Here is a 45510-nt window from a genome sequence, read left to right on the forward strand (position 1 = left end):
CTTTAATGGCTAAATCAATTCGGTTGTTTCCTGAAATAGAACCAGAAAAATGAGTGGTGACCAGCTCTTCTTGCAAAAACTGGTTGAAGTTATTCGTGCTGCCTTGAACCACAAACTTCCAAATACATTCCGCTCTTTGCTGTTCTTGAACTAGGTTTTCCACAAAGTAAATATTAGGTCGTTTATCGATGGGATAACTATCAGCCCATTGTTTTAGAGGTAAGATATATGGCATAGGGTCTTGGTCCCAAACCGCCATACCCGAATCAGTGTACATCACTATTTTTAAGTCATAGTCAAAAGTGAGTTGCAGGAACGCATTAGCCAAAGTTGGGGGAATTGGTGTCCCGCTTTCAACCTGCTGATTTAAATAGTTGTATTGATAAACACCGTTGCAACAGATAATCGGCAAGGTAACACCCAATTGGTCATAATAAGGTTTTGCTGCTGTATGGTGGCGACCTGTAACGACCACAATATGATATTTATCTACAATTTTTTGAACATAGTCTCTCACCCAAGGGTTTAAAGTATGATCATTTCTGAGTGCCGTACCATCAAGGTCTAAAGCGAGCAATTGGTAATTCATGCGATATGCCGAGTTTATTATGTGGAAAAGCAAGAAATTTTCTTGCGCGACTAAGTGATTTGCTTTCTATAAAGCTTAGGGCTAACACCAGACTTGCGTTTAAAGACTCGTGAAAAATAGAGGGGATCGGTATAGCCGACAACCCTGCCTATCCTGTTAACCGAATAGTTGGTGGTCACCAAGAGTTGCTTAGCTCGGCTGACTCGTTGATCGTCTCGCCATTGAGTAATCGTCATACCAACTTCATCACGAAATAGGTGACCTAAACGTGAAGCGGATAAACAAGTGAAATCCGCAATGTCTTCTAGAGAGAAACTTTGACTTAAATTTTGTGTCATATAGTTCATCGCCTCAATCACACGTGGGTCGAGAGGTTTATTGACGACATCTGGCTGGATACTTTTACAGCGAATAATCAGTTGTTCAAGAAGGTTGATCGCTAAATCATCGCGATAAGGCATATCGGATTTAGAAATATATTCTATATCGATAAATAGCTTCTCTAGCATTGAAACCGTGCTGCTTTCTATTCCCTTGGTTAGATATACCCCTTTATGCTGTTCGTGCCAGCAAAGCCACTCGTTCCAAAATGCACGTGGACGAAAATAAATCCATCGGTGGAACCAAGAGGCATTGTCTTCTTTGCGATGATAAAAGTGAGTCGTACTCGGTGGAAAGAGCAGTAAGTCACCCGCTTTTACATCGAAAGCCTCATCACCATGGAAAATAGTACCCTCTCCTTGGCTGGTGAGGTTAATAATGAAACCTTTCATACCATTTGGTCGATCAATGACAAAATCTAGCTCATCTCCTTCAATAATAGGAGTGAGGCCAGCCACAAGGTGAGCGTCAAAGTTATACCCGGGCTTTAATGGATCATTGTTTTGCATGCGTTATCTACATTGAGGTTTATGTCAGTTTATTCTGGCTACAATAAAGTGTCACCGTGATTCCTCACAGTTTATCCAGAATAATCCACTGTTTAGCAGAAAACGCTTCTCTGAAAAAATCGGTCTTCTCCGTTTTGGATAGAAAGTCACTCGGCAGACCGTCTCTTCTATGTTGCCAAGGGAAGTGAGGTTTAGGGGTTGCTTCCTTATCAATAGGGCGCGGTAGATGTTGGATTTCGTGGCGGATATCTAAACGTGTAGGTACGCTATTGCGCGCTAGGTATTCAATCACCAGTGCATCGCCCGAAAAATGGTAATTCATGTTAATCGACAACGTTTCTGAATGTTGCACCTGACACCACTGCTCTAGCCGATCCGTTTTGTGACGAAACTTCCAGTTAGCTTCCGATACAGAAATCAGGTTTCCGTTATTCATAACCTCAATAACACCAACATAATGAGTTTCACCATCGTATTGAAGTTCAAAACTCGTGGGGTGCGCACTGGCGAGCTTAAGTACCCAGCATGATTTATCCAATTGATAAATTGGAGTAGTAACTACATCTGTATCATTCACAAGTAGGCTCCAAAGTGCTCCCCTCAGGGAGCACGTTCATTGGGTACATTAACAACGGTAGTAAACCCCGTTGTTACGAAGGTCTTGTTTAAATTGACGTAGGTTGGTGTTGTTATCAATAACAACCATTTCAATACCCAGGATCTCTGCGTAGTCAGCAAGCATTGGCAATGTTACCGCTTGGCTATATACCGAGTGGTGTGCTGCGCCAGCATGAATCCAAGCTGCCGCCGCGATATTTAGATTCGGTTGTGGTTCCCACAGAGCATGTGCGACTGGTAGGTGCGGCAGTGATTGTGGTGGCGTTACTGTATCTAATAAGTTCACCACCATTCTGAAGCGGTCACCAAGGTCAATGATGGAGACATTGAGTGCTTCGCCAGACGCGCCGCTAAAAATCAATCGTGGAATATCACAACGGCAACCGATAGTATGACGGTGGATTTCCAGTTTTGGTTTTGCAGCAGCAATCGACGGACAAACCTCTAACATGTGCGCGCCAAGTACCTGGCCTTTACCTCCAAAGTTATAGGTGTAGTCTTCCATGAAAGACGTACCGCCTTCTTTACCTTGCGCCATGACCTTCATAATATGAGTCATCGCTGCGGTTTTCCAGTCGCCTTCGCCACCATAACCAAAGCCTTTGCTCATCAAGCGCTGTGTTGCTAAGCCCGGAAGATTTGTGATGCCAGTTAGGTTTTCAAATGTGTTTGTGAAAGCAGTTGCTCCGACTGACGTCAAGAACGACTCCATACCGAGTTCTAAGCGCGCCTCTTGCACCATTAGTTTTTTCAGCTCAGCATCGCTGAATAGCTCTGGAGACATTTCGTATGTTGAGGCGTATTCATCCAACAGGCTGTTTACGTCAGCTTCAGAAACTGAATTCACCACATCGCTCAACTCGCCGAGTCCGTAGGCATTGACTTCGTAACCAAACTGAATCTGCGCAGAAACTTTGTTGCCTTCTGTGACCGCTACTTGACGCATGTTGTCACCAAAGCGTGCGACCTTCAGTTGTTGACCCGCGTTCACACCGATTGCAGCACGGCACCAATCATCAACGTCTTTATGCACTTGCTCGTCTTGCCAGTGACCTACGACGACTTTACGTTCAATGTTAAGACGCGTGCCGATGAAACCAAACTCACGACAACCGTGCGCACTTTGGTTTAGGTTCATGAAATTCATATCGATTTCATCCCACGGCAGTGCTGCGTTGAATTGGGTGTGAAGGTGTAAAAATGGTTTGTTGAGCTGTGTTAGGCCAGCAATCCACATTTTTGCTGGAGAGAACGTATGCATCCACAACATCAAACCGACACAGTCAGGGTCGTTATTGGCTGCACGGCATACCGCTAGGATTTCGTCAGGTGTTTTTACCGTCCCTTTATTTGCGATAGAAACCGAGATGCTTTCAGCCGCATTAAGTCCAGCAACAATTTCTTCGCTGTTGTTGGCAACACTTTCTAGTACTTTGGGGCCGTAAAGGTGCTGAGAGCCTGTTACAAACCATACTTGTTTTTCATTGAAAGCTTTCATCTTGTGTCCTTATTTTTTGGTTTGACCGTAGTAGGCGTTGGCGCCGTGCTTACGTAAATAGTGTTTATCGAGAAGAGCTGGATTTATTGTGCTGACGTTAGCGTTGATTTGCAGGGTTTGCAGTGCCATACCTGCAACAACCTCAACCACAACTGCGTTGTGAACCGCCTGATGGGGATCTTTGCCCCAAGTGAACGGCGCATGCTCTTTAACAAGAATCCCAGGTGACGCCATGACATCAGAATCACCGATGGTTTCGACAATGACCTTGCCAGTATTGAGCTCATAATCCGTCGCAATCTCTTCATCACTTAATGCGCGTGCACATGCAATTGGTCCGTAGAAATAATCTGCATGCGTTGTACCTAGAGCTGGAATAGCTTTACCTGCCTGAGCCCACGCTGTTGCTTGTGGTGAATGGGTATGGACGATGCCACCGATTTCTGGGTACTGACGATAAAGCTCCAGATGTGTAGTGGTATCGGACGATGGATTAAGATCGCCTTCGACAATTTGCCCTTGCAAGTCAACAACCACCATATTTTCTGCACAGAGATCGCTGTATTCCACCCCGCTTGGTTTGATGACTACGAGCCCAGATTCGCGATCAATCCCTGAGACATTCCCCCAAGTGAAGGTCACGAGGTTATGGCGTTCCAAATCGAGATTGGCTTGCCATACTTGATGACGAAGTGCTTTGAGCCTGTCAGATAGTGACGACACTTCATTCAAAATGCTTTGTTCAGGCATCTTTTCGCTCCTGCTTTTGATGGAATTCCGCAATTTGCTCCATATGTTGACCAAATTGGCGATAAGTATCGTAGCGCTGCGCGCGCAGTTCTTGAACGCCTGGATTTGGTTGGTATGTTTGACGGACAGGGCTTGCCATGACGGCTTGCGCTGCATTGGTATCTTGGTAAACACCAGCGGCAACCGCGGCAAATATCGCTGCACCGAGAGCACAACACTGATCAGATTCGACAACGATGATCTCGCGACCAATCACATCAGCACACATTTGCATTACGTAAGGTGATTTTTGGGCGATGCCGCCAATAGCAATGACGCGCTCTACGTTGACATCTTGATCGATGAAACAATCAACGATAGCTTTAGCGCCGTGTGCGGTAGATTCAACTAAGGCTGAGAAAATCGCGGGTGAAGCACTGCCAAGGTTTAAGTCGCAAATTGCACCTTTTAGGCGTTGATTGGCGTAAGGCGTTCTTCGTCCATTGAGCCAGTCCATGGCCACTGGTGTGTATTGATCGATCCCTTGCTGTGCAGCGGCATCTGACAACATTGGCAGTAGCTCAGAAGCAATTTCGTCTGCTGTTTTAGCGAAGTCTGGATGTTTCTCCGCATAAGCTTGCAATGGCCACATCAGGACATTTTTGAACCACGCATACATGTCACCAAAAGCAGATTGACCAGCTTCTAGAGCGAGCAGGTTAGGCATTGCACTGCCTTCTACTTGGCCGCAGATGCCGTGAATTGTGCGGTCGCCCACTTGGTCAGCGTCAACCATGAGAATGTCACAGGTTGAAGTGCCGATAACTTTCACTAAATCATTGGCACCTGCACCCGCACCAACGGCGCCCATGTGACAGTCAAATTCACCAATCGCAATGGCGATACCTTCTGGCAGCCCTAATTTTTCTGCCCAGCCTTGAGACAGGTAACCAGCAGCTTGATCCGAAGTAAACACTTCGGTAAACATGCGTTCACGCATGCCATCCAAAGTTGGTGAAATTGCACTTAAAAACTCTTGGTCTGGCAAACCACTCCAGCTGTCGTGCCACATTGCCTTGTGTCCTGCCGCACAAATGCCGCGCCGCAGTTTTTCTGGATGCTGAGTTTCTGCCAAAGTTGCTGGAATCCAGTCACAGAGTTCAACCCAACTATAAGCTCGTTCGGCGACTTTATCGTCCTGTTCGCTTACCCATGCAGCTTTTGCCCAGAACCACTCAGATGAATAAATTCCACCGATGTAGCGTGTGTAATCGGTAAACTGGCCTGAATGTGCAAGCTCGTTAATCAGATCCGCTTTGGTCACTGATGTGTGGTCTTTCCACAGCACAAACATCGCATTTGGATTGTTTTCGAATTCGGGTAATAGCGCGAGAATGGTACCGTTCTCATCAACTGGAGCTGGTGTTGACCCAGTTGTGTCAACGCCGATACCAACAACTGAAGCCGCAATTGATGCTGGAACCGTGGTTAGCACTTCTTGAATTGCGCTAGTCATTGCATCTAAATAATCTTGCGGGTGATGTCGGAACTGCGATTGAGCTGGCTGGCAGTAAAGCCCTTTCATCCATCTGGGGTAGTAAACGACAGAAGAGGAAACTTCTTGGCCTGTTACTGCATTTACGATAAGAGCACGTACGGAATCCGATCCGAAATCCAAACCAATTACATGCTGCTGTGTGTTCAATGTATCCATGACAACTCCAACGTTTGGTCAGCAAATTAAATCTACATAAAGTTATAGCTAGAGCTTGCCATTTATCCCATAAAGAACACCGCTATATTAATGGACAAAAACGTCGAGCGTGATGTTTTGTGGTACTTGCATCAAATTATTGAAGGTGTTTACTTTTTGCTCAAAAAAGATAAATTTTAACGTTTGCCACGCTCTAATCGTGATTTATTCTCATAATGGAGAATAATTGGGAACTGTGTCATATCCTCTGTGGCTATATGAATGGACAAAATTGCTACATTTTTTTGCTGTGATTCTCGTCACTAATAATCTTGTCTGAATGCTCAAATATGTATAGCGAACACTCACCTCTACCAGTGGATGGATAACAATGAAACTAAAAAAACTACTCACAATTGCAGCTCTATCTGGCATGACAATGCTCAGCGCGTCTGCTAACGCATTTTTCGGCTCAGATGATGGAATGAGACTTGGCTACCTAGTTAAACAACCTGAAGAACCTTGGTTCCAAACCGAATGGTCGTTTGCAGAAAAAGCCGGTAAGGATCTCGGCTTTGAAGTGGTTAAGATGGCAGTGCCTGATGGCGAAAAAACCCTAAACGCTATAGATACGCTAGCAGCGCAAGGGGCGAAAGGTTTCGTGATCTGTACTCCAGATCCGAAATTAGGTCCTGCGATTATGGCAAAAGCAAAAAGCTATGATCTGAAAGTGGTTACCGTGGATGACCAATTCCTTAACGCGAAAGGCGAGCCGATGACAAATGTCCCTCTTGTCATGATGGCGGCTACCGCAATCGGCGAACGCCAAGGTAACGAACTATACAAAGAGATGCAGAAACGTAACTGGGATGCTTCTACAACAGGTGTCATGGCAATTACAGCCGATGAGCTTGATACAGCACGTCGCCGTGTAGATGGTTCTATTTCTGCCCTAAAAGCTGCTGGTTTCCCTGAAGGGCAAATCTATCGTGTACCAACCAAAACCAATGACATTCCTGGTGCATTGGATGCAGCAAACTCACTGCTGGTTCAATACCCAGATGTCAAGCAATGGCTTGTGGTTGGCATGAACGATAACACCGTGCTTGGCGGCATCCGCGCGACGGAAGGTCAAGGCTTTGGTGCTGACAATGTCATCGGTATCGGTATCAACGGCGTAGATGCAGTGAACGAACTGGCAAAATCTCAACCAACAGGTTTTTATGGTTCATTACTACCTAGCCCGGACGTTCATGGCTACAAGAGTATCGAATCGCTTTACAAGTGGGTTAAAGAAGACGTTGAGCCAGAGAAGTTTGTTGAGGTTACTGACGTTGTTCTTATTACACGTGAAAACTTCAAAGACGAACTAGCTAAAAAAGGGCTATAAGCTCAACTTGGGTGACGGCTGCTTTGGCCGTCGCCAACTGATTTAACGGAGAGAATGTCATGGCGAAGTCCCCCTCTTACCTAGAGTTTCGAAATATCTCGAAGCACTTTCCAGGTGTTAAAGCCTTGAACAACGTTAGCTTTCGCGCGGATGCGGGGAGTGTTCACGCTTTAATGGGTGAAAACGGTGCTGGTAAATCGACTCTACTCAAAACTTTAAGTGGTTTTCACCAGCCTACCGAAGGCCACATCGCTATTGATGGTAAAGAAGTCGCTCTAAACTCCACCAATGATGCTCTTGATTACGGCATCGCGATTATTTATCAAGAGCTCAACTTAGTACCTGAGCTTACGGTTGCTGAAAATATTTACCTTGGTCAATTACCGACAAAAGGAGGCCGAGTGGATACTGAAACTCTTAATAACAATGCACGTGTTCAGTTAGAGCGTTTAGGTGAAACATTTGACCCTTCTTGCCAACTAAAAGAGCTGTCCATTGGTCAATGGCAAATGGTTGAAATTGCAAAAGCGCTCAGCCGCAATGCACAAATTATTGCTTTTGATGAGCCTACAAGTAGCTTGTCACAGCGTGAAATTCAGAATCTATTCAAGGTAATACGCGAATTGCGAGACTCTGGAAAGATTATCATGTACGTGTCACACCGTATGGAAGAAATTTTCGACTTGTGTGATGCCATCACCATCTTTAAAGATGGTCAACATGTGCAGTCCTTCCACGATATGTCGGAGCTGACTCATGACCGCTTGGTTGAACTGATGGTTGGCCGTGAAATCAACGACATCTATAACTACCGTTCTCGTGAACTAGGTAAAAGTGGCCTGCGTTTGGAAAATTTCGAAGGGCCAGGTCTCACTGCACCAGTTTCTTTGGATATCAAGCAAGGCGAGATACTGGGTCTATTTGGTCTCGTCGGGGCCGGTCGAACTGAACTGACGCGTCTTATTTTTGGTGCTGATAAGAAGACAGCCGGTGACCTTTATTTACATGACGTGAAAATTGGCATTAAAACACCGCAAGATGCGATAAGAGCAGGTATTACTCTTTGTTCTGAAGACCGTAAAGCGGATGGCATCGTTCCTATTATGTCGGTGCAAGAAAACACTAATATCAGCGCTCGTCCTTGGAATTTAAAACTTAAGAGTTTGATTAACTTTGAATGGGAAAATGCAAACGCGGCTAAGCAAAAAGAAGCGCTGAATGTCAAAGCGTCTTCATTGGAGCAACCCATTGGCAAGTTATCTGGCGGTAACCAGCAAAAAGTGATTCTTGGACGTTGGTTATCAACAGCAATGAGCGTTATTTTGTTGGATGAGCCGACTCGTGGTATCGATGTGGGTGCCAAATCTGAGATTTACGAACTGATTTTTAAGCTGGCAGAAAACGGAGTAACCGTACTCGTCGTTTCCAGCGATTTACCGGAAGTGTTGGGCATCTCTGACCGTGTTCTTGTGATGAAAGAAGGTGAGGTCACCGGTGAACTACAACGCGACGAATTTGATGAACAAACAGCGCTTCGTCTGGCAATGCTAGATAAAGAAGAGTCAGCTGCCGCTTAAAACTAAGGAATATCATTATGTCTGTAACAACCTCTACAAAAGTACTAGAAGAAAAGGGCGCTAAGCGTTCATGGAATTTTGCTGGGATTTGGGACCGATTCGGTATGCTGATGGTGTTCGCGGGTCTATTTTTATTGTGTGTGTTTTTCGTACCTTACTTTGCTACTTTCATCAACATGAAAGGTCTTGGCTTAGCCATTTCAATGAGTGGGATGGTAGCGTGTGCAATGCTATTCTGTTTGGCATGTGGCGATCTTGACTTATCCGTTGCTTCCATCATAGCTTGCTCTGGTGTTGTCACTGCCGTTGCAATCAATGCCACTGGCAGTGTTGTTCTTGGTGTGGGTGCTGGACTGTTGTCTGGAGTTGCTTTTGGTTTGCTTAATGGCTTTGTGATTGCCAAACTGCAAATTAACGCCTTGATAACCACTCTGGCGACAATGCAAATTGCACGTGGTCTCGGCTACATTATCTCTGATGGTAAAGCCGTCGGTATCACAGAAGAGAGCTTTTTCACTTTAGGTAACTCTTCATTCATTGGTATTCCAACGCCAGTCTGGTTGACCATCATTACTTTTGCAGTATTTGCTTTCTTACTCAACCGCACGGTTTACGGTCGCAATACGTTGGCAGTTGGTGGCAACGAAGAGGCTGCGCGTCTAGCCGGTGTCAATGTGGTTAAAACCAAGATGATCATTTTCACAGTATCTGGCTTCATCTCTGCTCTTGCTGGTGTGATCTTAGCTGCGCGTATGACCAGCGGACAGCCAATGACATCGGTAGGTTTTGAGCTGGTGGTTATCTCTGCTTGTGTTTTGGGTGGCGTTTCACTCAAAGGTGGTATCGGTAAAGTCTCTTACGTTATTGCGGGTGTACTTATTCTGGGAACGGTAGAAAATGCGATGAACTTACTGAATATGTCACCATTTTCTCAATACGTTGTTCGCGGTATAATATTGTTAGTGGCGGTTATATTCGACCGTTACAAACAGAGCAGTCGAGCGTAGCTTTCGAAAAACTTATCAATAACTATCTCCAATGAACAACCATGACCTTTTTAAAGGTTTGTCTAGAGTCAGGCTATTGTTTTTCTATGTCTGTTAATAGCCACTATGCGCATAGTGCAGGATTAGTAAAACTTGGTCAAAGAACAGCTATCTGAAATGTTACATGCGAAAGCTTTAAGGCACTTTGAAGTTAGCAAAGTGCCGACTGTAACAAACCTGGAAAGAATGTATGGTACTCCCGTTTTTTCAAGTGAAAAATCCAAATACCAGATTTATCAACACACAATCTTCATCATCACTTAATACCGCCATAGAATATCCCTCGCAATAAGTTCAACAAGTTATAAACGATGCAAGAAGAAGCTATAGAACAAAGTGAAAATACAGCGTCTCCGGTTGAGAGCGCATTGGTGTCGTGACTACAACGTTGTAAAGATGCTCGTGATGGTCATTATAAGAGAGCAGAGAAGCTCTTCGATTTGTCGCAACTCCTTGGCTACGTGCTCATCTATTCAACTATATTTGTTACAGCTTTTTCGTTTTTCACCCACAACCCTGAACAAGTTTTGTTTTGGTGCATTACTAAACAACACATTGTCATTTTCATTGGGTGTATCGCAGCGGTAATCTCAGGAATAGTGAGCCAAGCTAGATTCGGAGAAAGGGCTGAAATGCATCGTTCATCAGGAGCTCGCTACGCTAACTTGGCTCGGGATATCGAAGAGCTACAACTCAAACAAAAGATGGGGCTACTGCAGAACAGTGAGCTGTCTACTCACATTAACTCAGTTATTAAAGAGTGGAATAACCTGTCAGAAGATTCGTTGTTGACTCCACACAACCCAACTCGAACAAACCAATATGGTCACGTTTTGGTAACGTTATTTTTCATCATAATGTTTTTCTCCGTGGCAGCCTGACACTGATTACAGTGCATTATATTTCGCCAAACTTGCACACAGAACGCAAACATCGACAGATGATATTGAAGTGATCATCAGCGATATGAACCAAGGAACATTTAGGGCCGTAGACTCAATGAATAAGAGCAAACAAAGTGCATACAGTACTATGACGCTTTCAAAAGATGCAGAACAAGCACTACTTTCTATATCAGAGTCAATGTCACTAATTAATGAGAGAAATCATTCTATTGCAACAGCATCCGAGGAGCAATCATTGGTAGCAAAAGAAGTTGATAGAAACTTAATTAGCATTCGCGATTTATCTATGCAAACAGCTGCATCTAGCAATCAAACCAACTCATCAAGTCAAGAGCTATCTAAGCTAGCTATTGCGTTAAATGCCTTGATAGCTGACTTTAAAGTATAGCGCTACAAGGCCAAGTAGAATCATACACACAATTCAAATTGTTATATCGTTGGTAAAATACGGTCTCAAACGGTGATTTTTACACAAAAAGTCTCTTCCATTCTGTGAGAGACTTTTTAAATTTAACCCTTACTCTAGTTCGGCATGTTGCGGGCTTAGTTGAAGATACTAAGGTCGACATTAAGAGGCCTTGTTGCATAATTCAGCGAGAGGCCAAACCGTCTAACGAGGCAGCTCAGAACAAAGTAAGTTTTCAACGATCTTAGCTTTAGAAAAGCGAGGAATTCCTACTAGGTCTTTAAATTAAGAATTTATTACGCAAAATTTGAGAGCTATTAAGAACAGTCAAATAATAATCAACTTTATTTGGTTAACCGTCCTCTAATCTAATCACTAGTCATGACTTTCGTTTAAACGGCAGAAAATTACATATCACTTCCCCACTAGACCTATGTCTTACTTTTGCACAATCTATGGAGCTTGTACTCTTATCGTATATACAATTGAACGATGACTCCGCTATATAGCATCCTTTTCACACCTGTTTTTAGGTCAGATTGAAAGTGATGATGACATTTTAAACGTAGCGTTTGCCCTTAATAAATCAAGCTTCAACCATATCGCTGAGACAGCACAGTTACGGATTTATCTTTTTGATGGTGCCGATAGCTATTCCAAAACGGATAGTGCCTTTTCATTAGACGACTTGATAAATCACGTTCTGCCTAATCGAATTTCATAAAATCGTGAACTTTTCTCTTTGTTGTTCTTTTCCCAGATTGAACTATGCCAGCGTTTGCAAGCTGGCTTTACTTAGTAACTTACCTGTTTCACTTATAGACTTCAACAAGACCAGCGCCATCTTTGGCTTGGCACACGTAGATGGATTCTTTTAAGCCTGTAGCCGCTTGGTATTTCGCTGCAATGGTCACTTTCACCTCATCAACCAGTGCGGGAGGAACCAGTGCCACGACGCAGCCACCAAAGCCACCGCCGGTCATGCGCACACCGCCTTGGTCACCAATCACCTCTTTGACTATCTCCACCAACGTATCGATCTCTTTTACCGTGATTTCGAAATCATCGCGCATTGAGGCATGAGACTCGGCCATCAGCTCGCCAATACGCTTCATGTCATGTGCTCGTAGCGCTTGCGCCGCTTCCACAGTACGATCGTTTTCTGTGATGACGTGACGGGCACGTTTTGCCACCATTTCATCCAACTCAGCCTCTTTCTCGTTGAACTGCTCAATCGTCACATCGCGCAGTGCTTTCACACCGAAAATACGCGCTGCTTCTTCACATTGCTGACGGCGCGAGTTGTATTCACTATCGACCAACCCCCGTTTTTTGTTCGAGTTGATGATCACGACGGCCATCTCTTCGGGCATAGAAACCGATTCCGTTTCTAGGCTACGGCAGTCCAATAGCATCGCGTGATTTTCACGCCCTTCTGCTGAAATCATTTGATCCATGATGCCACAATTACAACCGACGAATTCGTTCTCGGCTTGCTGACCGTTTAAGGCGATTTCCGCTTGGCTTATCTCAAGATTGAACAGCACTTTGAACGTCTGGCCGATCACCACTTCCAACGCCGCCGATGAGCTCAAACCCGCACCTTGAGGCACGTTACCGCTGACTGAAATATCCGCTCCCGTGAACGAGTAACCGCGAGCAAGAAGGCACTTCACCACACCGCGAATGTAGTTCGCCCACATTTTGTCTTGCTGGAAAGTAATGGCTTGCGTGATATCGAATTCGTCCACTGCATTACCGTTATCGACCGAGACCACACGCACGATATTGTCTTCGCGCTTTGCGGCTGCAACCACGGTTTGGTAGTTAATGGCACATGGCAATACAAAACCATCGTTGTAATCGGTGTGCTCACCAATCAGGTTCACACGACCAGGCGCTTGGATGATGTGGCTTGGCGCGTAACCCAGCACTTGTTCAAAAGCGGTTTTCACATTTTGGATAAGTTCAGACATAGAGACGTTCTCTTAAAACATTAATTTGATGTGGAACAGCGCGTTGAGCCTAACTTTCTATCGGTAACGTCGCGCTATCCCGTTATTCGGAATCAGTCCAATTTAAAGACTTAGCATTCTTTGTAGTGGACATCACTCACATCACGCAGACGCTGCGCCGCTTGCTCTGCGGTGAGATCGCGTTGGTTTTCTGCCAGCATCTCGTAGCCCACCATGAACTTGCGAATTGTCGCACTGCGCAGCAGTGGCGGATAGAAAAGTGCATGCAGCTGCCAGTGGTCGATGTCGGTGCCTTGGTCAAAAAACGGCGCGTAGTGCCAGCCCATTGAGTATGGGAATGAGCACTGGAATAAGTTGTCGTAACGGCTGGTCAGGTTCTTAATCGCTAGCGCTAAATCGTCTCGTTGCGCATCGCTGAGTTCGCTCATACGGCGAACGTGCGTTTTCGGCAGCAACATGGTTTCAAATGGCCACGCCGCCCAGTAAGGCACAACAGCCAACCAGTGTTCGGTTTCGACCACGATGCGTGAACCATCTTTTAGTTCCGCTTGCACGTAATCCACCAGCAAGTTGTTACCATGTTCTTGGTAGTACGCTTTTAGGTTGTGCTCTTTACGCTCAATTTCATTTGGTAAGAAGCTGTTCGCCCAGATTTGACCGTGCGGGTGCGGCTGAGAACAGCCCATGGTTTCGCCTTTGTTCTCGAACGCTTGAACCCAAACGTATTCCTTGCCGAGCTCTTCAATTTGTTCGTTCCAGGTCTCAATCACGCCGCGGATTTTTTCCACTGGCAGCTCAGGTAAGGTTTTGCTGTGATCTGGCGAGAAGCAAATCACTCGGCTCAAACCACGCACACCTTGGGTTTTGAATAGCGGATTATCTGACTCTGGCGCATCCGGTGAGTCCACCATCAAAGCAGCAAAATCATTCTTAAACACGTAGGTGCCTTGGTAATCTGGATTGACATCGCCAGAGATACGTTCGTTGGTTGGACAAAGGAAACACTTCTCATCATAACTTGGCAGTTCATCAATGGCTGGCTTCTCATCTGCGCCGCTCCAAGGACGTTTTGCACGATGAGGGGAAACCAAAACCCACTGCCCCGTGAGTGGATTAAAACGACGGTGTGGGTGATCTACAGGGTTAAACTCAACATTCGACATATGACTTACTCAACTCTTCAAAATTCTTCAAACTCAGCTTCCCAAAACCGTGAGAAGCGCGGATGACAACGCGGCGATTTCAATTACTCCGGGGAATAGCCATTGGGGTTGTTTGACTGCCAGTTCCACGTATCAGCGGTCATTTCAGCCACCGTGCGTGTTGCCTTCCAGCCAAGTTCACGCTCGGCTTTTTCTGTGCTCGCCCAGCATTCGGCAATGTCACCAGGGCGACGCGGGCACAGCTCGTAAGGGACTGGCTTACCGCAAGCGGCCGCGAACGCATCAACCATTTCAAGTACGCTCGAACCTTTACCTGTGCCTAAGTTGTAAATGTGCAAACCCGATGTTTCCCCCACCGATTTCAATGCGGCGATGTGGCCATCGGCCAGATCCATCACATGGATGTAATCGCGTACGCCAGTGCCGTCAGGGGTTGGATAGTCGTTGCCAAATACCGAGAGTTTTTCACGGCGACCCACGGCCACTTGAGCGATAAACGGCATCAGGTTATTGGGAATGCCTTGTGGATCTTCCCCCATGCTGCCTGAAGGGTGCGCACCAACCGGGTTGAAGTAACGCAATAAGGTGATGCTCCAGTCATTTTCCGCGTGGAACAGATCGCTTAAACACTGCTCCACCATGTATTTGCTGCGACCGTATGGGTTGGTGGTTGCGCCGGTTGGTGAATCTTCGGTAATCGGCACAACTTGTGGGTCACCGTAAACCGTTGCCGATGAACTGAAGACAATGCTTTTCACGCCGGCTTTGCGCATGCTGCGCGCCAGTACCAACGAGCCATTGACGTTGTTGTCGTAATACTCGAGTGGTTTTTCCACCGATTCGCCAACCGCTTTGAGGCCAGCAAAGTGGATCACTGCTTGAATATCATGCTTGGTGAACACGGAGTCCAAAAAGGTTTCGTCACGAATATCACCTTGGTAGAAGGTTGGTTGCTTACCCGTGAGCGCTTCAATGCGGGTTAAGACGTCTACCTTCGCGTTGCATAAGTTGTCGACGATGACCGGTTCCATACCGGCTGCCATCATCTGCACACATGTATGGCTACCGATGTAACCCATACCGCCTGTAATAAGAACTACCACTGCTGGATCTCCTAAACTGAGTTTAAATTATTGGGTTGCTTACTTAAACTTTGAAAATTGACACATCTTTTGTTAAAGCCATTGAGACTTGGCTAATATCTCCATGAACACGCGCAATCGAACTTGCGCTATCAGTAATATCTTCACTGAGATCATTAGTTAATTGTATTTCAGCATCCAACTTGTCCATTTTCGAAGATTGGTCGATAGCGGCTATAGAAACACTTGAACTGATCATGCTGATTTGATCTACAGCTTTTTCCACCATCTGAATTTGACCAATAATCTCTAAAGTACTGTTGCGATTTAACTCACTATTTTTCAAAACCTTTGACATTTGACGTACTATTTGGCTTGACGAATCAGAGAATTGGTCTAGAAATTCATTTATTTCTATAGTGCTACTTCTTGTCCTAGAAGCTAATATCCTTACCTCTTCTGCCACTACAGCAAACCCTTTTCCTGACTCACCAGCACGAGCCGCTTCAATGGATGCATTTAATGCAAGAAGATCAGTCTGATCGGCTATTTTTTGTATGGTATTCAAGATACTACTAATACCTTTAGTGACGGTATCCATAACATCTATTGAAGTAGAAATTTTCTCAGTATCCTCACTTAAAGTAATTACGATATTTTCTACAAAACTTCCTTATCTGGCCGCTTCACGCACCTGATTGCTCACCTTATCAGCAAGTTCCATTGACTGATTTATTTGTTTTTGGACATCTAAAGAGGATTGACGAATATTGTCAATAGCTTCCAAAAGTTTTTTACTTTGAGCATTATAGCTTGCAACGGTTGATACATTCCTTCCTATATGCAGGTCTAGTTCCTCTCTCGCATAATTCAACAAAAAATTAGACTTTGAAATGTTAACAAATAAAAACTGAAGATTATCAATAAAGGCATTTACTGATTTAGAAATATCCCCAATCTCATCTGTTCGATTGAGTTTTATCCTTTGCGTTAAATCTGCATCACTACCCGCTAAGTTTTCAACTAATACCTTTAACTTCGACAACGGGCTCAATTGAATATTCAGTATTAATAAACTAACAACCAACATCACAAATGCACAAAACGACATATATTTCGTAATATCTTTGTTTATACCACCTATAGTGCTATCGATATAACTGTAATCAATATAAGAACGTAAATACCATCTCGAATTAGCAACAGTGATTGTATCAGTTTTCTTTAAGTCTAAATTTTCTCTTTCTATGGAATAAATAGAGTTGTTCTGCTCATCAATCAGCTCAAAATAAACACCTGGAATACTATATCGTTTAATTAAACCTTCAATTAAACTAAGATCGATAGTAAAAAAGTCGATAACTCCGTTTTTCTTCTTAGATACAATAATTTTTGCTTGACCACTTTCAGAAAAAATTTGAGTGATTTTTATTCCATCTTCATGATCACGAGCTAAATTTATAAAATACTGAGACTGCTCCTTGCTCAAACTCCCTTTATCACTTAGTGCAGTTTTATTAATTAACTTAACAACCTGTTCATAGCCAAGTTTTTTTTGGGTGTCACGGATACCTATTATACCAAAATCTAGACTTTCTATAACTGAGATGTCTCTCTCAATTGATTGCTTAATTTCACTACTAATTAAATTTACATTACTAATCATACGACTGTCGTATGATTTATTAATGTAGTCACCAATTACAAACTTAACACTAAAAAAAGCTGCAATAATGGTTATCAACAAAGAAACAATAAACAGAGCTATAATCTTATTTTTTAGCGAAAATGGTTTCATAAAAATCCAAAATAAAAGATTATCAAACATACAACATAGTTCTAATCGGAATGTTCATTGGCATAAACAATCAGTCATAGAAAGACAGGCAAAATAAAAGCCAGGAAATAGGTCAGGAATTTGCTTCCTGACCTGTAGAAAAATTTAATTCATTGCTTTTGACTTACCACCAAGCTTCAACTTGAACACCATAGTTAATGGTGTCAGCGCTCTTCCCATTATCGAAGGAATTATCGTTTTCATTATCTTTGAAGTAACTAGCAAAGAATCGAATTTCTGGACGAGCGAAGAAGGACTCTCCCGTTGAGATAGCGTGTGAAATAGTGAATTTTGTGCCACTAAACTTATCTTCAGAGCCTGAATCCCACGTTTTTTCTTGGTCAAAGTAGCCGACCTCTAGCATAGTCTTGTTGTATGGAGACCAGTTGTAAGTTGGACGAGCTACAAAGGAGAACAACTCTTCCTTATCTAACCAGTCGCCATGGTCTTGCGCTTGACCGTATGTCAACACATGATTGATCTTGAAATTGTCAGTGACGTTTAAGTCACCAGTACTAATGAAGCGATAGCCTTCTGCTTCACTTACATCGCCACTCCAGATGTCATACCAGCCACCACCTTGTGAGATAGCGTTCTGTGCAAGTCCTTTGTCCATATATTGGAGTACAAACTTGTTATACCCCAATGCGAAACTCTGGCTAAGTTCAGCAGTTAACATTAAACCGTTATCGAAATTTTCAGCGGCGTCTTCTTGCTCATCCGTTGGATTAACCATTGCATAATCAACACCGAATTCAGTCCAAGAACCTTCCCATGGGCTAAAGCCTGCGTAACGTAAATCTAAGAAGTAAGTATTCAGATCTCCATAACTCGTTTTGTTACCAGTATCATCCCACTCGGCCAACTCATTATCAGCTCGGATAACCGCTGCTGAAATCGCGCCGGTATTTAACTTGATGTTTTCGATACCCACACCGTAGCCAGAAACATTCCAATATTTGGTATCAATAATATGAATATCATGGCGTTGATAAAAACGTTTCCCAGCCCAAATCACAGATTCTGGAGATGCTGGAATATAACCTTTAGCTTGAATATTTAACTGTTTAATCGCAAAGTTAGCACTGTCTTTTTGACTCGACTCTGTTTCGAGGTTGCCGTCTGAAGACATTTCGAACATACTTTCAAAGTACATTGAACGACCATCTGCATTAAATAACTCTTGGCCTAATCCAATTTCCGAATAAGTATCAAACTCATTACCCAAGCGACCCAATGTCGTTTTATAAAACTCATCTCCTCCTTTGGTACCGCCTCCATCAGCACTGGCTCCCAAACCAGCACGTACGTAACCGTAGAAATCGACTGCTGAAACTTGAGTGGCGAATAAAGAACCTAAAATAGCGACTGTCAATGTTGCTTTTTTCATTTTAATTTCCTTTTGTATTACTTTTGAGTTATTGGCTGGGTAAATATCGCCATATCCTTTGTTTAGGCAATACTTACCCGTAAGATGAATTTCATCTTATTTTTAAATATTGTTATTCATTGCCCGCCTAAATAATCAGGCGGGATAGCTATTTATAATTTCTGATAACGATGACTTGATAGGGTTGAAGTTTAATATTCTCCTGAATATCGTCACCTGTACTTGCATTTATCCAATTCCCGTGCGGAACTTTCAAATCTCGCGGATCATTCAAAAAGTTCATAATGAACAAATAGCGAGACTGTTCATCTTCACGAGTTGTCACTGACACCCCGTAAGGCACGTTTTCAATTGGCTTGCGGATTCCATGTAAATTAGCAAGAGAGATGTAAAATAACTCGTTAAACTCTGTCTCTGTACGTGCAGCGATGTAATAAGCACAACCTTTACCAAGCTGGTTCTTAGTAATGACCGGACAAGCATCAAATAGATCCTCACGGTAATAAGCCAGAGCGTCTGCCGTCTCTAAATGAATATGTTCCATTAAGTGCTTGGCCTTAAATTCACCACTGAAGCCAAAACCAGAGTGCGTTTCCATTTCAAACAATACGCGTTCATGGTCATAGAGTGAGTCAATCTCTTCAGTCCAAATACCCAACGTGCGGCGCAATGGGCTGCCTTCTCCACCAGGGAAACCTCCCAAGAAGCACAGGTCATTCTGATCAACGATGCCACTCCAATAAGTCGCGACTAACGTCCCACCCTGCTCCACAAATGCTTCCAGACGTTCTGCTACGCCAGGTTTTATTAAGTACAGCATAGGTGCAACAATGATCTTGTAAGGAGTAAAATCACATAGCTGCTCTATAATGTCGCAGCTAATACCTTGCTGCCAAAAACCTCGATAATGGTCACACACGGTTTGCTCGTAGTGCATGCCTTCATTGCGAGGACCTGAAGCATCATCCATTGCCCAACGGTTTTCCCAATCAAAAATGATCGCCACTTCGGCCTGCGTGTTCGTTCCCGCCACATCATTAATTTGTTTAAGATACTCACCAACGGCTGTCACTTCTCGACCAGTGCGAGTATTTGCATGACCAACGTGGTCGATCACCGCACCATGGAACTTCTCTACAGAGCCGCGGCTTTTTCGCCACTGGAAGTACTGAACAGAATCAGAGCCATGAGCGACTGCTTGCAATGAGGAAAGCAGATGGACACCGTCTTTTTTGAGCTTAGTGATTGGCTGCCAGTTAGTTTGGCTTGGGGTTGATTCCATGAGTAAAAATGGCTGGTTTTTCAGTGTGCGCATCAAATCATGGTACATCCCGGTATAGCAAGCGAGCGCAACTTCATCGCCGTCACGGTGCCAAAGCGGATAGCTGTCCCAAGAAACAACATCAATTGACTTTGCCAATTCCCAATAGTTGTAGTCGTAAAAGTACTCCATGAAGTTTGCCGTCGTAGGCAGATCAGGATTAATCGACTTGAGCGGTGCAATCTCGTGCTCACAGAAGTTCGAGACGCGGTCAGTACAGAATCGTTTCCAATCTAACTTCAGTGCGTGAACGGAGTTCTCACCAACGGGAGATGGTGATTCAATTTGTTCCCAACTGGTGTAAGTATGACTCCAGAACGCACTCCACCACAGCTTATTAAGATTGTATAGGGAGCCGTATTTGTTTTTCAGCCACAAACGAAACTCTTCTTGGCAGTAATTACAGTGACAATCGCCGCCATATTCGTTTGAAACGTGCCAGCCTATCACCGCAGGATGTTGACTGTAACGTTCAGCCAATTTAGCGTTCATGATGCTCACTTTCTCACGGTAATTCGGTGAGCTGTAACAATGGTTATGACGTTCTCCATGCAGTTGTTTAATACGTGCGCTGTTGACTCGAAGGACGTCAGGGTATCGTTCAGACAACCAGGCAGGACGCGCGCCACTCGGTGTCGCCAGGAATACAGAAATCCCATTGTCTGCCAAGTTATCCAGTACGTTATCGAGCCATTCAAACTGAAACTCACCTTCAACAGGCTCAAGAGCAGACCAACTGAAGATACCGACAGACATAACGTTACAATTCGTCTGCTTCATCAGTTCAATATCTTTCGCTAAAATATCAGGTCTGTCTAACCATTGCTCAGGGTTGTAATCTGCTCCATGGAGCAAGCCTTTTATCTTTGGAATGATGTGTTTTTTATTGTTCATTATTGACCTTTAAATACTTTCAATGACGGTAGTGCGTTACCTTCAAAATCAAACAGTGCTTGGTTCTCCCATGAATTGCCCATGTCCCATTTGTCCCCGCTATAGTCCATGCCAGCGCCTGTTGACCAGGTTGCCCCATCGATTGGTAACCATGCGGGTTCCCAGTAATAAATCCCTAAACCTAGTTCGTTAGGCAGTTCATTCAACAGCGTCATGATGTCAGCCAGGTATTGCGCCTGGCCCTCAATTGACACACTGTAGCCCTCAATCGGCCCCGCCTCGGAGTAGCTATTACCTAACGAATCACCATTCTCAGTGGTAAACGGGAAAGACGTTTCGACCAAGACAACAGGCTTGTTGTAGCGACTGATGACGTCATTCATATTGGCTTTTACTTTATCAATTGGGCCGTGCCACCACGGGTAGTAAGACATACCAATCACATCAAAATCGACACCACGCTGGGTGATTTCATCAAACCACCAACGGAAAAGACCGTTATCACCGGCTTCAGCGAGGTGCAACATGATTTGAATGTCTTTACCACTGTCGTTGTCGTGAACCGCTTGGATGCCGGTTTTTAAAAGCAGTGACAGGCGGTCGAACTCCTTACCATCTTGACCCCAACTCTTACCCTCCGGCCAAAGCATGCCACCATTCAGTTCGTTACCAACTTGAACCATGTCTGGCACGACACCCGCAGCTTGGTGTGCTTTCATCACCTCTGCTGTATAGTCGTAGACTTTCTGTGTTAGGTTCTCAAACGTAAGTTGCTCCCACTCTTTTGGCTTTTGTTGCTTTTTAGGGTCAGCCCAAAAGTCGCTGTAATGGATATCAAGCAGGAATGACATACCGTTTTCTTGTGCGCGTTTACCAAGCTCAATGGAACGCTCTAACGTGTTATTACCGCCACCAAATACATCACCAGTGGCTGACATTGGGTCTACCCACAAACGTGCGCGAATAGAATTAACTCCACTATCTTTTAATATTTTAATCAGATCTTTTTCATTGCCAACTTGGTAATATTTCCCACCCAATTTTTCTATTTCAGGCAACATGGAGATATCCATACCACGAATAAAATCAGCTCTCAGTGTTGGAGCAGTTATAACAGGAGCAGTTATAACAGTATTATCCACATCAGCATTAATATCAGAGCTGTTATTATTTGAAGTATTTACAGATTGACAGCCAGCCAAAGCCACTGCCGCACTAATAAGTGCAACCTTAAATTTTGTATTCATATTTTTCTCTCTAGTATTAGCCTTTTGTACTACCTGCTGTTAAGCCAGATACAAAGTATTTTTGTAGTGATAGATAAAGAAGCGCTACAGGTATTGAAATAAGCACAGCACCCGCTGCATATGTGGTATAACTCGCCCCCATTTTTTCTACGACCAAATTATATAAACCGATAGGTAACGTATAATTTTCAGGTGTTCTTAGAATAGTTGTAGCGAGAATAAAATCGCCTAGAGGACCCGTGAAAGAGAATAAGGCTACTACTGCAATAATTGGTTTTGAAATAGGCAGTATGATTTCCAAAAAAATACGGATATTACTCGCACCATCCATTTTTGCTGATTCATCCAGGTCTTTCGGTATCGCGTCCAAGTAACCTTTCATTAAATACGTGTTCATCGGGATCATGCCACCAACATAAACCAGTACTAATGCAAGATGGCTATTAATCAATCCCAACATCTGAGCTAAGACAAATATCGCAATTAGGGCGGAGAATTGCGGGATCATCTGCAACAGAAGGAACAGCATTAAGCCATTTTTTCTGCCCTTAAAACGAAATCGTGAGAACGCATATGACGTACATGACACGCTGATAAGTGTGAGAACCATCGTCAAAAAACTTATTTTCAGGCTGTTCCAGAACCAGGTCAGGTAAGCTACTTTGTCGTTCGCAAACAACGTTGCGTAATGACTTAACGTCGGGTTATCCGGGAAAATGGACTCACCCATGATACTGTTGCCTGGATAAAATGACGCGCCAACTGTCCACACTAGCGGGTATATTATAATCACTGAAACTAGTAGAATCAGACCGTAGCTCAATGTCAATCGGATGCGATTACTTCGTTTAATACTCATCTTGTTATCTCGCTTCTTCTTTGAATGAGTTGGTCATGCGGAATTGCCACAAGGCAATGCCCACCACAAAAATCGATAGTAATAAGGTGATTGCAGATGCGATACCGTATTGCGATGAAGACATCGTCAATTTGTAAATCCATGACACTAGAATGTCGGTACCACCAGCATTACTGCCAATCACCGCTGGGCCACCATTGTTAAAGAGATAAATAATATTGAAGTTATTGAAATTAAAAGTGTACTGAGTTATCAGAATAGGCGCGATTGAATACAGCACCAACGGTAAAGTGATCGTTCTTAACTGCTGGAATTTACTCGCACCATCCATCGTCGCAGCTTCATAAAGATCATTAGGGATCGCCTGTAGAACCCCCGTTGTCATGGCGAATACAAATGGAAAACCTAACCAAGTTTGGATCATGATTAACGCAACTTTTGTCCAGAACGGATCAGTCAACCAAGCTTTTGGCTCAATGCCAAAGAAGTCGAGAATCACGTTGTTGATGACACCAAAGCTGTCGTTAAACATCCCAGTAAAAATAAGGATGGTGACAAAGCCAGGTACCGCCCAAGGAAGAATAAAAATAGTACGGATAAGAGGCTTAAATTTAAGGTCTTTTTGGTTCACCAGAATCGCCAACAGAACCCCGACCGTGCATTGCAATGTTGATGCTACTAATGTCCAAACGATTGTCCACTGCAACACATCGATAAAGGTGTTACGCCATAAGTTAATTTGGAAAATGTTGAAAAAGTTCTTCAGCCCAACCCAGTCCACAAGTTTCGCAGGCGGTGAGTTGTAAAGGTTGTAGTTGGTAAAGCCAATAGCAAAACCAAAGATGATCGGAAACACAACAACAAAGACTAAAAGAATAAAACCCGGACTTATCATCAGATACGGGAAGCCAGCGTTGATGACATTGCGATACTGAACACGCAGTGAGTTCAGTGGACGGCCTTCATCCAGTAGTTTACCGTTTTTGTAGGCGTCATTAATGCTGAGCACATAAATCGCTAAACCAAATACCACCACTAGCGAAGCAATAATACCTTCTGCGAGTAGGAAAACTGAGTTGTCCTCTGGTAGGTTTTCGCCAAGTGTGACAAGCCCCCACATACCGTGGGAAATAAAATCACGAGTTACTGCATAAAAACTTGTTAGCAAGATGAAGAACATCATGCCTTTTACAAACTGTCGATTATAAAACTGGCCAAAGCCAGGAATTACTGAAAATAAAGAGGCAGTAAACCGTTGGGATCGATACAGCCCCGAGTTATGCTCAAAATGTTCACTCATGTCAGACATCACTTACAACTCCATTTCGGAAAACTTCTGGCGTCTGTCAGCCCCAGCCCAAGATGGTTATATAGGGCCGACAATTGCTTTCGCCAGAACAATATCTTTAAATTATTGGCCCATCATTGCGTGGTTAGCTTCTATTTGCATATTGATGCTGTCTACTGCAGAGTCGAGTGCACTTTTCGCATCTTGTTTATTCGTTGCAATCAACTGAAGTGCGCTGTTCGCAGGGCCCCACACTTCGTTCATTTCAGGAATGGAAGGCATAGACGTAGCGTGAATGGATTGCATCGCCACAGCACTTGCACCTGGGTCATTCTTGATAACAGGATCGTCTACCAATTTTGTCACTGCCGGAACCTCACCTGTGAGTTCAAATCGACGCTTAGCGTTGTCATAATTATTGACGAACGTAATAAACTCTTGTGCTAATTGTTTGTTTTTCGAGAAAGTGGAAATACTGTAACTCTTAACCCCCATAAATGACCCCATTTGCTCACCAGATGGCAATTTTGGAAGTGGGGCTACACCATAGTTGATCCCTGCTTCTTTGTAAGGCTGGAGCGCCCAAGGACCAGTTTGAACAATCGCTGCTTTGCCCGACGTGAATAGTGAATCGATAGCATTAAGCCCGTTATTACCAATGATGCCTGTAGGGAATACTTTAGAGTCATAGAACTTCTGAATGAATTTCGCGCCTTCTACTGCCCCTGGAGTATTCAATAATATTTTATTAGGATCATACGAACCGTCGTCTTTTTTAGCGAAAACATCACCACCCATACCGTTTAAAATTCCGTAGGTGTAATAAAGCTCATCCCATTTTGCTAGCAAACCGTATTTATTTTCTTCGCGAAACTTCTTAGACAGCTCAAATATTTCGTCCATCGTTTCTGGTAGCTCAGCAATAAGATCTTTGTTGTAAACCATAAATACGGTTTCAACGGATTTTGGCAAGCCGTATAGCACGCCATTGTAAGTCAATGCGTTAATAGAAGATTGACTAAATGTATCGGTAACGGCTTTATCGACCTGAATTGGAGCAAGTAAACCTTGGATAACCGCCCCACCGATCTGATCATGTGGGATCAAGACGACGTCAGGGCCAGTACCTGCTGGGCCATCCATGCGCAGAGATTCGACCTGACCGCCATATGGCATTTCAAGCACATTCACTTTCACATCATGTTTCTTTTCAAACGCTGCGACCGCCTCTTCATTACCCAAAGACTTTTGAATGTCTTCCCAGACTAATAAGGACTGCTGCGCTAACGCCATTGGCGAACAAAATAGAGCGGTAACTGCAAGAGCAGATAGTTTTTTACTAAATTTATTATTATCCATAAAGTTTCACGCCTTTTCGTTTTGGTAAAAATAAAATTTATGGTGCAAATATGCTCCTTTGTGTTATTTTTTCCATACAGGCTATTCATTGATGTGATTTAAATCACTAAGTCTAGCAGTTATTGTGATTAATCAGACAAGTGAAAATAAAATTTACTAAATAAAAATTGAATTAGATCACATACTTTATTTATTATCATTTAAGAGGAATTAAAATGTCTTCGATCCAGTTATCCAATGTCGTAAAACGTTTTGACGATACCCAAACCATTCACAACGTAAACTTGTCGATAGAAGAAGGTGAGTTTGTGGTGTTTGTTGGTCCATCTGGCTGCGGAAAATCAACGCTCTTGCGTATGATTGCAGGCCTAGAAAACATCAGTGATGGAGCAATATCTATTTCGGGAAATGTCGTTAACGACACTCCACCATCAGAACGAGGGGTTGCTATGGTATTCCAGTCTTATGCTCTATACCCGCATATGACTGTTGCAGAAAATATGGGTTACTCACTAAAAGTAAACAAAGTTCCAAAAGAAGAGCGAGATAAAAAAGTACAGCTGGTTGGTAAAGCACTACAGTTAGAACATCTACTTGATCGTAAACCAGCCCAACTGTCAGGCGGGCAACGTCAGCGCGTTGCTATCGGTCGTGCTATCGTGAGAGATCCTAAAGTGTTTTTATTCGATGAGCCTCTATCAAACCTTGATGCAGAATTACGTGTGGATATGCGTCTACATATTGCAAAGCTACATCAAGAACTTAAGTCAACCATGATCTACGTAACGCACGACCAAGTCGAAGCCATGACATTAGCAGATAAAATCGTCGTGCTTCGTGATGGTAAAGTTGAGCAAGTTGGCTCACCAATGGATCTCTACCATAACCCTGTTAACAGATTTGTTGCCGGATTTATTGGCTCGCCTAAAATGAATTTTCTTCCTTGTACCGTTGAAGCTTGGGATGAAACGAGCTTAACAGTGAGTCTAGATGTGGGTCATTCAATCACTTTACCGATAAAAACAGCTCAGGTTGAAATAGGTAAAAATCTAACGTTAGGTATTAGACCAGAACACCTCACGACAAATCCAGATATGATCACACTTGCATTCCAATGTGAAGTGGTCGAGAGACTGGGAGGCATGACTTACATCTTTGGCCAATGTGGCGGCGTGGATGACTTCAAATACCTTCATCATGGGGACACACAAGTACAGCCTGGTGAGTCAATTTCGCTATTTACATCACCTTCCCATTTACACATTTTTGAACCTGATGGAAACGTCATTAAATTTGATTCTGTACAATCAACACATTAGCGCTTTAGTGCCAAAGAGCATTCAGAATGCTCTTTGGCATGCTAGGACCGTCCGATAAAAACAATATAGGGTAATCTTTTGGCTACACTTAAAGACATTGCACAAAGAGCGAAGATTTCTACTTCCACTATTTCTCGCTTTCTTAACGAAGACCCTACTTTGTCTGTAAGTGAAGACAAAAAACGGGCCATTTTGGAGGCAGTAGAGTCTCTTGGCTATCAATCCCCTAAACGCAGTAAAAAACAGTTTGTTCATCATGAAGTAACCAAAACGAATGAGCCATTTGGCGTACGTGATGTTGTTATGTTGAACTTTTTAACGCCGACACAGGAAATAGACGACCCGTATTTCACTTCTATTCGTGCTGGCATTCAAAATCGATGCTTAGAAAAAGGAGTCGATTTAAGAACACTCCATTTAGACCAGATCGATACTAATATAAATCTAATAGAAAACGCTCCAGCCGTCATTGCAGTCGGACATTTCTCCAAACATATTGTAGATACCTTATATCAAGCTAACCACAATATCATATTTGTTGATTCTAACCCTTTAGGTAGCAAAACCGATGCAGTCTTAATTGACCGGTTGGCGTTGTCCAATGACGTTATGCAAAATGTACTAAAAAGCCGTTGTAAACGACCTGCTTTTATTGGCAATAACGAGGAGCGGTTACATACTTTTCGTAAAGTTACCAAAGAAAACGGCTTGTATCACGATGCGCTATGTAAAGTAAGTAAAGAGTATTGCATCGAGTCGGGGTATCAAGCAATGAAAGAAATGCTACAACTCGATGAGCTTCCCGACGTGGTCTACGCCGCGACAGACATGGTGGCCGTTGGTGTTTATCGAGCCATTTATGAGGCAGGGTTAACCATTCCAACCGATATACAAGTCATCGGCACCAATGATATCTCGTCAGCCCGACATATGAGTCCAAGCCTTACTACAATGCGACTGTTCCCGTTTGAAATGGGAGAAGTAGCAATAGATATGTTTATTGAAAAAATGGAAGGCAGAAAATACAAAAAAACGGTTTTATTTGGTCATGAGTTTATATGGCGAGACAGTTTTAAAATTAACTAACTGCGCGCTAATTTATGATTCTTTAACATCACGGATGATAAAATTGACTTAATAAATTTGTAGATGGATCATAATCACAATTATCTAAGTAAATTTACTTAGATAATTTACCCACAATCACAACTACATAAATCACCTTATAAAAATAATCACTAACACTTTTATACATCACCTCAACACTAAAATCCTTTGCTATATTATTTACGTTTAAAAACAATTAAAACGTGAATATATAAAAACGGTGAAACGATGAACAATACCCTAAAAACACTAGCCATCTTCGGCTCATTAGTGGCCTCAAACTATTCTCACGCTTTTATTAAAGGTGCGGATATTAGTTGGATAACTCAGATGGAAGACAGTGGCTACGAGTTCTACAACGATTGGGGCTATCGACAAGATGTCCTTTCAATATTACGAGACCATGGCATGAACGCAGTGCGTCTTCGTGTCTGGGTTAACCCCAGTGATGGTTATTACAGCTCACTGAATGATGTAATTGTCAAAGCGCAGTGGGCCAAAGACGCGAATATGGATGTGATGATTGACTTCCACTATAGCGACACTTGGGCCGATCCAGGTAACCAGTGGAAACCCGCAGCATGGCAACAACTGAGCTTCGAAGATTTAATGGGACAAGTATGGTCTTACACTAGAGACTCACTCAACACCTTAAAAGCTGCAGGTATCACACCAAAATGGATTCAAGTCGGTAATGAAACCAACAACGGAATGCTATGGAATGAAGGAATGGCTTCAAGCAACATGCGTAACTATGCATGGTTGTTTAATAGCGGACGCAACGCAGCCAAAGAAGTATTCCCAGACGCTAAGGTCATCGTCCATTTAGCCAACTGTCACGACAATGCTAATTTCCGGTGGATTCTTGATGGCTTACAATCCAACAGTGCTTGGTGGGATGTTATTGGCGCATCTTCCTATCCCAAGAATGCTACTGGCCTTACTTGGCAAGAAGCAAACAATCAATGCCTCTCTAATCTCAATGATATGGTCGAGCGCTACGGAACGGAAGTGATGATCACTGAAATTGGTGTGCCTTGGGATGAGCCTCAAGCAAAGACTATCGTTGCCGATATGATCCAAAAAGTACGTAGTGTTAATCAAGATAAAGGCATTGGGATTTTCTACTGGGAGCCACAGGCATATAGTTGGCAAGGTTATACTTTAGGTGCATGGGATCCAAATACGCGCCAGCCTACTCAAGCTCTTGACGCTTTTCTTGAATAACTCAAAGCAGAGTATTTTCCAAGCCCCTCTATGGTTAGAGGGGTACAATCAAAAAGAGCGAACGAAGCTATAGTTTGAATTAATACGTATCTATAGCCGCAATAAATACTGATATTGTCATTTCAGAAAAGGATACCTTGAATCTGTTCTTTCTCTGATTCTGAAAACTCCAAATGCCTCACAGCGGCTACATTTTCACACAGTTGGCCCGGTGAGCTTGCACCAATCAAAACAGAAGAAACGCGTTTATCACTAAGAAGCCAAGCAAGTGCCATTTGTGCAAGAGATTCTCCTCGCTCGCTCGCAATATTCGACAGGGCTTTAATATTTGGTAGATAATGTTCAACTAAGTTGGCTTCTAGATAAGAACGCTGATTATCTGCTCTAGATCCCTGCGGGATGCCGTGCAAATATTTCTCAGTTAGTAGTCCTTGCGCTAAAGGAGAAAAAGCGACCATACCTACGCCTGCGTGATTTAGTGTTTCTAGCAGGCCATCTTCTACCTGACGCTCAAACATTGAATATCTTGCTTGATGGACAAGGCACGGTGTACCCAGTTGCTCAAATAATTTCAGTGCTTGATCAGTTTGCTATGGTGAGTAATTCGAAATACCCACATACAATGCTTTCCCCTGGCGAACTAAAATATCTAGCGCAGATATCGTTTCCTCCAGAGGGGTGTCAGGATCAGGAGTGTGATGATAAAAAATATCAACATAATCAAGTTTCATGCGCTTTAGAGATTGATCAATGCTCGCCACAAGATACTTACGAGACCCACCAACACCATAAGGCCCTGGCCACATATCATATCCAGCTTTAGTGGAAATGATAAGTTCATCACGATAGCTGGCTAAATCCTGACTCAGGATCCGGCCAAGTGTTTCTTCAGCAGAACCATACGGCGGTCCGTAGTTATTCGCCAAGTCAAAATGAGTGACTCCCAAATCAAATGCCTTACGAAGAATAAAACGCGCATTTGCATACGAGTCATACTCACCAAAATTATGCCATAGCCCAAGTGACAGTGCTGGCAGAAGTAAACCACTGTTTCCGCACAGTCTATATGGCATAGACTCGTAACGCATTTCATCAACTAAATAACGAGCAATCGGAGCATGATTATTTGTGTTCATTTGATATCTCTAAATCCATATTGATGACTATTTACACACTCAACATCCCTGCCAAAGAAAAACGGTATACAGCGACATCAAGATATAACGGTGTCACCATAACGTATTTTTATTACATCCAGGTCCCAAAAACACAAAATTGTAATAACGATTATAAAATAAAGATAACTAGTAATATCATAATAAAATAGGAATTTTATTGTCAGCTTCATAAGAACAGGTTCTAATTTTGATATTCGTTTACATTTAGGTAGCACTGTTTAACCATTGAGAGAAGGTCAAGTCCCACAGAACAGTGAACTACCACCGCTCTACTAGACAAATTTATCCATAGAAGCATTACTCCAAGTTGGTCAAAGAGTGCATCATCGAAATGTAATGAATAGTTAATCTAACGCAGTTTGGGGCATTTATGAGGTAGCTTATGTCTCGCAAGTCACACCTTTAAAGGTCGAAAATGATCAAACTATATTGTAATTATTCAATTTTAATTGGAATTACTCAAACTATATTGGGCTCTGACAGCGATGTCAGTTACTGGAGCATCGTTAGTAGTATCGATGCTTTTCAAGTTGGTTGTCGCAGAAAAACGTGTTCGAATAACGAAGGTTAACTGTAGCTCCTTGCGATTTTATTATTCTCCCAAACTACTCTACGTCACGATACAGCCTAGACATAACACTCACAGTACAGATATAGAACGACGCTGTTACTCACATGACAATAGACATAGAATCGACATTTTGTTGATTCTATGTCGCTCCACTAACCTTAATTTGATAGACATAAGATCGACAATATGTCGATTCTACGTCTCAGTTCTGTTGAAAATGAAATCATATATTGGACATGCCTTCTCTCAACGTGCTACCACCAATGCTCTGCACATTAAGGCTTTATTCGATGCAGAAACTGGCGAAAATACATTAATATTTAATATAACGATAATAGATTAGGGATAAGTTTTGATGAATCAAAAGCTAGCCATCGGGCTAAAATACGCCGAAACATTGTTGTTAAAATGGGGAGCTACCCATGGACAGATACAAGTTATTCTACCAACTGAAGAGGGTAATCTTGAAATTAGAATCAGCCACATTTTAAATATCCATACCGCTTTAAGGGCAATATTTAGCAATGAAGACAATGTATATGGCTTTATGAGTCATACAAACAACAACACCTTCTTCAATGGACGAAGCCCAACTAGTATCATCGCTTCAGGACGCCTATCTGATTTGCAAGAAGTCAGAGAAAAGATTGAGAGCTTAGTTTTGAGCTGACAAAGGGTGTTCGACACCTACATTAGACAGGTTCATAAGCTCATAATGTGGCTCATCCCGTCGATTTCCCTTCCATAACACAGAAGAAACACATTCCAAATTTAGCATCGAGTTTTTCAGCTCTTCCACTACGTTTTTTTGAGATTCTACAGACGAATCACAGTCAACATTGACACTTAAATATGTATGTCGAGCCAATTCGGCTGCTTTTATGACATCTTTATAGTCAACTCCAGAGCTTCCCCCTTGAGTTAAAATTACGCTCGTGAATGATGATTTGAGTAGAATCAGAGCTAGCTGATAGTTGCAGTGACTCTCGCTCCAATCCCATATGATAGAACCTGTCAATTTATCAGGACCTTCTAACCGAGTTAATGAGTCAAAGTATGGTCCATACTCGTCCTTGCGAGTTCCAAATATTCTTACAATAAGGGGGCGTTCTCCACGCTGCATTAATTCTTTCTGTAGAACTCGCACAATATGACGCTCACCACTCCCACCTTTCGTTCGTAAAACGGCATAAACTTTAATTTCAGCACAGCACTCCTGCCAAAAACCAACATCAATGTCTTGCCGCGAAAAATCGGAAAGAATATTGATCCCACCGCCTAAATTGCGCAGTCGAGTTTTCTGATTCATAACAAACTCCTAAGGTTGCGTTGAGTCCCGTCTATCATTGAGAACAACAAATAGTCACCTAAATGTTGATGCACGACTGTGATTAGTGCTACGTAACATAGTAACCTAACAAAAAGAAAGGAAAGGAAGAACTCTATGACAACAAACAAATCAACGTTATACCCGACACTAACCCCTTTTAATTTGCCCAATGTTCCATTCAAAGTCATTGACCCAAGTGAACTACCTATCACCTATAGATTGGCTTTCGAAGAGTTTTTAGCTGGTTCAGCTGCACCACATCCTGTTTATGCCTATCAGCATGATTTTGAGCGGTTCATTTTATTGGTTGAACAAGGGCATATTAAAATAAAAGAATGCTAAGTTGTATAAAATGCAAATCGAGAAGACGACTAATGCCACTTAAAGCTTTGGGAATTGTAAAAGCTTAGCTTTACAGTCAAACCATATCAGCCTGATATATTGATGGACGAAACCGTAGTAGAGCAAGTATACGAACATATCTATTTCAGATATTCTAAGGTTGTTCGATTGGACATTAGTCGTTTTCATTGCATGGTTCACATCCGCTCTTGGGAATTGTGGGAAATTAGCGATACCTAAATATCCCTAAAAAAAAGAGCTAAAAATACTAACAAGTGCCTTGAAATGACGCCTATTTTTTGTAAAGAATTTTTACGTCGTTTTTACACAACAATGAGGCAAATCAATCAAAGCATTACATAGCGCTCTTAATTTTGTAAAGGAAACATTTTTCAAAACCTGTAAGTGACTGTATTTGAAAAAGATTACACTTAAACACTCACTCAATTGATAATTTTCCCGTATTTAAGAGTTGAAGAGCAAACTAAACTGATTGCTCAAGGGATCGAAAAAGGCATTGCGCAGTATAAAAAGCAACAAAAAGAGCGTTCTCGTCAGGCAGATAAGGCGAAGAAAAGAGTTCAGAAAGCCAAACAACCGACTCAGCAATCAGAGCCATTGCCACAAAGGGATCAAGAACCGGTTTCGGCTAAATCATCAATACTTCCGTGGTTGTTACTCATCGTAAGTTGGATAGGATTCTTTATTTATGTTACTCAGAAATAAAAAAAACCTAGCGATTAACTCGCTAGGTTGATGATCCTCGTTTAAGCACTAAAACCTAAACTGGCGGCAATATCCGATCTTCGATCGGTAACCCATTGGCTATCGAACGGTCCCCAATCCGATAGTTGATAATAACCATCGTTGTGACGCCTGCCATCTTGGACAAACATCAGCTCAATGCCAATCCCCGGTAATGCTTTAATCACGTCTTGAATGGTGCGACGCGGCCAGCCTGTTTGCTCAATCAGCTTGGGCACATTGGGGCGCTCTAAGTTTTCAACAAGCAGTGCAAGATACAAGCGCCTTGCAAAGACAGGACTCAATTCCATTGATACCTCCTATAAATTTCTAGAGTCATTATTTCTGTTTTGTCTCGGCGTGTGTTGCGTTCGATCAAAAACTCTACGATCGTCATCGTTTGAAACATCTTTTTTTAGCTCAATGAAATATATCCATCACACTTTTGTCTCGCTGTGTAGTTCCTGCTAGGATGCAGAAAACATATTATAAAAGTCACTTTCGAAGGTTCTAGTATGACAATCACCATGTATGGCATCCCTAACTGCGACACCATCAAAAAAGCAAAAAAATGGCTTGAGGCAGAGGGAGTGGAATACCATTTTCACGATTACCGCAAACAAGGTATCGACAAAGCGATGGTTGAGACATTCTGTCAGCAACTTGGCTGGGAGAACGTCGTCAATAAACGCGGCACAACCTTTCGCCAACTCTCTCAAGAGCAAAAAGACAATCTTGACCAAAACAGTGCGATAGAACTGTTGGTAGAACAACCAGCAATGATCAAGCGCCCTATTCTGGTTGCCAATGATACCTACCACCTAGGTTTTAAAGCCGACCAGTACGCCGCTATTTTTTCATAACATAAGTAAAGGATTTCAAGGATGACAGACAGCCCGACTCTGGCTCTCGCAAAAGATTTAATTAGCCGTCAATCAGTAACACCAGAAGATGCAGGCTGCCAAGATGTAATGATTAAACGTCTTGAGGCTCTTGGCTTTAATATCGAAGTGATGGTGTTTGAAGACACCACTAACTTTTGGGCTCGCCGAGGCACCGAAGCACCACTCTTTGCCTTTGCTGGTCATACAGACGTTGTTCCTGCCGGAAAGCTAGAACACTGGGATACGCCACCTTTTGAACCCACCATTAAAGGTGAGTTTTTGCATGGTCGCGGTGCTGCGGATATGAAAGGTTCGTTGGCGAGTATGATTATTGCAGTAGAACAATTCATCGCCGAGAACCCAAACCACAAAGGTTCAATTGGCTTTCTCATCACCTCAGATGAAGAAGGTCCGTTTATTAACGGCACGGTCAGAGTTGTTGAAGCTCTCATGGAACGTGGCGAAACCATCGATATGTGTATCGTGGGCGAACCCTCCAGTACTGAAGTGGTCGGCGACGTGGTCAAAAATGGTCGGCGCGGTTCTATTACTGGTGATCTCACGGTTAAAGGGATTCAAGGTCACGTTGCTTACCCACACTTGGCGCGCAACCCAGTTCATCAATCACTAATGGCTATCCACGAATTGGCGACCACTGAGTGGGACCAAGGCAATGCTTATTTCCCGCCAACCAGTTTTCAGATCCCCAACGTACACGCCGGTACAGGCGCATCGAATGTGATTCCTGGTGAATTCAACGTGCAGTTTAATTTGCGTTTCAGTACTGAACTTAGCAATGAGATTATCGTTGAGCGTGTGACTGAGACTCTGGATAAACATGATCTGGATTACCAGCTTAAATGGACGTTCAACGGCGACCCATTCCTGACTGATACTGGCGCACTGCTTGACGCCGTCGTCGATGCAGTAGACGCCGTTAATCAGACTAAACCAGCTCTATTGACAACAGGCGGTACGTCAGATGGCCGTTTTATCGCAAGAATGGGTGGTCAGGTCGTTGAGTTAGGTCCGGTAAATGCGACTATTCACAAAGTGAACGAGTGCGTCAAAATCGCTGACTTAGAAAAACTCACTGCAATGTATCAGAAAACTCTAGAGAACTTACTCGCGTGATCATGACACCTGAGCAGCTAACCGGACAAACCAGCTCCCATTTAGTCGAAACTATTGTCGGGCAAAAAGCTTTTTTGGTTCATCCACAAGTGAGTCATGATCTGTTGTCCCTCAAAACGTCGGCTGCTCAGGCTGGCTTTAATCTCAACATCGCCAGTGGATTTCGCGACTTTGAGCGTCAGAAAACCATCTGGAACAACAAGATGTCGGGAAACACCATGATTCTAGGCAGTAACAGCCAACCTTTAGAGGTGGGAGGCCTGTCTGAAGAGCAAAAGGTGATGGCCATTTTACGCTGGTCTGCCCTGCCTGGGGGCAGCCGCCACCATTGGGGAACCGACTTCGATCTTTTTGACCGAGACAGTCTGCCAGCCGATACTCAATTGCAACTGGAGCCTTGGGAATATCTTAGCGGTCATCAAGCTAAGTTCTATCTCTGGTTGAAAGAGAATCTTGCTCAGCACGGATTCTTTTTCCCCTATGCAAAAGACCTTGGTGGCGTTGCCTTTGAGCCATGGCACATAAGTCATCGTTCTAGTGCAGAGCAGTGCTTGCGACTATTGACGCTCTCAACTCTTGAGCAACAGCTTGAGAGAACGCCTATTTTGGGTCAGCAAGCGGTGTTAGCGCAGCTAGAAACGATCTACAATCAGTTTATTAGTAATATTTGTCAGTAGGTATTGTGATGGAATTCCTCACCAACCCTTGGGTTATCATCTTTATTGTTCTGAGTGTCATCATTGGTAACATTGCCGCACTAAAATACACAGCCAAGATGAAGTTTGGTCAGATAGACAAGAAGCCTGATTCCACAAAAGAGTCAGAGAGTAAACCCGATAGCCACAGCGAAAAAGACCCGCAATAGTCGCAGGTCTTTTATTATCATGTCTCTTACTACTTGATGTGATCCCAAGAGATATTGGAAACGATACGACAATTGTCACACTTGAAATAAAAGATATCGTGTAAGGGTTGGTCCAAAAGCCATTCTCCACCGCACTTTGGACACTTGCGCCCTTGCTCATCCGCAAGACTTTTTCCACCCACACGGTATTGGTAGTAATACGTGGGTATCTTAGTGATGTACTCAATCCGACCACGTAAATCCCAACCGCGCTTAAATAGAACGCTGTCAGTATCGCAAATCTCATGCAAAGCGGCATGTTCTGCTCGGCAGCCACCTGCCATCTGGATCTCGTCACATGCCTGCCACTCTGTTTGCCACTTAATCACGGCTTTATGGTCACCATTGAGCGTCGGATCATTACGATAAAGTGGGATGGGTAGCAGGGTTTCTCCACTACGCAGTGGAGAACATGTATGAACATACGTGGTATACAAAACTTGCCAGCTTGGCGCTTCTTGTTCCGCCGCCTCTTCTGAGTTTAGGTCGCGCCCAAGTAAACGCATTTTGGGTGCCAGCAGACAAGCTGCAGTCAAGCGATTAAGGCACACTTTGACAAAATCAGAGTGGTAGTTAGGGTGCAAACTATCTTGCTCAGGACAGACGACGCGAACATAAAACTCGCCATCCCCCATCACAATTGGAAATTCACGGCCGAGCACTTGACCGTTATAACGAAACGCATCCATCAACCCATTAATTGCTTTATCCACTGCCGAGATGGTGGTGTTATCGAAGCACTCGAACTGAAGTTCTACAACGTACATACTTACACCACTGGCTCTAGATTCGCTAAAAACTGCGCGATATCTTGCGCTAAGATATCTCGTTTATCCGTCCCTAAGCGTTCGAGAATGACATTACCAGAAAGGTTGCAGATTGAAATCACGTCCAGTTCCGCATCTGTTGCAGCAATAAATACGGTAGGTTTAAGTTTTAGGCGGCGTTGAGTAACAAGGTGCCCTAAGATGTTTTCTTGTAGTCGAACAAAATCGTCATCACTCCAAACTTGGAGCAAAGTCAGTTCGTTGCCTTGCCAAGTCGCATCCATATCTGCGCTATATTGAGAACCATAAAAGGTCTTGATATCTTGATGTAAGCTCAGCTCTATCGCGCTTTCAACATTGGTAAAATCCGCAGGAGTGTCTCGCTGACAAGCTTGCCACTCTACCGCCTCATCGCTCTTTCTCTCAACGCATGGCGAGACGAGATCCACCAACTCAGTACTCGTCGGTAACTGACCTGATACATCTAAGTGTGCCTGACGATATTTTTCACTGAATGAGAGTAACGCTTGTAAGGCATTATCAGCCATTAGATTCTCCAACATGAATATTCGCTTTTAACAGCGGGATTGCGTAAAATTCTCGACATTCTAATAGAAAATGAACAAAAGTATGAGCAAATATTCTGACGCCAAAGAACTTGCCGGTCTAACCTTAGGCCAAAAGACTGAGTATTCTAACCAGTACGACCCGAGCCTACTGCAACCGGTTCCTCGCAGCCTCAACCGAGATGATCTTGAGCTTGGCGATAGCCTGCCGTTCCAAGGCTGTGATATTTGGACTTTGTACGAACTCTCTTGGTTAAATGACAAAGGGCTGCCACAAGTTGCGATTGGCGAGGTTTCAATCCCTGCGACCAGTGCCAACCTAATCGAATCCAAATCTTTTAAGCTCTACCTAAATAGTTTCAATCAAACCCAATTTTCATCTTGGGACGAGGTGGAGCGCGTATTGGTCAAAGATCTGTCTCAATGCGCTGGCGAAGAGGTTTCCGTCACGGTTCGCTCTGTTGTCGACTACACTGATTCACTCATCGTCACTATGGATGGAGAGTGTATTGATGAGCAGGACATCGAAATAACTAGCTATGACTTCGACAGAACACTGATTCAAGGTGCTGCTACAGGCGAAGTGGTAGAAGAGAGCCTACACAGCCACCTGCTTAAATCAAACTGCCTAATCACCAACCAGCCAGACTGGGGCAGCGTTGAAATTCAATACAAGGGTAAGCAGATAGATCGTGAAGCACTGCTACGCTATATCGTTTCATTCCGTGAACACAATGAGTTCCATGAACAGTGTGTTGAACGTATTTTCACTGACATAATGGAATTTTGTCAGCCTGAAACCTTGACCGTTTACGCACGCTACACGCGTCGCGGAGGCTTGGACATCAACCCATATCGTTCAAATGTGAACAGCCAGCCAAATCATAATCAACGTATGGCTCGCCAATAGGAATTACTCAGAATGATAAGAATACGCTGGAAACACTACATCTGCGCTTTGATGCTGATGGTGTCTTCACCCCTGATGGCGAGTACGATTTATTCTTCACCATCACTAAACGAAGCGAATAGTCTGGTCAATATTGTTCCCAAACAGGCGAAACAATTAGCGACGGATTATCTTAACCAGCGTACCTTATCTGATAAAACCGATCAGAGCCCTTCTGGCATTTCTCGAGATGAAACCGACAGTCGGACACGCACTCCGGGTAGCACTATCGATGCGTTAAGAATATTGGCTCAAGCAGATTTTAATATCGGTAATGTACCCGGCGCACTAAAATATCTGCAAGAAGCGAAAACCTTAGCTCAAACCTATCGATTACCCTATTTACTTATCGAAACCAAGCTCGACGAACTTAGGCTCAACTGGCTTATTGATGGTAACGCGATCAAAGCAAGAGACGTGCTATCAAAAGTCGAACAAGAGTTTGACCAAATTGGCAATTCACAACAGCTCGCTCGTGGATTAAAATACAACATCATCATGCTCAAAGCCGCCATTGCGTCAAAAGAAGGTGAAATTGCCATCGCAGATGAGTATTACCTAGCAGCTAAGCCGTATGTTGAAAGTGCGAAGTCAATCCACACATGGATCGAGTATCACACAACTGTGGGTCAGCACCTGCTTGCTAACAAGAAGTACAATCGAGCGCTCTCTGAATTACTCATCAGTTACTGGAAATCGATAGAAACAGACTCAGCTCGACAGCTCGCTGAGGTCAACCGCACTCTGGGCCAGCTCTTCTACGAACGAAAGGTATTAGATAAGGCCAACGATCACTACTCACAGGCGGCAGACTTTTTCGACAACTACCAGAACTCCCCTGCCCTTGCTCCCATTCTCAAAAGCATGGGGGACATCTATTTCCAGCAGGCAAAATATAATCTCGCATTAGTTCATTACTTCAACGCAATGGATCATGAACGTCTACAGAACAATATTGAGAGCGTGATTGAAATTCGCATCTCTCTTGCGGCTACCTACTTGCATCTAGTCAACTACACATTGGCTGAGCAGTATTTAGACCGAGCACAAGAGTTACTGGCCTATGCGGAGATTCCACGGTTAAAGTCCTATGCGTATCTCCTTGAATCCGGTTTAGCTCTTCATAAACAGGAGCCACAAAAGGTAATTACCAAAGCGCGTAAAGCTCTAGAAATTGCCAAACAGCAGCAGGATATCGGCACGCAAAAATCAGCGTGTCAGCTGCTTTACCTCGGCTACGAACTCAATAAAGAGTATAAGCTTGCTCTCAAATATCTGGTTCAATACAACTCCTTGGCGACCATTGAGCAGCAGCAACTCGATCTGATCAGCGAAGACGCATTTCGTCAGCAGAAGGAGTTCGTCGAGCAAACTCTTCATCTCAACGGACAGAAAGAGCAGTTGGAGAAGACGCACAATGAATATCGCAAGTTCCAAAACATTACCTTTACGCTGTTTCTTCTCTGCGCCTTACTGTTTATCTTCTTGTTGCGCCGTGGTCACGTAATCAATGTCCAGAAAGAAGAGCTCGATGAGCTTAATGAAGATCTTTATACGCATTCCCGTTCAGGGCTGAAAAACCTACGGATGCTCAATGCGAAGTTGCCAGCTTCACTAGAAGAAAGCAGCCACAAGTTTGAAAAATGGCATGTAGGGGAACTGATACATGAGCCACTTAATGATCGTTTACGTTTTGTGATGATTGATGTCCCTTTCCTGCGCAATATGTACCTTCAACATGGTTATCAGGAAGGACTCAAATTAGAACGTGCATTTGGCGATTATCTACAACAAAAAGTGGAGCACCCTGCGCGTATTTACCATTTTTCCGATGCCAATCTGCTTTATATCGAACCAAATAGTAAAGACAGTACCGATCCAGAGGCCATGTTCGAAAAGATCCAACAATGGATCATGGAATTCAAGCCTGATCGGATTCTTAACCGCGTCATTCGTATTGGTATGGCAGACTATCCATTCCTTCCAAGAGCGTATACTGCGGTTAATGATAAGGAACTAATTGATGTACTACTGATGTCAACCAGTACCGCTCGCACACTGAGTATGAAAGAACATTCAAGTCAATGGGTCTATTTAAAAGCCATTGAAAACGCACCTGCTGCAAGTTTAGCCACTGGTAATATCCGCAAGGCTTGCAAGCATTCCATCAACCAAGGGCTAATAAAAGTACACTCTTCGTTCAAGAATGAGGACAGCATCAAAAAACTACTAAAAGATGAGTAAAAGCTCGTCAATCAAACGTGGTAAGTCGTGACGCCCTCGTTTTATTTGATATTATCGACAGATTAATAAATAAATTAGATTCTATCTTTAAGTTTAGATTTTCATGGGCGTCCTCGAACAAGATCTTCAGTCACAGCTGCACAACCTGAAATCTCAATTGGAACAGGTTCGATTGACACAAAGGGATACCTCGTTCAAATTTAAAAGAGAACAAAAGGTACTCCAACGCATTATTGCGTCGCTTAGTGCCGCCTATAAAAGTGAAAACCCGCGACTTCAGACGGGTCTAATAGAACTAAAACAAGCTATAGAGCAACAACAAGACGTCAGTACACTAATACCGAAACTCGCGGTATTAGAACGCTTGCTTAAACAACAAGGCTTGGCTATGGAAAAACAGACAGAGCACTTAGACACGCAAATTAAACACAGCGGTGAAACCCTGCTGCGTCTTACTGGGCTGCCCGCTAAGATAAAACGCGATCTACGTGATCTACTGAGTTACTCCAGCGGTCTTGAGCACTCTAAAGCAGAACAAGCTCTGCGTCTTCTCAGCCTCTACGAACGCTCTGTTAAAATCATCACTTCTAATCCTGACTTCAGCATTAATAAGATCTCCAGCAGCTCCGACCGTGAATTGCTGCTGAGGTTGTCTGAAGAGTTACAGCACCTTATTACCGAACTGGACTTTGAGGGCGAATCAGGCGAGTTGCTGGCCGATATTCGAGCTAAATTGCTTATTGGCGTTAATAGCCACGTATTACTTGAGATGACGCTGCAAACTCTCAAGTTGGTCATTGATGGCACCCATTATGAGCGTAAGACCTCTGAACAGTTCCTAGAACAAGTCAATGCGTCTCTGTCATCCACACTGAAAAGTTCAGCGCAAAACGTCCAGCAATCACACAGTTATTTTGAACATCGCCAAGAAATGAACGGTGAACTCACCGATCTGCTGAGCGATACTCAAGCAAAAGTGACGTCGGCAACCAATCTGGAGTCGCTGAAATCACAAGTAACACCGCTACTTGCTCAACTCAATTCTTTGACGGAACGATTAAAGCATGCCGAACAACGTGAGCAAGCCTTGCTTGAACGTATGGACTATGGCAAGAATCAACTGGAAGCCTTATACGACGTAACGCAAGACTACCGCCGCCGTTTAGAAGATCAGGCTCAGCGTATGTTATTGGACCCGCTGACGAAGGTATATAATCGTGCCGCCTTCAGTGATCGTTTAGAACTCGAGTATCGACGCTGGATTCGCGCTCAACACTGCTTACGGGTGGTGCTGCTGGATATTGATGGCTTTAAGTCGATCAACGACAGCTTTGGTTATGGAGCGGGAGACAAAGCCCTTAAGATCATTGCTCGTACCATTAAGAAAGAGCTGCAAGATACCGACACGGTTGCACGTTTTTCTGGCGAAGAGTTCATTCTTTTGCTGCCAGAAGTCACAGACACTGACGCATTTAATCTTATTCAGACTATACAGACTCAGGTCTCTAAACTGCCGTTCAAATTCCGTGACCGTAATTTAACCATCACACTTTCCGCCGCGAGCACAGCTTTCAAAGACTCTGACACTCCAGAAGAAGTGCTAGAGCGAATCAACTTGTGCCTGAACGAAGCGAAAAGTATCGGTAAAAACCAGCTCGTTTGGCGTTAAACCTTCTGTCGCCAACTCTCCTGCCACAATGAAACTGTGATTGATCTATATATATCAAACAGTTAGCTTTTATATCATCAAAAACCTGCTAAGCTTAAAAGACCGTTGCTGAACAATAACTACTTGTTGGCAACTCATAAGGACAAGAATAACAACGATAATGTACTCGACTAGAGTACTGTTCAAGGAGGTCACTATGATCACGCATATCAGTCCAGCTGGCAGTATGGACTTACTCTCTCAACTTGAAGTTGAGCGCCTTAAGAAAACTGCTGCGAGTGATCTTTACCAACTCTACCGTAACTGTACTCTAGCGGTACTCAACTCAGGTAGTCATACTGACAACTCAAAAGAGCTGCTGGATAAGTACAAATCATTTGATGTAAACGTGGTGCGCCGAGAGCGTGGTATCAAACTAGAGCTAAGTAACGCTCCAGAGCATGCGTTCGTTGATGGAGAAATCATCAAAGGTATCCAAGAACATCTGTTCTCGGTTCTGCGTGATATCGTCTACGTTAACATGCACCTTGCGGACAATCAGCGTCTCAACTTAACCAACGCTAGCCATATCACTAACCTTGTTTTTGGTATCTTGCGCAATGCGGGGGCACTCACTCCGGGTATCGAACCTAACCTTGTTGTCTGCTGGGGTGGCCACTCGATTAATGCAACAGAGTACCAATACACACGTGAAGTCGGTAACGAACTGGGTCTACGTGAGTTGAATATCTGTACAGGTTGTGGCCCCGGCGCAATGGAAGGGCCGATGAAAGGCGCGGCAATTGGACACGCCAAACAACGTTACTATGAACAACGCTATCTTGGCCTCACTGAACCATCGATCATTGCCGCAGAGCCGCCAAACCCGATCGTGAATGAACTGGTTATCATGCCTGATATCGAAAAACGTTTAGAAGCGTTTGTGCGAATGGCGCATGGTATTGTTATCTTCCCTGGAGGTGCGGGGACCGCAGAAGAGTTGCTATACATTTTGGGTATCATGATGCACCCAGAAAACGCAGATCAACCTCTACGTATCGTACTAACAGGGCCTAAAGAGAGTGCAGAATACTTTAACTCCATTGACCGCTTCATTGGGGATACGCTCGGTCCAGATGCTCAGAAGCATTACCAAATTGTTGTCGACGACCCAGCCAAAGTCGCTCAAATCATGAAACAGAGCATGGCAGAAGTCCGTCAACACCGTAAAGACACCGGTGACGCCTACAGCTTCAACTGGTCACTAAAAATTGAGCCAGAGTTTCAGTTACCGTTTGACCCAACGCATGACAATATGTCGAGCCTTGATCTGCACCTCAATCAACGCCCAGAAAATCTCGCCGCAGCCTTGCGTCAAGCCTTCTCTGGAATCGTGGCTGGTAACGTAAAAGCAGAAGGGATCCGAGAGATTGAACGACATGGTCCATTTATATTGGACGGCGATGCAACTCTGATGAAAAAAATGGATAAGTTGCTTAGAGACTTCGTTGAGCAAGACCGTATGAAACTGCCAGGGGGCACCGCATACGAACCTTGCTATCAGATTAAGACCAGTAGTTAGTAGACTGGCATTCTTAGCTTCATCCGATACAATAAGGGCCCTGTGCCCTTATTTTTTTGATTTGTATGTCTATTCATCTTGTTATTATCGATGCGCTAAACCTGATCCGCCGAGTCCATTCAGCCCAACCTGATCCCAACGATATAGCAAGAACGATATCAACCACATCTCGTACCCTGCATAGGATATTGTCTGAGTCCAAGCCGACGCATATCATCGCAGTGTTTGACCACCACTTGCAAGAGCGAGGATGGCGAGCGGAAATACTTCCAGAATACAAACAAAATCGGAAGCCAATGCCAGAGCCTTTACTAAAAGGGTTAGAGTCGATCCAAGATGCATGGTGGAAGATTGGAATCGATTCGTTACTTTCTGAAGGTGATGAAGCTGACGATCTGGTAGCGACACTCGCCATGAAAGTCGCCAACCACAATGAGAAAGTCACTATTGTATCGACAGATAAGGGCTACTGTCAGTTACTCTCACCGACTCTGCAAATCCGTGACTACTTCCAACATCGTTGGTTAGATGAACCATTTATCGAGAATGAGTTTGGCGTTAAATCTAAGCAATTGGCGGATTACTGGGGATTGACTGGGATTAGCTCAAGTCAGGTAACGGGTGTACCAGGCATTGGTCCTAAAGCCGCAAAAGAGATTCTGAATCAATTTGAAGATATCGAGCAAGCTTACGCCAGTGAAGCGCTCCCCGCTAAGTACAGAAAAAAACTCGATGAACATATAGAGTCAGCGCGCCGATGCAAACAAATAGCCGCTCTGAAAACGGATATAGAACTTGGGTTTAACTTGCAAGATATTCGTTTTACTGGTGCTAAAGAGTAAAAAATTAGCACCTTAATCAACCGAACAAGGTAAGTTAACCAACTTCTACGTTAACCCCTCGATACTAAATGACCATTATCTTCTCATCAAGCAATAGAACCAAGATCAAATTGTTTGATATTGAAACAATTCTGATACTCAATCAACAGCATAAAGATGAAAAATCAGTGTGATTCAAATGACAAGCGATCGAGGGCAAGTGCTCACACATCCCCCTCGCTAGTTGGGTATCTAGGAAGCCTTAATCTTTAACCGCCATGAGTGGTACTGTACGTTAACGTTATGGCTTTCTCCCTTTTCCCCGAGGAGAAAAATGGCCACTTTAGCGTATACCATCAATATAGAAGGACTCGGCGATGATGCCTTGGTTGTGACTCAGTTCGATGGGCAAGAGTCCTTGTCTGCCAGCGTGTTT

General features: G+C 43.6%; 40 protein-coding genes and 2 pseudogenes (1 of these 42 cut by a window edge). 20 read left to right on the forward strand and 22 right to left on the reverse strand.

All coding sequences use genetic code 11. The annotated features are described in order from the left end of the window. The 6 genes from ACQEXR_RS06910 to ACQEXR_RS06935 all read right to left on the reverse strand — a co-directional run. Window positions 1-589, reverse strand: the 5' portion of a protein-coding gene (locus ACQEXR_RS06910; RefSeq protein ID WP_176703871.1) for a Cof-type HAD-IIB family hydrolase. The gene continues 236 nt to the left of window position 1, outside the view; only the first 589 of its 825 coding nucleotides appear in the window; its start codon is at window positions 587-589; the stop codon falls past the left edge of the window. 50 nt (window positions 590-639) lie between these two features. Continuing rightward, entirely contained in the window at window positions 640-1479 is an 840-nt protein-coding gene (gene araC / locus ACQEXR_RS06915) for an arabinose operon transcriptional regulator AraC (protein WP_176703870.1), read from the reverse strand. A 64-nt stretch (window positions 1480-1543) separates the two neighbouring features. Further along, the gene (locus ACQEXR_RS06920; RefSeq protein ID WP_176703869.1) at window positions 1544-2056 is read right to left on the reverse strand and encodes a hypothetical protein; all 513 of its coding nucleotides are present in this window, start codon (window positions 2054-2056) and stop codon (window positions 1544-1546) included. A 48-nt stretch (window positions 2057-2104) separates the two neighbouring features. Then, complete coding sequence (gene araA / locus ACQEXR_RS06925) at window positions 2105-3595, reverse strand: L-arabinose isomerase (RefSeq protein ID WP_176703868.1); 1491 nt, start codon at window positions 3593-3595, stop codon at window positions 2105-2107. Window positions 3596-3604: 9 nt separating this feature from the next. Beyond that, window positions 3605-4345 carry an L-ribulose-5-phosphate 4-epimerase gene (locus ACQEXR_RS06930; RefSeq protein WP_176703867.1) on the reverse strand — a complete coding sequence of 247 codons (741 nt, stop codon included), beginning with the start codon at window positions 4343-4345 and terminating at the stop codon, window positions 3605-3607. Beyond that, on the reverse strand, window positions 4338-6038 hold the full coding sequence (locus ACQEXR_RS06935) for a ribulokinase (protein ID WP_176703866.1): 1701 nt from the start codon (window positions 6036-6038) through the stop codon (window positions 4338-4340). The genes ACQEXR_RS06930 and ACQEXR_RS06935 overlap by 8 nt, the downstream gene beginning before the upstream one ends. 370 nt (window positions 6039-6408) lie before the next feature. On the opposite strand from ACQEXR_RS06935, the gene ACQEXR_RS06940 reads away from it, so the two are divergent. The 5 genes and pseudogenes from ACQEXR_RS06940 to ACQEXR_RS06960 form a co-directional block, all read left to right on the forward strand. Further along, the gene (locus tag ACQEXR_RS06940; RefSeq protein ID WP_176703865.1) at window positions 6409-7407 is read left to right on the forward strand and encodes an arabinose ABC transporter substrate-binding protein; all 999 of its coding nucleotides are present in this window, start codon (window positions 6409-6411) and stop codon (window positions 7405-7407) included. A gap of 59 nt (window positions 7408-7466) precedes the next feature. Continuing rightward, on the forward strand, window positions 7467-8984 hold the full coding sequence (gene araG / locus ACQEXR_RS06945; RefSeq protein WP_176703864.1) for an L-arabinose ABC transporter ATP-binding protein AraG: 1518 nt from the start codon (window positions 7467-7469) through the stop codon (window positions 8982-8984). A 17-nt stretch (window positions 8985-9001) separates the two neighbouring features. Then, entirely contained in the window at window positions 9002-9991 is a 990-nt protein-coding gene (gene araH, locus ACQEXR_RS06950) for an L-arabinose ABC transporter permease AraH (protein ID WP_264403529.1), read from the forward strand. 479 nt (window positions 9992-10470) lie between these two features. Beyond that, complete coding sequence (locus tag ACQEXR_RS06955; protein ID WP_406708072.1) at window positions 10471-10911, forward strand: SLATT domain-containing protein; 441 nt, start codon at window positions 10471-10473, stop codon at window positions 10909-10911. Between the two features lie 40 nt (window positions 10912-10951). After that, a pseudogene (locus ACQEXR_RS06960) lies at window positions 10952-11323 on the forward strand (methyl-accepting chemotaxis protein); the annotation flags it as partial. Window positions 11324-12153: 830 nt separating this feature from the next. Here ACQEXR_RS06960 and galK read toward each other — a convergent pair. The 11 genes from galK to ACQEXR_RS07015 all read right to left on the reverse strand — a co-directional run bounded on the left by galK (window position 12154) and on the right by ACQEXR_RS07015 (window position 25757). Further along, window positions 12154-13317: a galactokinase gene (galK, locus tag ACQEXR_RS06965; protein WP_426952038.1), complete on the reverse strand. Its 1164-nt coding sequence runs from the start codon at window positions 13315-13317 to the stop codon at window positions 12154-12156. 110 nt (window positions 13318-13427) lie between these two features. Further along, the gene (locus tag ACQEXR_RS06970; RefSeq protein ID WP_108653829.1) at window positions 13428-14480 is read right to left on the reverse strand and encodes a UDP-glucose--hexose-1-phosphate uridylyltransferase; all 1053 of its coding nucleotides are present in this window, start codon (window positions 14478-14480) and stop codon (window positions 13428-13430) included. An 83-nt stretch (window positions 14481-14563) separates the two neighbouring features. Beyond that, window positions 14564-15583 carry a UDP-glucose 4-epimerase GalE gene (gene galE / locus ACQEXR_RS06975; RefSeq protein WP_206624417.1) on the reverse strand — a complete coding sequence of 340 codons (1020 nt, stop codon included), beginning with the start codon at window positions 15581-15583 and terminating at the stop codon, window positions 14564-14566. Between the two features lie 43 nt (window positions 15584-15626). Next, the gene (locus tag ACQEXR_RS06980; RefSeq protein ID WP_427020009.1) at window positions 15627-16163 is read right to left on the reverse strand and encodes a methyl-accepting chemotaxis protein; all 537 of its coding nucleotides are present in this window, start codon (window positions 16161-16163) and stop codon (window positions 15627-15629) included. Between the two features lie 72 nt (window positions 16164-16235). After that, on the reverse strand, window positions 16236-17390 hold the full coding sequence (locus ACQEXR_RS06985) for a HAMP domain-containing protein (protein ID WP_427020010.1): 1155 nt from the start codon (window positions 17388-17390) through the stop codon (window positions 16236-16238). Window positions 17391-17523: 133 nt separating this feature from the next. Further along, window positions 17524-18789, reverse strand: a complete 1266-nt coding sequence (locus tag ACQEXR_RS06990) for a maltoporin (RefSeq protein WP_206624419.1) — start codon at window positions 18787-18789, stop codon at window positions 17524-17526. A gap of 148 nt (window positions 18790-18937) precedes the next feature. Beyond that, a complete protein-coding gene (locus tag ACQEXR_RS06995; protein WP_025789578.1) occupies window positions 18938-21004 on the reverse strand; it encodes a beta-galactosidase in 2067 nt (688 codons plus the stop codon). After that, a complete protein-coding gene (locus tag ACQEXR_RS07000; protein WP_025789579.1) occupies window positions 21004-22251 on the reverse strand; it encodes a glycoside hydrolase family 53 protein in 1248 nt (415 codons plus the stop codon). The genes ACQEXR_RS06995 and ACQEXR_RS07000 overlap by 1 nt, the downstream gene beginning before the upstream one ends. Before the next feature lie 16 nt (window positions 22252-22267). Beyond that, window positions 22268-22981, reverse strand: coding sequence for a sugar ABC transporter permease (locus ACQEXR_RS07005; protein WP_269465938.1), 714 nt, complete (start codon window positions 22979-22981; stop codon window positions 22268-22270). A gap of 133 nt (window positions 22982-23114) precedes the next feature. Next, window positions 23115-24419: an ABC transporter permease subunit gene (locus ACQEXR_RS07010; RefSeq protein WP_426952035.1), complete on the reverse strand. Its 1305-nt coding sequence runs from the start codon at window positions 24417-24419 to the stop codon at window positions 23115-23117. Window positions 24420-24521: 102 nt separating this feature from the next. After that, window positions 24522-25757, reverse strand: a complete 1236-nt coding sequence (locus ACQEXR_RS07015; protein ID WP_426952033.1) for an extracellular solute-binding protein — start codon at window positions 25755-25757, stop codon at window positions 24522-24524. A 215-nt stretch (window positions 25758-25972) separates the two neighbouring features. Here ACQEXR_RS07015 and ACQEXR_RS07020 point away from each other — a divergent pair, with 215 nt between their 5' ends. From ACQEXR_RS07020 to ACQEXR_RS07030, 3 genes are all read left to right on the forward strand, one after another. Continuing rightward, window positions 25973-27076 carry an ABC transporter ATP-binding protein gene (locus ACQEXR_RS07020; protein ID WP_025789583.1) on the forward strand — a complete coding sequence of 368 codons (1104 nt, stop codon included), beginning with the start codon at window positions 25973-25975 and terminating at the stop codon, window positions 27074-27076. A 78-nt stretch (window positions 27077-27154) separates the two neighbouring features. Continuing rightward, complete coding sequence (locus ACQEXR_RS07025) at window positions 27155-28162, forward strand: LacI family DNA-binding transcriptional regulator (RefSeq protein WP_025789584.1); 1008 nt, start codon at window positions 27155-27157, stop codon at window positions 28160-28162. Window positions 28163-28411: 249 nt separating this feature from the next. Next, a complete protein-coding gene (locus tag ACQEXR_RS07030; protein ID WP_138955000.1) occupies window positions 28412-29410 on the forward strand; it encodes a glycoside hydrolase family 53 protein in 999 nt (332 codons plus the stop codon). A gap of 122 nt (window positions 29411-29532) precedes the next feature. Here the strand turns inward: ACQEXR_RS07030 and mgrA are convergent. Further along, window positions 29533-30546: pseudogene (mgrA, locus tag ACQEXR_RS07035) on the reverse strand (L-glyceraldehyde 3-phosphate reductase). A 968-nt stretch (window positions 30547-31514) separates the two neighbouring features. Between mgrA and ACQEXR_RS07040 the strand changes: the two are divergent. Continuing rightward, window positions 31515-31829: a DUF2384 domain-containing protein gene (locus ACQEXR_RS07040; protein WP_264403535.1), complete on the forward strand. Its 315-nt coding sequence runs from the start codon at window positions 31515-31517 to the stop codon at window positions 31827-31829. Here ACQEXR_RS07040 and ACQEXR_RS07045 read toward each other — a convergent pair. After that, on the reverse strand, window positions 31815-32468 hold the full coding sequence (locus ACQEXR_RS07045) for a hypothetical protein (RefSeq protein ID WP_264403536.1): 654 nt from the start codon (window positions 32466-32468) through the stop codon (window positions 31815-31817). The two genes, ACQEXR_RS07040 and ACQEXR_RS07045, sit on opposite strands and share 15 nt — an antisense overlap. Window positions 32469-32603: 135 nt before the next feature. Here ACQEXR_RS07045 and ACQEXR_RS07050 point away from each other — a divergent pair, with 135 nt between their 5' ends. Further along, complete coding sequence (locus ACQEXR_RS07050) at window positions 32604-32831, forward strand: hypothetical protein (protein WP_050633996.1); 228 nt, start codon at window positions 32604-32606, stop codon at window positions 32829-32831. Window positions 32832-33278: 447 nt separating this feature from the next. Further along, on the forward strand, window positions 33279-33557 hold the full coding sequence (locus ACQEXR_RS07055) for a DUF2956 family protein (RefSeq protein ID WP_427020011.1): 279 nt from the start codon (window positions 33279-33281) through the stop codon (window positions 33555-33557). Window positions 33558-33598: 41 nt separating this feature from the next. Here the strand turns inward: ACQEXR_RS07055 and ACQEXR_RS07060 are convergent, their stop codons facing one another. After that, complete coding sequence (locus ACQEXR_RS07060; protein WP_138973720.1) at window positions 33599-33886, reverse strand: winged helix-turn-helix domain-containing protein; 288 nt, start codon at window positions 33884-33886, stop codon at window positions 33599-33601. A gap of 204 nt (window positions 33887-34090) precedes the next feature. Here ACQEXR_RS07060 and ACQEXR_RS07065 point away from each other — a divergent pair, with 204 nt between their 5' ends. From ACQEXR_RS07065 to ACQEXR_RS07080, 4 genes are read left to right on the forward strand one after another with little or no spacing between them, the layout of a single operon-like run. Beyond that, window positions 34091-34438 (forward strand): ArsC family reductase, encoded by a 348-nt coding sequence (locus ACQEXR_RS07065; protein ID WP_427020012.1) that lies wholly within the window; start codon window positions 34091-34093, stop codon window positions 34436-34438. 21 nt (window positions 34439-34459) lie between these two features. Further along, window positions 34460-35593 carry a succinyl-diaminopimelate desuccinylase gene (gene dapE / locus ACQEXR_RS07070; RefSeq protein WP_171052266.1) on the forward strand — a complete coding sequence of 378 codons (1134 nt, stop codon included), beginning with the start codon at window positions 34460-34462 and terminating at the stop codon, window positions 35591-35593. 2 nt (window positions 35594-35595) lie between these two features. Then, complete coding sequence (locus ACQEXR_RS07075) at window positions 35596-36270, forward strand: M15 family metallopeptidase (RefSeq protein ID WP_331416456.1); 675 nt, start codon at window positions 35596-35598, stop codon at window positions 36268-36270. Between the two features lie 8 nt (window positions 36271-36278). After that, the gene (locus tag ACQEXR_RS07080; RefSeq protein WP_427020013.1) at window positions 36279-36458 is read left to right on the forward strand and encodes a DUF2897 family protein; all 180 of its coding nucleotides are present in this window, start codon (window positions 36279-36281) and stop codon (window positions 36456-36458) included. Window positions 36459-36487: 29 nt separating this feature from the next. On the opposite strand, the gene ACQEXR_RS07085 is transcribed toward ACQEXR_RS07080, so the two are convergent. Together ACQEXR_RS07085 and syd are read right to left on the reverse strand one after the other, a co-directional pair. After that, a complete protein-coding gene (locus tag ACQEXR_RS07085) occupies window positions 36488-37264 on the reverse strand; it encodes a Zn-ribbon-containing protein (protein ID WP_427020014.1) in 777 nt (258 codons plus the stop codon). A gap of 2 nt (window positions 37265-37266) precedes the next feature. Beyond that, window positions 37267-37812, reverse strand: a complete 546-nt coding sequence (gene syd / locus ACQEXR_RS07090) for a SecY-interacting protein (RefSeq protein ID WP_427020015.1) — start codon at window positions 37810-37812, stop codon at window positions 37267-37269. A gap of 82 nt (window positions 37813-37894) precedes the next feature. Here syd and queF point away from each other — a divergent pair, with 82 nt between their 5' ends. The 5 genes from queF to xni all read left to right on the forward strand — a co-directional run bounded on the left by queF (window position 37895) and on the right by xni (window position 45095). Continuing rightward, window positions 37895-38740 carry an NADPH-dependent 7-cyano-7-deazaguanine reductase QueF gene (gene queF, locus ACQEXR_RS07095; RefSeq protein WP_269377894.1) on the forward strand — a complete coding sequence of 282 codons (846 nt, stop codon included), beginning with the start codon at window positions 37895-37897 and terminating at the stop codon, window positions 38738-38740. A gap of 12 nt (window positions 38741-38752) precedes the next feature. Beyond that, window positions 38753-41023 carry a tetratricopeptide repeat protein gene (locus ACQEXR_RS07100; RefSeq protein WP_426952021.1) on the forward strand — a complete coding sequence of 757 codons (2271 nt, stop codon included), beginning with the start codon at window positions 38753-38755 and terminating at the stop codon, window positions 41021-41023. Window positions 41024-41126: 103 nt separating this feature from the next. Then, a complete protein-coding gene (locus ACQEXR_RS07105) occupies window positions 41127-42692 on the forward strand; it encodes a GGDEF domain-containing protein (protein WP_427020016.1) in 1566 nt (521 codons plus the stop codon). A gap of 196 nt (window positions 42693-42888) precedes the next feature. Next, a complete protein-coding gene (gene ppnN, locus ACQEXR_RS07110) occupies window positions 42889-44253 on the forward strand; it encodes a nucleotide 5'-monophosphate nucleosidase PpnN (RefSeq protein ID WP_427020017.1) in 1365 nt (454 codons plus the stop codon). 65 nt (window positions 44254-44318) lie between these two features. Beyond that, window positions 44319-45095 (forward strand): flap endonuclease Xni, encoded by a 777-nt coding sequence (gene xni / locus ACQEXR_RS07115; RefSeq protein WP_138971815.1) that lies wholly within the window; start codon window positions 44319-44321, stop codon window positions 45093-45095. The last annotated feature ends 415 nt before the right edge of the window (window positions 45096-45510 follow it).

The sequence above is a fragment of the Vibrio sp. TRT 2004 genome, assembly GCF_050113735.1.
Classification (GTDB): Bacteria; Pseudomonadota; Gammaproteobacteria; order Enterobacterales; family Vibrionaceae; genus Vibrio.

Coding starts and splice junctions, on each gene's coding strand:
- araC (WP_176703870.1), bottom strand. CDS start 1,479: ATGCAAAACAATGATCCATTAAAGCCCGGGTATAACTTTGACGCTCAC.
- araA (WP_176703868.1), bottom strand. CDS start 3,595: ATGAAAGCTTTCAATGAAAAACAAGTATGGTTTGTAACAGGCTCTCAG.
- ACQEXR_RS06930 (WP_176703867.1), bottom strand. CDS start 4,345: ATGCCTGAACAAAGCATTTTGAATGAAGTGTCGTCACTATCTGACAGG.
- ACQEXR_RS06935 (WP_176703866.1), bottom strand. CDS start 6,038: ATGGATACATTGAACACACAGCAGCATGTAATTGGTTTGGATTTCGGA.
- ACQEXR_RS06940 (WP_176703865.1), top strand. CDS start 6,409: ATGAAACTAAAAAAACTACTCACAATTGCAGCTCTATCTGGCATGACA.
- araG (WP_176703864.1), top strand. CDS start 7,467: ATGGCGAAGTCCCCCTCTTACCTAGAGTTTCGAAATATCTCGAAGCAC.
- araH (WP_264403529.1), top strand. CDS start 9,002: ATGTCTGTAACAACCTCTACAAAAGTACTAGAAGAAAAGGGCGCTAAG.
- galK (WP_426952038.1), bottom strand. CDS start 13,317: ATGTCTGAACTTATCCAAAATGTGAAAACCGCTTTTGAACAAGTGCTG.
- ACQEXR_RS06970 (WP_108653829.1), bottom strand. CDS start 14,480: ATGTCGAATGTTGAGTTTAACCCTGTAGATCACCCACACCGTCGTTTT.
- ACQEXR_RS06980 (WP_427020009.1), bottom strand. CDS start 16,163: ATGGATACCGTCACTAAAGGTATTAGTAGTATCTTGAATACCATACAA.
- ACQEXR_RS06985 (WP_427020010.1), bottom strand. CDS start 17,390: ATGTTTGATAATCTTTTATTTTGGATTTTTATGAAACCATTTTCGCTA.
- ACQEXR_RS06990 (WP_206624419.1), bottom strand. CDS start 18,789: ATGAAAAAAGCAACATTGACAGTCGCTATTTTAGGTTCTTTATTCGCC.
- ACQEXR_RS06995 (WP_025789578.1), bottom strand. CDS start 21,004: ATGAACAATAAAAAACACATCATTCCAAAGATAAAAGGCTTGCTCCAT.
- ACQEXR_RS07000 (WP_025789579.1), bottom strand. CDS start 22,251: ATGAATACAAAATTTAAGGTTGCACTTATTAGTGCGGCAGTGGCTTTG.
- ACQEXR_RS07005 (WP_269465938.1), bottom strand. CDS start 22,981: ATGGGTGAGTCCATTTTCCCGGATAACCCGACGTTAAGTCATTACGCA.
- ACQEXR_RS07010 (WP_426952035.1), bottom strand. CDS start 24,419: ATGTCTGACATGAGTGAACATTTTGAGCATAACTCGGGGCTGTATCGA.
- ACQEXR_RS07015 (WP_426952033.1), bottom strand. CDS start 25,757: ATGGATAATAATAAATTTAGTAAAAAACTATCTGCTCTTGCAGTTACC.
- ACQEXR_RS07020 (WP_025789583.1), top strand. CDS start 25,973: ATGTCTTCGATCCAGTTATCCAATGTCGTAAAACGTTTTGACGATACC.
- ACQEXR_RS07030 (WP_138955000.1), top strand. CDS start 28,412: ATGAACAATACCCTAAAAACACTAGCCATCTTCGGCTCATTAGTGGCC.
- ACQEXR_RS07040 (WP_264403535.1), top strand. CDS start 31,515: ATGAATCAAAAGCTAGCCATCGGGCTAAAATACGCCGAAACATTGTTG.
- ACQEXR_RS07045 (WP_264403536.1), bottom strand. CDS start 32,468: ATGAATCAGAAAACTCGACTGCGCAATTTAGGCGGTGGGATCAATATT.
- ACQEXR_RS07050 (WP_050633996.1), top strand. CDS start 32,604: ATGACAACAAACAAATCAACGTTATACCCGACACTAACCCCTTTTAAT.
- ACQEXR_RS07060 (WP_138973720.1), bottom strand. CDS start 33,886: ATGGAATTGAGTCCTGTCTTTGCAAGGCGCTTGTATCTTGCACTGCTT.
- ACQEXR_RS07065 (WP_427020012.1), top strand. CDS start 34,091: ATGACAATCACCATGTATGGCATCCCTAACTGCGACACCATCAAAAAA.
- dapE (WP_171052266.1), top strand. CDS start 34,460: ATGACAGACAGCCCGACTCTGGCTCTCGCAAAAGATTTAATTAGCCGT.
- ACQEXR_RS07075 (WP_331416456.1), top strand. CDS start 35,596: ATGACACCTGAGCAGCTAACCGGACAAACCAGCTCCCATTTAGTCGAA.
- ACQEXR_RS07080 (WP_427020013.1), top strand. CDS start 36,279: ATGGAATTCCTCACCAACCCTTGGGTTATCATCTTTATTGTTCTGAGT.
- ACQEXR_RS07085 (WP_427020014.1), bottom strand. CDS start 37,264: ATGTACGTTGTAGAACTTCAGTTCGAGTGCTTCGATAACACCACCATC.
- syd (WP_427020015.1), bottom strand. CDS start 37,812: ATGGCTGATAATGCCTTACAAGCGTTACTCTCATTCAGTGAAAAATAT.
- queF (WP_269377894.1), top strand. CDS start 37,895: ATGAGCAAATATTCTGACGCCAAAGAACTTGCCGGTCTAACCTTAGGC.
- ACQEXR_RS07100 (WP_426952021.1), top strand. CDS start 38,753: ATGATAAGAATACGCTGGAAACACTACATCTGCGCTTTGATGCTGATG.
- ACQEXR_RS07105 (WP_427020016.1), top strand. CDS start 41,127: ATGGGCGTCCTCGAACAAGATCTTCAGTCACAGCTGCACAACCTGAAA.
- ppnN (WP_427020017.1), top strand. CDS start 42,889: ATGATCACGCATATCAGTCCAGCTGGCAGTATGGACTTACTCTCTCAA.
- xni (WP_138971815.1), top strand. CDS start 44,319: ATGTCTATTCATCTTGTTATTATCGATGCGCTAAACCTGATCCGCCGA.